The sequence below is a fragment of the Streptomyces sp. NPDC055239 genome (assembly GCF_053606205.1).
In genome coordinates this window covers 57,176-113,818 of sequence record NZ_JBSGRD010000019.1, presented here as the reverse complement: position 1 = coordinate 113,818, position 56,643 = coordinate 57,176, and the positions used below count along the sequence as shown (strand labels likewise).

Sequence of the window (56,643 nt, the reverse complement as noted above, 5' to 3'; positions counted from 1 at the left end):
CCTCGGCGGCGGGCGCGGCCTTCTTGCCGTCGGGGGCGGCCGCGTACCAAGTGCCGCCCACTCCCTGGCCCTTGGCGTCACCGGCCTTGGTGTCCTTCGCGTACCGGTACATCGGCCAGCCGTCGATGGTCAGCTGCTTGCTGCCGTCGGACCTGGTGACCTCGCCGAGCAGGGACTTGTCCACGCCGGGCGCGGCGGCCGCGCCCTCGGGGGACGCGACGGGCCAGGTCGCGGCGCAGGCGCCGTCGCAGTTCGACTTGGGGGGCTGGGCGGTGTCCTTGTCGAAGCGGTAGAGCGTGTGGCCCTCGCTGTCGGTGACGACCTTGCCGAGCTTCTTGCTGTCCCAGACGGCGAGTTGACCGGCGGCCTTCGCCTTCCCCGCCCCCTCCTTCGCGGCGCCCGTGTCGGCCCCGTATCCGTCGCTCCCCGCTCCGTACCCGTTGTCCTTGGCCGGGGCCTGGTTGCCGACGTTCTGTCCGTTCGGCGACTGGTCTCCCTTTTCCTGACCGCATGCCGTCGTCAGCGCCAGGATGGCCGCAGCTGTCGCTACGAGCGAGGCGCTCCGCCAGGCCCGGGGGGAACCCCCTGATGGATGCTGCATCTCCAACTCCCGCTGTCGCTTGGGTATCGCGCCGCTGAGTGCGTCACGCATGGCCCTAGGTACGGGTGGGAACGGCTGGTGCGTTCAACCGGCGTTCAAGATTCTTCTGTTCGTCAAGCACGCGCCCGGCGTCTCCCCCCTTCGGGTCATAGGAGGGCTCGCGCGGCGTGGCAGCACGACACGCTGCCCATGATCCTTGACGTGCATGGATCCACGAAGGCCTCATCCGGCCTGGTCACACGCTTAGCCGCGCTTCTGGTGCTGACCTGGCTGCTCGGCTCGCCGACCGCTGCGGCGGCGTCGGTCACCGCGCCCACCGACAACTGCGCCTATGCCTCGATCGGTGACGATCCCGGCGGCGATTCGGTGGCGGTCGCGGGCGACGGAGTGGTCTGCAGGGCGGGTCCCACACACCGCCCCAAGCCTCCGCCGCCGCCCCCTCCACCACCGCCCGCTCCGGCTCCGCCGCCCCGCCCGGAGCCGCGGGCGCCTGAGCCCCCTCCTCCCCCGCCACCACCTCCGCCCGCGCGTCCGACACCAGCCGCCGAGCCGGCGCCGCCCCCACCGCCACCACCACCGAGTCCCAAACCGAAGCCGACTCCTGTCGTCCGCCCCAAGATCGCTCCGGCCCCGGTGAGTTACCCCTCGTACCACGCCGCTCCACGCAATCCGCCGCCCCGCGGCGGCCCGTCCCTGGTCTCGCTCACCCTGCTCATCACCGCACCCGCGGTGCTCGCCGTCGCCGCGCTGCGGCCTCGCTGACCGTCGGAGGTCCCATGTCGGAATGGCTTGTTCTCACCCTCGCGATGGCCGCCGCGTGCGGCGTCGTCCTGATCGTCACCTTCCTGCGGCACCGCAGGACCAGCCCGGACTACGACGCTTCGGAGACCCCGGACGTCATCGAATACATGACGATGATGATCGGCGTGGTGTACGCCATCGTCCTTGGTCTGGCCATCGCCGGCGTCTGGGAGGCCCGCAGCGTCGCCGAGGACCATGTGCACGCCGAGGCCCAGGCGTTGCACGAGGTGTCCGAGCGGGCGCGGGTCTATCCGACCGAGGTCCGCGAACGCATTCGCACGGATGTACACGCTTATGTCAGCCATGTCGTCACCACCGAGTGGGACTCCATGGCCGACCGCGGCGAACTCACCGACCGCGGCTCCCAACTCCTCACGCGTGTACGCCACGACGTCACGGACTACCAGCCCAAGTCCGATTTCGAGGCCCAGGCCTACCAGCCGCTCGTCGACGCGGTCGCGGCCGCGTCCGACGCGCGCAGCTCCCGGGGCGAAAGCGCCGGGGCCACCATGCCGGGGGTCGTCTGGTTCGGGCTGATCGCCGGTGGTCTCGTCACCATCGGCATGATCTTCACCCTGCAGATCCGCCGCACCCCGCGCGAACTCATCCTCGCGGGGCTGTTCTCGGCCTTGATCGCCTTCCTGCTCTTCCTCATCTGGGACTTCGACGCCCCTTATAGCCGCGGCGTCGCGGCCACCCCGGAACCGTTCCGCGCGCTCTTCGGCCATCTCGGCGGATGAGAGCGGATCAGAACCAGAAGCGGCCGCACCCTCAAGCGCAGGGTGCGGCCGCTTCCTTGACGTTCACTCAGCGATGATCGACGCGACCTGGGTGAGGGAGTCGATCCGCCAGTCCGCGGCCTCGACGACGGCCGGGTCGTCGGCCCACCAGTGGCCCCAGGGACCGCGCCGGATGTGCGCCGTTCTCAACCCGGCGGCCTTGGCCGGGTAGATGTCGTTCGCGGGATGGTCGCCGACGTAGAGCGTCCGCTCCGGCTCGGCCTGAGCCGCCTCGATCACCCTGGCGAAGAACGACGGATCCGGCTTCGCCACTCCCCACTCTCCCGAGGTGGCGACGAGATCGGCGGGCAGATCAAGGCCACGCAGCAGTTCGCCCACGCGAGACGTCTGATTACCCGCGACAACGACACGCAACCCCTGCTTGCGCAGCCCTCCCAGAGCGGGACGTACATCGGGGTAGAGGTCGATCTCGGCCAGGTGCTCACCACGCCCCGCGACCTCGCGGGCCTGATAGGCGGCGGCGACATCTATGTCCGGGCTCAGCAGCCGCAGCGCTTCGGCATTGTCGCGGCCCCGCGTGACGACACCGCCCACGAGCGCGGAGACGGTGTGACGGGGCACGCCGAGCCAATCGGCCCAGGATGCCCAGTAGCGGTCATCTTTGGTGAGGGTCTCCCCCACGTCGAAAACGACGGTCTCAATCATCGGGCTCAGCCTATGGCGCCCCCGCACCTGAACGACCGCCTGACCCGCGCCCTCAGGGGGGATCTCGTGTACGCCACGGTGATCGGTCCCGTATCGGCGCGGCGGGTACCCCGGCTCCACGGCACCGGCTTCGTACACAGGTCCGTAAACCGTGCTGCGCGGCGGCCCCGCGCGGCGCACTCTGGTGGCATGACCTGGCAGACACCCATCATCGTTCACCCGCCCGCTCCCGACGGCGGACGGCGGGTCACAGTGCGCGGACAGGCCGTCGGCGTCGCGCGCGACGACCGTGACCTGGTGGAGTTCCTGCGCCGCGCGGGTCTCGGTGACGCCGACATAGCCCTCGACGACCCGCACCTCGTGGAGTGGCGGGGCAGCGGGGCGCATGTGTGGGCGAAGGGCTCCTGAGTCTCGTCTGAGTGACTTCTGAGCAATCCCTCAGCGACTCCTGAGCGACTTCCGGCGAGCGGCACCGCGCTCCCCGCCCCCCTACACGCCCCGCCACCTGATCTCCGTCACCGACCCCGCGACACCCCGCCGGATTCCCCTGTCCGGCCCACACCGTTGCCCCGTTCGCACGACTGCGATCGCGGTCGCGCGGCTCCCTCCTTAGCGTTTGCGGCATCGAGGCGCATATCAGGTGAAAGCGGAAGAAGGTCCGCGGCTGCTCCTCGGAGACCCGGAGGAATCATCATGCGCGCGATACGCGTCGCCTCGGCCACTCTGCTCGCCGCCACCGCCCTGACCCTCACCGCCTCCGCCGCCTCCGCGGCCGTCGCGGACGACAGCGACTCGAACGACCACAACATCACCTCGTTCGGCTTCCGCGTCACCCCGTCCACGATCGCCGCCGGCGGTCAGGTCACGCTCAACGTGGACGGCTGCGAAGGCGACGCCACAGCGACCTCCGGTGTCTTCGACGACGCCCATATCCCCAAAGGGCAGCAGTCCGTCTCCGCGATGGTCTTCCCCGACGCCAAACCCGGCGCGATGTACGAGGTGACCTTCAAGTGCAAGAAGAAGGATCAGACGGAGGAGACGGGGACCACGGACCTCACCATCGCCACAGGACGCCCGACCTCGCACCCGACAGGACCCTCCCACCATGGCGTCAAGGCCGGCGTCGGCGGCAGCCTCGGCGGGCTCGACCTGCACGAGATCGCGCTCGGCGGCGCCCTGATCGTGGGCACGCTCGGCACCGCGTACTACTGGACCCGCCGCCGCACCGGGGACGGCAACTCCTGACGAACCGCCCCTGACCGGCGCGGAAGGGGGACGCGCCGGTCAGCAAGGCGGAACGGTCGACACCCGACGTGCGAGTGACGGGTGAAGTGCGAGTCACGGGCCTGCCGGTACCGGTATCGGTATCGGGCGTGCGGTCAGATGCCGCGGCCCGCGTTCTCCGAGCGGCGGCGCATCCAGAACACCCCGCCACCGACCACGGCGGCCGCCACGAGCACCCCGCCGATCGCCATGTCCGTACCGGTCGCCCCTGCGCTGCTGCTGCCTCCGAGACCACCGCGGACACCACCGTGGATGACGGTGAACGCGTTGGGCTTGGTGAGGGGCGCGCTGCTGCCGCAGTGGACGGTGATGCTGTGGGCCCCCGGCGACGCGTGATGGTGGATCGTCGTGTTCGCGCTGGCCGTGCCGCCGCCCATGGTCTTCAGGTTCGTGTCGGGGAAGGCGTCGGACGTGACCTTGCTGCCGACGGCCTGGCAGGCCGAGCCGTCGACCGTCACCGTCAGCTGTCCCCCTCTGGGGATCACGCTCGGCATGGCGACGATGTTGGACGGATCGGCCCAGGCCGATGCCGTCGGGGCGGCGAGGCCGACGACGGCACCCGCGGTGACTGCGACCGCGAGGGCACGGGTGGTGCGCATACGAGAAGTACGCATGTGAATCCTCCGCGGAAGACGCCCCGGGGTAACCGTCCCCGGTCGATCGGCGAGAGCGCCTCCCAAACAGACCCTCAGATGCCCTGCACACGCACGCATTTCGGCGATCGGCCGTCCTGGTGAGGCGACACGCCGGAGCGCGAACGCAGAAGCCGATATTGCCGCAGGTCACGGACCGTCAGAAATTTCCTGCGGCCCGCGACTCGGATGGCTCATGCCCGGTATGGGCGCCACCCGTTCGCTCCCGCTCTGTCGCCCGCCGCGCGCGCCGCGCTTAGCGTTCCAGTACGCGCAACGGACGCGGTTCGAATGCCGCGTTGAGAGGGGATCAGAGAATGCCTTCTTCCCAGCCGGCCGATGATGAGGAGCAGCAGAAGAAGCGCGCGCCGTGGGGCGTCATGGCGCTTGTTCTGCTGACCGGCCTCGCGCTGATCCGGAATGGCTCAGGGGAATTCGACGTGGGTCCGCCCCAGCCCGCATCGGCCGCCGCCGCGGACCAGGCACCCGACGGGGCGGGCCGGGGCATCACGCCGATGACGTTCTCCCCCGCCGCGCGGGTGGGCATCAAGGGGATCCGGGTGGACGCGCCGGTCATGCCCGTCGGGCTCGACTCGGAGGGCTGGGTGGACGCGCCGCCGCCGGAGGACCCGAACCTCGCGGGCTGGTTCACCGGAGCCGTGTCGCCGGGCGAGAAGGGCACGTCCGTGATCGTCGGCCATGTGGACAATCAGCAGGGGCCCGCCGTCTTCTACGGCCTGGGTTCGCTCAAGAAGGGAAACCGCGTCGAGGTCCTGCGCAGAGACCGTAAGACCGCGGTCTTCGAGATCTATGGAATCGAAGTGTTCGAGAAGAACGACTTCCCCGGACGCCGCGTCTACAAGGACAAGGGAACTCCGGAACTCCGCGTCATCACCTGCGGCGGCGGATTTTCGAAGCAGTCCGGGTACGACGGAAATGTCGTCGTTTTCGCCCGCCTGGTGGACGTGCGCTGACGGCGAACGCGTCGGCGGAACACGGCGGCACCTGGCGGGCGAAATTCCCCTGCTGAATTCCGGCTGAATTCAGGCTGGGTGCGGGCTGAGGCCCGGCTAGACCCCGTAGCGGCTCGGCAGGCTGATCCGGTACCCCGAATCGATGAGTTCGGGAAGGTACGTCCGCAGCGCCTCGACGCTCTGGGAACGGTCGCCGCCCGCGTCGTGCGAGAGCACAACCACCCCGGGGCCCGCACCGGCCCGTACGCGCCGGATGATCGTGCGGGTGCCCGGCTCGGTCCAGTCCAGGGTGTCGACGGTCCAGGCGAGCGGCTCCATGCCCAGGTCGGCGCCCAGTTGGAAGGCGTTGCGATTCCAAGCCCCGTAGGGGGCACGGAACCAGGCCGGGGGGTCGCCCACGGCGTCCTCGACGACCTCGCAGGTGCGCTCGATCTCCTCGCGCATCGCGCTCCGGCTCATCTTCGGGAGCAGCGGATGCGTCCACGTGTGGTTGCCGATCAGATGCCCGTCGTCGGCCATCTCGCGCAGCAGGTCCTTGTTGTCGACGGCCATCTCACCGCAGACGAAGAACATCGCGCGGACGTCGTAGCGGCGCAGGGTGCGCAGGATGCCGGGCGTGTAGCGGGGGTCGGGCCCGTCGTCGAAGGTCAGCACCATGCTGCGGCCCTGCCCGTCCATGCGCAGGATCGGCTCCTTGCGCACCCGTGGCCGGGCGCGCGGGGCTCCCGCAGGGCCGCTGCCCGCCATGGGCTGGAGGCGGTAGGCGGAGGGCTTGAGGGGGCGCGCGGCGGCAGGCGGGCCACCGGCCGCCGCGCCACTGGGAGCCGCGGGTCCCGGCGTGCCCGGCGTCGCGGTGCCCGGCCCCTCCGTTCCCGCACAGCCGGCGGTCGCGGCCAGACCGAAGACAGCGGCGCCGCGCAGGAGTGCGCGACGCCCTGGAGTCATTTGATCCTTTTTCATGACTAATCCGTCGCATGGCGGAAGCCCAACACGGACCATCAACACCACGGCGGACCGCGAAAGCACCCGATGGGACCAGCAGAGAACCCAGCAGGGAACCCGGCAGAGAACCGCAGCAGGGGCGATATCGCGGGTCAGCGGCGCCGTACGAGCGGGAAGGGCAGCGTCTCCCGGATCGTCAGTCCTGTGAGGAACATGACGAGCCGGTCGACGCCGATGCCGAGTCCGCCGGTGGGCGGCATCGCGTACTCCAGGGCGTCGAGGAAGTCCTCGTCCAGTTCCATCGCCTCCGGGTCTCCCCCTGCGGCGAGCAGCGACTGCGCGGTGAGGCGGCGGCGCTGCTCGACGGGGTCGGTCAACTCCGAGTACGCGGTCCCCAGTTCGGTGCCGAAGGCGACCAGGTCCCAGCGTTCGGCCAGGCGCGGGTCGGTGCGGTGCTGGCGGGTCAGCGGGGAGACGTCGGTCGGGAAGTCCTTGTAGAAGGTGGGCAGCTTCGTCCTCTCCTCGACGAGGCGCTCGTACATCTCGAGTACGACGTCACCGCGACCGTCGTCAGGCTGGTACGGGACGTCGGCGCGGTCGCAGAGCCGGTGCAGCCGCGCCAGTGGGGTGTCCGCGTCGACCTCGTCGCCGAGAGCTTCCGAGATCGCACCGTAGACCGTCTTGACCGGCCACAATCCGGAGATGTCGTGCTCGGTGAGCCGCCCGTCCGCGTCGGCCTTGCGGGCGACGGGTGCGCCGAAGGCGGCGGTGGCGGCGCCCTGGATGAGTTCGCGGGTGAGGTCGAGCATCACGTCGTAGTCGGCGAACGCCTGGTAGGCCTCCAGCATCGTGAACTCGGGGTTGTGCTTGTAGCTCACGCCCTCGTTGCGGAAGGTGCGGCCCATCTCGAAGACCTTCTCCATGCCGCCGACGCAGAGCCGCTTCAGATAGAGCTCGGGTGCGATGCGCAGATAGAGGTCGAGGTCGTAGGCGTTGATGTGGGTGGTGAAGGGGCGGGCGTTGGCGCCCCCGTGGATCTGCTGGAGCATCGGGGTCTCGACCTCGAGGTAGCCGCGGTCCAACAGGCCCTGGCGCAGGGCCTGCACGGCCGTTGACCGGGCCCGGACGACGTCGCGTGCGTCGGGGCTCGCGACCAGATCGAGGTAGCGGCGGCGGACCTTGGCCTCGGGGTCGGTGAGACCGCGGTGCTTGTCGGGCAGCGGGCGCAGGCATTTGCCGGTGAGCTGCCAGCCGGTGACGAAGACGGTCAGCTCGCCCTTGTCGCTGGTGCCGACCGTGCCGGTGGCGGTGATGTGGTCGCCGATGTCCGTGCCGGAGGTGAAGCCTTCAAGGACGTCCGGGGTCGACCGGTCCCGGGTCAGAGCGAGTTGGCGGTCTCCCGACCAGTCGCGCAGGACCGCGAACACGACCCCGCCGAAGTCGCGTACGAGCATGACGCGCCCCGCGACCGTGACCTGCTCCCCCGTCAGAGCGGGCGTCACCTCGGCGAGGGTGTGGGTGCGCGGCGGGAGGCCCACCGGGTAGGGGTCGACTCCGTCGGCGCGCAGCCGGTCGAGCTTGCGGTGACGGATGCGGACCTGGTCGGGGAGTTCGGCCAGGGGGTCGGCGTCCGCGGCGTCCCCCTGTCCCGCGAGACCGAGGGCGGAGATCGGCGGGAGGCCCTCCGTGCCGACGGGCTTGGTGACGCCCTTGGGCCCACGGCCCTTGCCCCAGAGCTTGCGCAGCGAGGGTACGGAGACGAAGCCTTCCGCGATGCCCGAAGCGAGGCTGATCCGGGCGAGGGCTCCGGCGTCGCCGTAACAGATGAAGCGGGGATACCACTCGGGGTGGTACTTGGCGTTGGAGCGGTAGAGCGCTTCGAGCTGCCACCACTTGGAGAAGAAGAGGAGCAGCTTGCGCCACAGGCGAAGGACGGGACCGGCTCCGATCCGGGCCCCTTCCTCGAAGACCGAGCGGAACACGGCGAAGTTCAGCGAGATGCGGCGCACCCCGAACTTCCCCGCCCCCGCGCAGAGTTCCGCGACCATGAACTCCATGACCCCGTTGGGCGCGCTCGCCCGGTCGCGGCGCATCAGGTCCAGGGAGATGCCGTCCTTGCCCCAGGGGACGAGCGAGAGCAGCGCGATGAGCCGTCCTTCGGCGTCCAGGGCCTCGACGAGCAGGCAGTCGCCGTCCTCGGGGTCGCCGAGACGGTCGAGCGCCATCGAGAAGCCGCGCTCGGTCTCGGTGTCCCGCCAGGCGTCCGCCTTGTCGACGATCTCCTCCATCTCCTCGTCGGTGAGGGTGGAGTGGCGGCGGATGCGGGTGGTGGCGCCGGTGCGGCGGACGCGGTTCACGGCCTGCCGGGTGACGCGCATGTCGCGGCCGTCCAGGTCGAAGGCCGCGATGTGCAGGATCGCCTCGTCGCCGAGCTGGAGCGCGCCGAGCCCGGAGCGCGCGTAGGCGGTGGCGCCCTCCTCGGACGCACCCATCACCGCGGGGGCCCATGCGTACCGCCGGGCCACGTCGAGCCAGGCGCCGATCGCGTGCGGCCAGGCCTCGCGGTCGCCGACCGGGTCGCCGCTGGCCAGGCAGACGCCCGCCTCGACGCGGTAGGTGACGGCGGCCTTGCCGCTGGGCGAGAAGACGACGGCCTTGTCGCGCCGGGTGGCGAAGTAGCCGAGCGAGTCCTGGGCGCCGTACGCGCCGAGCAGCGCACGGATGCGGGGCTCCTCGTCGCCGTGCAGGGCGGCTTCCATGCGCTGGGAGCGGAAGAGGGTCGCGGCGGCGTTCAGGAGGGCGAGTGCGCCGAAGAGGCCGAGCCAGAAGTGCAGAGCACGTGAGGGTCTGCCGTCGAAGTAGTCGCCGCCGGTGAAGAGCCCGCCGCAGACGCGGTCCGCCGCCCACAGCAGGGCGTGGCCGCGCGGCAGCGACCCCGGGAAGAGCGCGACGAGGCCCCAGCCGACCAGGATCGCCACGGCGAGGCCCGCGACGAGGACGAGCACGGCCCGCCGGACCGCCCCGCGGCGGGAGTCCGCGGAGAACTCCTTGCGGGCCAGGACGAGCAGGACGAGGGCGATGGAGCAGACGACGAGGGAGGGGATCGAGTCCGCCCAGAAGCCGAGGGCGATGCCCAGGACGTCGAAGGCGAGGAGGAGCCCCAGATAGACGACGACCAGCCACCACGCGACCTTCTTACGGGCCGCTGTCGCCCCGGCAAGGAGGAAGAGGAAGACCGCGTACGCCAGGTTGGGGCTCACCGGGACCGTGAGGAGGTCGAGGACACGGACCACCGGGCGCAGGAGGTGGCGCAGCGGGGCGATGATCGCGAGGATCGCGCAGAAGAGGCCCAGGGTGCCGAAGAAGGTGGCGAATCCCTCCGGCACGCGTCTGAGGAAGCGGGCCTTCGCGCCCTGCGGCGGCGCGGTGCGGGGGCTCTCCACGCTGATGCTCATGGATCGACCCTAGGAAGGGCCGCGCCGCCCCGCTCGTCGGAGCACCCGCGGGCGCTCCGGACAACGCCGCCCACGGCCGAAGCGGAATGACGGCTCCGATAACCTCTCGGCTGTGACTGAACACCACTCCCACCAGTTCGAACGCGGTACGGACGGCCCGAAGGTGATCGTCGTCGGCGTCGACGGCTCGGATTCCTCGCTCCGGGCGGCGGCATATGCCGGAGGCCTGGCGCGGCGACAGCACGCGCTGCTCGCCGTCGTCTACATCCAGCCGGTGATGGCCGCGGGCGCCGCGCTCGGCGCCCCGGTGGCCGAGGCGACCGACGAGATCGCCGAGTCCCTGATCGCCGAGATCAGAGACGCGACCGAGCGGGTGAAGGACATATTCGACGTGCGCTGGGAGTTCCACACCTTCCGCGGCGATCCCTACAGCGGTCTGGTCGCCGCGGCGGACGACCTCACCGCCGACGCCGTGGTCGTCGGCGCCTCCGAGCAGGCGGGCCACCGTATCGTCGGCTCGGTCGCGGTACGCCTGGTCAAGGCGGGTCGCTGGCCCGTCACCGTGGTGCCGTAACCCACAGCGGCCAGACTGCTGAACCCTCGCAGGTCCTCGCAGGTATGGCGGGTGTGGTGTCTTCCGTCATGCGCACGCCTGGGCCATCATGATCCGCCATCAGCCGACTGCCGTCCGCGAAGAGGTGGAGCTCATGGCGGGACTCCGGATGGGGCACGGCGTTCTGCGCCGCAAGCCCATCGAGAGCATCGAAGAAACCGAAGGCGCGGAAGGCGGCGGGCTCTCCCGCTCGCTCGGCCTCTGGCAGCTCACCGCGATCGGCGTCGGCGGCATCATCGGCGCCGGCATCTTCACCCTCGCCGGGACGGTGGCCAACGGCACGGCGGGACCCGCCGTCCTCATCTCCTTCCTCATCGCCGGTGTCGCGAGCGCGGCGGCCGCCTTCTCGTACGCCGAGTTCGCGGGCCTCATCCCGAAGGCGGGATCGGCGTACACCTACGGCTATGTGGTGCTCGGCGAGCTCACCGGCTGGTTCATCGGCTGGGACCTGCTCCTGGAGTACACGGCGATCGTGGCAGTGGTCGCGATCGGCATCTCGGGCTACTTCAACTTCCTCCTGAACGACATGGGCGCTCAGCTGCCCCACTGGATGCTGGGAGCGCCCGGCACGGGCGACGGGCACAAGGTCGACCTGTTCGCCGCGGTGCTGTGCCTGCTCATCGCCTACCTCCTGACCCTCGGCATCAAGAACGCGGCGCGTTTCGAGATGATCGTGGTCGTGCTGAAGGTCATCGTCGTGCTCGTGGTGATCGCGGTCGGCTTCTTCCACATCAACACCGGGAACTACAAGCCGTTCTTCCCCTTCGGCGTCAGCGGAGCGTTCACGGGTGCGGCCACCGTATTCTTCGCGGTCTTCGGCTACGACGCGATGAGCACCGCCGCCGAGGAGTCCAAGGACGCGCAGCGCCACATGCCGAAGGCGATCCTCTACTCGCTCGCGATCTCGATGGTCCTGTACGTACTCGCCTGTCTCGTCCTCACGGGCATGCAGAGTTACAAGGACATCGACCCGGAGAGCGGCTTCTCCACCGCGTTCAAGTCGGTGGGCCTGGGCGGTCTCGCCGATGTCATCGCGGTCGGCGCGATCATCGGCATCCTCACCGTGATGTTCACCTTCATGCTCGGCGTCACCCGCGTCTGGTTCAGCATGTCGCGCGACGGGCTCCTTCCGAAGTGGTTCGCCAAGACGCACAAGACCCGGCATGTGCCGACGCGCGTGACGTGGATCGTCGGGTTCGCCTCGGCCGCCATCGCCGGGTTCCTGCCGATCGGCGAGGCGGCCGAACTGACCAACATCGGGATCCTGTTGGCGTTCGTCGTGGTGTGCGTCGCGGTGATCGTGCTGCGCTACAAGCAGCCCGATCTCCCGCGCACGTTCCGCTGCCCGGGGATGCCGGTGGTGCCCGCCATCGGGGTCGTCTTCTCGATCTGGCTGATCACGTTCCTGCAGTGGCAGACGTGGGTACGGTTCGCGGTGTGGTTCGCGATCGGTCTCGTCGTCTACTTCGGCTACTCGTACCGGAAGTCGGAGCTCGCGAAGGCCGACCGCGTTCCCTAGAGCGGGGTTTGTCAGGAGGTCTGCTCGATGGACTTCGCGAACTCGTTGGCCATCTGATCCAGCCCCTTGCTCCGCCACTCGGACCAGAAGGGCTTCCACTCAGCGATCTTCTTGCGGCCGCTGACGATGTCGTTGACCAAGTCTCCCGCCTCAGTCTGCATTCGGCCGTAGTGCTGGGTGTAGGCGTCCGAGTAGTGGCCGACCGTCGGGTCCTGAATGCCGGTCTCGACGAGCTTCTTCTCCATGCCGTAGACCGTGCGCACGTCGTCGACGCTCTCCTTGCCGGGGAAGGACGAGGCAAGGAGGGCGAACGGCGCGGTGGTGGCGGTTCGCAGACCGCTGTTGAGACCCTCGACCTGCTGCTTGCCCTTCTTCGAGTACTCCGGGAAGCCCCGGTCGTTGTAGGTGAAGGTCTCCCCCTTGGTGCCGAACTCGAGGAACTCGCGCTCCTGGGTACCGAATGGCGCCGCCAGGTAGTTGAGCAGTTCGAGCATCATGCGGACGCGCTTCTCGTCGCCCTTCCTGATGGCCGTGTAGCCGATCGTGCCGCGGTGGAGGTGGTGCGTGGGCTTCTGGCCACCCCCTGCGAACGGGATGAGGACCTCAGCCGCCAAATCGGGGTCGTTGACCCGCGTCTTCACCCGTGCGTCGTAGGGGCTGGAGTACACGCACGCACCGATCGAACCCTGCGCCATCTTGATGTACGCGTCAGCCATCTTCGGGTCGCCCGGATAGAAGACCCCGGCCTTCTTCAGCTTCATGACGAAGCTGAGGGCCTCCAAGTACTCCTCCGTCTCCTGAAAGAATGTCAGCGAACCGTTCTTGTTCACCCGCCACTTGTTGGGTGCGCCGAAACACTGGCTCATCACGCTGGCCGCATTCACATAGATCGGCTCAAGCGCCCACACCTTGCCACCGGTGACCTCCTTGCACTTGGACAGGAACTCTTCGGGGCTGCCCGCAGAGAGACCTTCCGCCTTGTCCCAGGCCTTCGGGTTTCCTCCGTAGACCTGGCCGAACGCCGGGTAGGGGCTTGGCGCACCCCAGATCTTGCCGTTGACGACTGCGGTCTTCCAATGGGCAGGGGTCATCGCAGCGAGGTTCGGATAGTCCTTGACCGCGTCCCCGGAGACATACTCCGTGATATCCGCACACTTGGCCTCCAAGAGCTCGGCAATGTGCTGAAGCCCCTGGTTCGGCGGTATCCACATCAGGTCGGGCAGGTCGCCGCCGGCGATGACGGCCGGAAACTTCTGCTCGTAGCCCGGGTCGGTGCCGAGGATCGCCGAGAGATCGAAGCCGATCTCCTTGTTGAGCTGCTGCCAGTAATCGTTACGGCTTTTCGGCAGCGGGGGCTGCACCCAGATCTCGGTGAGCATCGAGACCTTCGAACCGTCACCGGGCGGCTTCGGCACACTCCTGATCAGCTTTTCGGGGTACTTCAAGTAGCCCGCCGAGAGGCCTTTCGCGCTCGACGGGAGGTCGGGCTCAATCTTGGTGAAGGGGACGTACGCGGGCAGCTTCACCTTCGACGAAGCCGTTTCGCTCTTCTTGTTGGCGGCGCCGCCGCAGCCTGTAAGGGAAGTCATGGTCGCACCCGCGGCAACCGCGGTGGACACGCTCAGGAAGGTGCGTCGGGACATGCCTGTCATGGGAATCTCCGCGAAAGGTGTCAGGTGGTGTCAGGGGAAAGGCAGTTCAGCCCTTGATGGCGCCGGTGAGCACTCCCTTGGTGAAGTACTTCTGCAGGAACGGGAAGAGCAGCAGGATCGGGATGAGCGCGATCATGACGACGGCCATGGAGATCGACTGCTGGGGCGGCATGTGGCTGACGCCGAGCTGGTCGCCCGAGATGGACTTGCCCTGGACCACGTAGGTCCGCAGGACCAGTTGGATGGGCCACTTGCCCGAGTCGTTGAGGTAGAGCATCGCGTTGAAGAACGCGTTCCAGTACGTGACCGCGTAGAAGAGGCCGACGACGGCGACGACTCCCTTGGAGAGCGGGAGCACGATGCGGGTCAGGATCCGCCAGTCGCCCGCGCCGTCGATCCGCGCCGCCTGGTACAGCTCCTCGGGGATGTTCATGAAGAACGCCCGCAGGACGACGAGGTTGAAGGCGTTGATCATGACGGGCAGGATCAACGACCAGTAGGAATCGAGGAGTCCGAGCTCCTTGACCACCACGTACATCGGCACCATGCCCGGCACGAAGAGGAGCGTGAAGAGCACCATCAGGAGGATCGGCTTGCTGCCGGGGACGCCGCGCTTGCTGAGGCCGTAGGCGAGCGCGATCGTCGTCAGGAGCGAGAGCGCCGTGCCGACGAGCGTGATCAGGACGCTGACGACGACGGCGCGGGAGACGATGCCACCGGAGAGGATCGTCCGGTACGCCTCCAGGGTCGGCTCCGTGGGGAAGAGGACGAAGCCGCCCGCCTCGGTGATCTCCTTGCGGGAGGCGAGGCTGGTGGAGAGCACCGTGACGAAGGGCAGGATCATCACGGCGCAGATGACGGTGATGACGACGGCCTTGGCGGTCGAGCCGATCTTCGTGGGCGGCTCTTCCCAGGCGGGCCGCTCCTCGCGGGCCCGCGGCGATCGCAGGGGGAATCCGAAGCTGCTCATTTGCTGTACACCCCGTGCTCTCCGAAGGCGTGGGCGACCTTGTTGGCGCCGTAGATCATCAAGGCCCCGATGACGCCCTTGACCAGGCCCGCGGCGGCGCCGACGCCCCAGTCGCCGTAGACGACGCCGTGGTAGTAGATGTAGGTGTCGAGGACTTCCGACGCGCGGGCCCCGACCGCGTCGCGCTGGAGCAGGAACTGCTCGAAGCCGACGGACAGGACGTCGCCGAGGCGGAGCACGAGCAGCATGATCGTGACGCCGCGCACGGCGGGCAGGGTGACGTGCCACATGCGGCGCCAGCGTCCGGCGCCGTCGACGGCCGCCGACTCGTACAGGCTCTGGTCGACGCTGGCGAGCGCCGCCAGGTAAATGATCATGCCCCAGCCGATGTCCTTCCAGATCACCTGTCCGGTGATGAGGAGGGAGAAGGTGTCGGGGTCGGTCATCACGTCGAGGGCGGACATGCCGTGGTCGCGCAGGTAGTTGCTGAAGAGGCCGGCGCCGCCGAGTACCTGCTGGAAGAGCGCGACGACCAGGACCCAGGAGATGAAGTGGGGCAGATAGACGACGCTCTGCACGAACTTCTTGATCCGCGGGCTGACCAGACTGTTGATCAGCAGGGCGAGGGCGAGCGGCGCCGGGAAGAAGAAGACCAGCTGGAGCGCGGCGAACGACAGGGTGTTGCGGACCGCCTCCCAGAACGCCGGGTCGGCGAAGAGCTCCTGGAAGTTGGCGAGGCCCACCAGAGGGCTGTCCTTGAAGCCGATGAAGGGCTGGTAGTCCTGGAAGGCGATGACGTTGCCGAGCATCGGCACGTAGAAGAAGAACAGGAAGAAGAGCAGGCCCGGGGCGATGAGGGCGAGCATCACCCAGTTGTTCCGCAGTCGGACGCGGAGCGGGACGCGGCGGTAGCGCGGCGGGTCCTGGGACTCCGGACACGACTTCGGATCCGACCCGGATGGTGGCGGCGACGCGGCGCGTGGCCTGCGTTGCGTTGCTGGGGATGTCACACGTACTCCCTGGCCTGGCGGCACGACGGAACAGAAAAGTGGCAGCCGACAGCCCGGACGGCCGTCGGGAGTCGGCCAATTAAGAAGCCAACTTGCCGAAAGAGAGCCACATCATCGAAGCGTGGCTCCCGCCCGTCAACCACCTTCCGGTCCTAGAGAGTTGGATTTTTCTGCGCGGCGTGATCGATGTGTTCCAGTGCGAGACGAGCTGCCCCGATTGCGGTGGATTCCTCGCCGAGTACGGAGGTTTGCACCGTCGGCCGGTAGGGGCAGAGCACGCCGAGCCGTGCCGCGAACGGCTCGCTGAGCAGGGCGCCCGCACGCGAGATCCCGCCGCCGAGCACCACGGACTGCGGGTCGAGTACGGCGACGTGGCGGGCCAGACTGTCGGCGAGCGCCTCGGCGAAGGCGCGCAGGGTGTACTTCGCCCCGCCGTCGCCCGCCGCCGCGGCGGTCACCACCGCGCGGGCGGCGTTCTCGCGCGTCGGCCTGTCCGCGCCCTGGTGCCCCGCGAACCAGTCGAGGAGCCGCTGGTAGCACCGCTCCCAGCCGTCGCCCGCGACCATCTCCCCCGCCGCGCCACGGTGTCCGCGGTGCAGCTCACCCCGGAGCCAGAGGCCGATGCCGAGCCGGTTGCCGACGTACAGATACACGCAGTCGTCCGCGCCCACCGACACTCCCCCGGTGCACTCGGCGAGGGTCGCCAGCTGGATGTCGTTGCCCACGACGACGGGGCCGTGACCCGGGTCGGCGAGTTCCCGGGTGAGGTCCAGACCCGTCCACTGCGGCAACGAGTCGCTCTCCACCACCCGGCCCGCCGCGTCCACCATGCCGCTGGTGCCGACGCCGGTCGCCAGCGGGCGCACGTCCGCCGCCGCAGGCTGCGCCAGGCAGCCCGCGATCGCCTCGCGGACGGCGTCGAGGCGCTGCCCGGCGGGGAGTTCGGGCGTGACGGCGACACGCTGGGTGGCCACCGTCCGGCCGAGCAGGTCGGCGGCGTGCACCAGGATCTTGTGCGCGCCGATGTCCACGCCCAGAACGTGCGCGGCCTCGGCCCGGAACCGGAATCTGCGGGCGGGCCTGCCCACACTTCCGCTGCCCGGCGTCAGTTCCACCAGGTGGCCCTCGCGCAGGAGCTGGGCCGTGAGGTCCTGGGCCGTGGGGCGTGACACCCCGATGAGCGTGGCGAGTTCGGGCACGGTGATCTCGTCCCGCTCGCGCAGCACGCGCAGGGCGGCTGCCGTGTTGAGGCGGCGCAGCAGCGACGGGTCCCCGCTCGTGGCACTCGTGGCACTTGTGGGCCGATTCAAGGCGTCCCCCTTGACAGCGCGATCGGTTGATCTCCAGGGTGACCCGGAGCGATTGAGAAACTTACCTAATAAATAGCGCCCTTGGGGGAGCACAGATGGGTGAGACTGGTCATCCGGAGCTGGCATGCGGGATCGGCTCCTGGGACAGCGACGTCTACGGTAACCACCGGCTTCTCGTACGTGCCGACACCGCCGACATCCGAGACACCGCGGCCCCGGCTGTCGCCGCCGAACTCCCGTGGCGGCGCCAGGATCCGGACCCCGGGGCGGTGGACGTGATCGTGGTCGGCCCTTCCGGGGAACGCGTGCGCAACACCGTGGCCGTGGAGGTCACCGCCGAGGCGGGGCGCATCGCCTTCGAGCCGGTGGACGGCCCCGGCACCTACGCCGTTCACTACCTCCCGTACGCGCACACGGGCAAGCCCTACTATCCGCAGGCCGCCTACCGGCCGCCGACGCGGACCGCGGACCCCGGCTGGGTGCACCGCTGCGGCCTGCACCACGCCACAGGATGGGAGAAGCTGCCGCGCGCCGAGGCCTTCGGCTACGAGGCGGCAAGCGCGGTCGACTCCTTCGCGCCGCTCGGCTTCGCGGCGACGGAGGACGAGCGCACGCGCCTCCATCAGGCCTACGCGAACGAGCAGTTCCTCCTCTTCGGCGAGGACCGCACCCACCCACTCGGCCGCTACGAACGACTGCCCGCACGCTGGGCGCTGGCCACCCCCTTCGCACCACTGGACGTCATGGCGGACCGCGGGGAGTTCCACGCGGTGCAGGTCGGCGTGTACGCGCTCAAGGAACTGACGGAAGTACGAGCCGAGGTCCGCGGGCTTCCCTTCTCCGTACGGTGTCTCAGCACGGGCGGCATCGACGCACGAGGCCAGGCCTTCGAGCGGCGCGTCGCCATCGGCGCCGGGCGTGCGGGGGCCCTGTGGTTCGGCGTGGAGGTACCCCAGGGCGCTCGACCCGGCCTGTACGACGGGGAGATAGCCGTCAGCGCACCCGGCACCCCCGAGCGCGTACTGCCGCTGCGCCTCACCGTCGGCCAGGACGTCGTCGCCGACGGCGGTGCCGGAGAGCCGTGGCGGCTCGCGCGGCTCGGATGGCTCGACTCGGCGCTCGCACAGGACGACGATCCTGTGGCGCCGTTCACCCCGGTCGAGGCGGCGGCGGAGGACGACGGCCTGCGCCTTTCGATACTCGGCCGCACGATCGAGCTCGGCCAGGACGCGCTCCCCCGGCGGCTCGTCTCCACCTTCACACCGACGGTCACCCGCGTCGACGGACCGCCCCGCGACCTGCTCGCCGCACCTCTCACGCTGGACCTCGGCCGCCCCGTCGAGCGGGGCCCGATCAGCCTTGACCGCCTTGGCCCGGCGCGGGTGCGCTGGTCGGCGCGGGCGGCGGGACAGGACGTACTACTGCGCACAGAGGGCGAGTTGGAGGCGGACGGATTCCTCGTGGTGCGTGCCACCGTCGAGGCCACCGCCGACACCGAACTCGACGTGACGCTGGACGTGCCGGTCCACGAGGAGGTCGCGCGGTACGCGATGGGGCTCGGCCTGACGGGCCGGGCGTGCCCGGCGACGTACGACTGGAGCTGGGACACGCCCACCCGCAACCAGGACGCGTTCTGGCTCGGCGACCCGGCGGCGGGGCTCCAGCTCAGCCTGCGTGACGAGCACTACGCACGGCCGCTCAACACCAACTACTACCGGGAGAAGCCCCTGCGCACACCGCACTCCTGGGCGGGCGACGGGGCGGGCGGGGTACGGCTGCGGACGAGCGAGGGAGTGCGCCGCCTCTCCGCCTTCAGCGGGCCGCTCGCGCTGCGCGCCGGCGAGAGCCGGTGCTTCGAGTTCCGGCTGCTCCTGACCCCGTTCAAGCCGCTCGAACCGGGGCGGCAGCTCTCCGAACGCTACTTCCACGCGTACGCCTCGCCCGCGGAGATCGCGGAGTACGGCGCGAACGTCGCCAATCTGCACCATGCGACGCCACCCAACCCGTACATCAACGACCCGCTCCTGGGCGCCGACGCCCTGCACTCCTACACGGAGGAGGCGCACCGACTGGGGATCCAGGTGAAGGTGTACGACACGGTGCGCGAACTGACGCGCCACACACCGGAGTTGCCGGTCCTCGCATCCCTGGGCGACGAGATCTTCGCGCCGGGGCCCGGGGGCGGGCACGCGTGGCTGCGGGAACATCTGGGCGGCGATTACGTGCCCGGGTGGGTGGCGCCCGACGTGGGGGACGTCGCGGTCGTCACGTCCGGCGACTCGCGGTGGCACAACTCCTATGTGAGCGGGATCGAGCGACTGCGGCGGGTCGTCGGGATCGACGGGCTCTATCTCGACGACGTGGCGTACGACCGGACGACCATGAAGCGGGTCCGCAAGGCCCTGTCCGCTTCCGGCGATGCGCCGCCACTGGTCGATCTGCACTCCTGCAACCAGTTCCGCGAGCCGGACGGATTCGCGTCGAGCGCCAATCTGTACGCGGAGCTCCTTCCGTACGTCGACCGGCTCTGGCTGGGAGAGCTCTTCGACTACGAGGGTTCCGTCGGCTCTGACGGTACGGGCGGCTGTGCCGGGGGTGATCCCGCGTACTGGCTCGTCGAGATCTCGGGCATTCCCTTCGGCCTGATGGGCGAGATGCTGGAAGGAGGCGGAAATCCCTGGCGCGGCCTCGTCTTCGGGATGACGGCGCGGGCGCCCATGACGGATGTACGGCCCTTGTGGCGGGCCTTCGACCGGCTCCGTCTTCCGGAGGCGGAGATGACGGGGTGGTGGGCCACCGGCTCAGCACCGGTGCGGACCGGCCGGGACGACGTCCTTGCCACCACATGGCAGGGCCCCGGAGGAACAGTGACGGCGCTCGCCTCCTGGGCCGGGGAGCCGGTGGACGTCGTCCTCTCCACGGACTCCGGCCCCGTCGCCGCCTGCGCTCCCGCGATCGAGGGCTTCCAGCCGGAGCGGAGGTTCGCCGCGGGCGAGGCGCTGCGGGTGGAGCCCGGGCGAGGGTGGCTGGTGCGGGTCGGGTGACCAGCTGACATTGGCCTCATCGGCCGTCATCGGGTAGGTGGCTGACGAGTCGTCAGCGGGCTATCCCCCGGATCGCAGCTAGGGCTAGCCCCATGTTCCGGGCTGCGGGGTTCCACTAGTTTCATCACCCCCACAGCGATTTCGGGCTACAGCCTGTGTATCCGTCAGTACTCAGAACCCGGGAGCGCCGCGCGGAGGATTCCTGCTGCGTCAGGGTCCAGGGCCCCAGGGCTCGACGGATGCACCGCCGAGCCTGACGGGCTTCCCTGCGAGCTAGGAGATCTCCATGCGTTCGGAGCAAGAGCGGTCGATGACGGCCGAGTTGCTGCGCTTACAGGACGTCCACAAGGTGTACGGGCGGTCGCGCAACAGTGTGGCGGCGCTGTCGGGGGTCTCGCTCGGCTTTCGGCGCCACACCTTCACCGCTGTGATGGGCCCCTCCGGTTCCGGCAAGAGCACCTTCCTGCACTGCGCGGCCCTCCTGGACCGGCCGACGTCCGGCAGCGTCTTCCTGGACGGTCAGGACCTGACGACGATGAACGAGCGCTCTCTGACCAAGCTGCGCAGGAACCGGATCGGGTTCGTCTTCCAGAGCTTCAATCTGCTGCCCGCGCTGAACGTGGTGGACAACGTCACGCTGCCGCTGCGTCTCGCGGGCAAGCGGCCCGACCGCAGGCTGGTGGACGACGTCATCGAACGCACCGGCCTCACGTCCCGCCGCAAGCACCGCCCGGGTGAGCTCTCCGGCGGTCAGCAGCAGCGTGTGGCGATCGCCCGCGCCCTGGTCACCCGCCCGGTCCTGCTGTTCGGAGACGAGCCGACAGGCGCCCTGGACACCGAGACCGCGCTGGAGGTCCTGGGACTGCTGCGCGAGGCGGTGGACAGCGGCGAGCAGACCGCGGTGATCGTGACGCACGACCCGGTGGCCGCATCGCACGCCGACCGCGTGGTCTTCCTCGTGGACGGGCGGGTGAGCGCCGAACTCGAACGGCCCTCGGTCCAGCAGGTGGCCGGGCAGATGACCCGACTCGGCGCATGGGCCCGGAAGCAGCAGCCCGTGGGCGCGGAACGGGTGATCTAGTGCTGCGTCTCGCGCTCAAGACCTTGCGGTACCGCAAGGGCGGGTTCCTCGCGTCGCTGATCGCGCTGTTCGTCGGTGCCGTCGTCGTACAGGGCTGCGGCGGGCTGCTGGAGACCGGCATCCGCGCTGACGTCAAGGCCGAGCGTCTTGCCGCGGCGCCCGTCGTGGTGACCGGGAGTCAGGACTATCCCGGCCACGCGGTCGGCTCCGCGACCGATCCGATGACCGAGCGAGTGTTGTTGGACGAGGACTTGGCGGACGCCGTGGCCAAGGTGCCCGGTGTGTCCGAGGCCGTGCCGGACGTCTCGGTGCCGATCACCGCGCTGGCCGATCGGCCGGTCTCCGCATCCGGGCACGGCTGGTCCAGCGCGTCGCTCTCGCCGTACGAGCTGGTTGCGGGCGGCGAACCGACCGCGTCCGGTGAGGTCGTGGTGGACAGCACCACCGCGAGAAGACTGGGGGTGCGGCCGGGCGAGCGGCTGAAGGCGTCGGTGCGCGGCATCCCGCACGTGTTCCGGGTCAGCGGAATCGCCGAGAGCCGCATCGCCACCCGGTCCGCGCTGCTGTTCTCCGACGGCGAGGCGACCCGGCTGTACGACAGGCCCGGAAAGATCGACGACATCGGGGTACTCGCCGCCCCGGGCACCGACCCGGCGAAGCTCGCCGCCGCGATCGACGACGTCGTCGCGGACCGCGGCGCCCAGGTGCTCCGCGGCGACGATCGGGGAGTCGCCGAGTTCCCCGACGCGATCAGCGGGAAGCAGAACCTGATTCCGGTCGCGGGTGCGTTCGGCGGTCTTTCCACCATGGTCGCGATCTTCGTGGTGGGCAGCACCGTGGGCATGTTGATGCAGCAGCGCCGCAGGGAGATGGCGCTGCTGCGCACGACCGGGGTCACGCCGGGGCAGTTGCGCCGCATGGTGATGGCGGAAACGTTCGTGATCGCGTTGCTGGCGGCCGGCCTGTCGCTCGTACCAGGGCCCGTGTTCGGTCATTTCATGTACGACGTCCTGGTCGGACAGGACTTGATCCCGGGCGAGATGGTCTTCAGCCAGGGGGTCATCCCGAAGCTGGCCGGCTTCGGAGCCACGCTGTTCGCGGCGCTGGCCGCCGCGTTCATCGCCTCCCGCCGGGTGTCGAAGGTCCGACCGACCGAGGCGATGGCCGACGCGACGCTGCAGACCCGCTGGGTCAGCCCCATCCGCATGATCCTGGCGTTCCTTTTCCTGGGCGGTGCGACCGCTCTGGCGATCGTGACGGCGTCGGTGATGACCGGGCCGATCGCGGCGAGCACGGCCGGGCCCGCCGCGATGCTGTGGGCGGTCGGGGTCGCCCTGGTGTCCCCCGGTCTGTGCCGCTGGCTCGCGGTTCTGCTGCGCTGGCCGGTCGGCTGGTTCACCGGCCTTTCGGGGCGCCTCGCGATGCAGAACGCGTCGGTGCGCAAGGTCCGGCTGGCCTCGGCGGTCATCCCCATCATGCTGGCGACCGGTCTCGCCACCGCACTGATCTACCTGCAGACCAGTCAGGACGACGCCAACAGCCGGATGTTCACCGACGGCCTGAAGGCGGACGCCGTGGTCAGCTCGCGGAGCGGTGCTCTTCCGCCGTCGCTCGTGGACACGCTCTCCCGCCTGCCGCAGGTCGCCGGAGCGTCCGCTTCAGCGTCGGGCGAGGCGCGTCTGGAGACCGTCCTCGGTTCGGGGGTCGAGCCGAGCCGGATCGATCTGCAAGGGGTCACGGCGTCGGGCGCGCGGCAGACGATCGGGTACCCGACGGTGCGGGGCGACTACGGGCGCCTGACCGGCGACAGCATCGTGCTGCCCACGGATGTCCTCGACGACAGCGGCAAAGGCATCGGCGACCGGGTGAGGCTGCGCTGGGGCAACGGAGAGGCGAGCACGATGACGGTCGTCGGATCGTTCGCCCCGCCGCGCGGGTTCGCCTACGCGATGGTGCCCGCGACCGAACTGCTGCCCCGCACCACGACCGGCATGCTGCCGCAGATCCTGGTGACGGCGAAGCCGGGGGTGTCGTCGGCGGACCTGAAGACGGCGGTACGGAAGACGGCGAGCGGTGTGTCCGGAGTCGTCGTCGTGGACCGCGCGGAAGCGACCGCGGCCCATGCGCAGAGCGATGAGAGCGGCCGGGTGGCGAGCTTCCTGCTGGCCGCGGTGGTGGTCGGCTATGCGGTGATCGCCCTGATCAACTCGCTGATCGTGGCGACCGCCGAGCGGCGCGGCGAGTTCGCGCTGCAACGCCTGATCGGCTCGACCCGGGGCCAGGTGCTGTGGATGATGTCGGTCGAGGCAGGGGTGACGGCGCTGGTCGGGATCGTGCTCGGCACCGGGATCGCCGCCGGGTCACTGGTCCCCTTCGGGCTTGCCCTGGACGGGTCGGTGCTGCCGAGCGGGCCCGCGTGGATCTACCTGACGATCGTCGGGGCCGCGGTGGCGCTGACGTTCGCGACGATCCTGCTCCCGGCGTCGATCGCGCTGCGGGCGAAACCCGCGGAGGCCGCCGTTGCTCCATGACTCCGGTCATGGACGGTCGACCCGGGTGACCACGGCCGACGGGAAGGCCTTGGCCGACCGGGCCTCCGCCGGGGAGGTCTCCCGGCGGAGGCCGGCCCGGCGATGTCGGGCACACGCCTTTCGGGCCGTGCCCCGGTTACTTGCCCATCACCAGGCCGTCCTTCCCCGCGCCCCGGCTCAGGACGACGCGGCGGATCCGGTCGCGGATGTCTGCGACGTCCGCGCCACGGGCCAGCGCCGCGTTCAGGTTGGTCGCGCGCCCCGTGCCGGTGTTGAACCACTGGGGGATGAACTCGGCCTTCTTGACCTCCCAGCGTCCGCCGGGGGCAGCGGGCGGGGCGAACGTGAAGCGGCCGAGGGTGCCCTGGTTGCCCCGCGGGTCGTTCTCGCCGTCGTGATTGATCATCTCGCCCGCGATCTGGTCGCCCATGCCGTAGATGACCCAGGTCTTGTTGACCTTCTCGTACGCCTGAGGGACGTGCGCGTGGGTGCCCAGGATCAGGTCGATGTCGGCTCGGCCCCGCGTGCGGGACGCCGTGAGCTGCTTGGCGAGGCTCAACTGCCGGCGGTCCGGGGTGTCCTGCCACTCCGTGCCCCAGTGGACGGAGACCACGACCACGTCCGCGCCCGCCTTCCGGGCGGCGCGCGAGTCCGCGACGATCCGGTCGCGCTCCATGAGGTTGACCGTCCAGGGCTTGCCCTTGGGCAGCGGATATCCGTTCGTGCCGTATGTGTACGAGAGCTGGGCCACCTTCGCGCCGCCCGCCCGCAGCCAGGCGGGAGATCTGCCCTCGGCGGCCGTGCGGCCCGAACCCGCGTGCTTGACGCCCGCCTTGTCGAGCGCGCCGAGCGTCCGGCGCACCCCCGCGGCGCCGTCGTCGAGCGTGTGGTTGGAGGCCGTGGAGCAGGCGTCGTAGCCGGTGGCCTTCAGGGCGCGGGCGATCTGGGGCGGCGACTTGAAGCTGGGGTAGCCGGTGTAGTCGCCGTTCGCGCCGTAGACGGTCTCCATGTGACAGATCGCCAGATCGGCCTTGGACACGACGGGTTTGACCCCCTTGAGCATCGGCACGAAGTCGTAGCCGTCGCCGCCCGCGTCGGTGTTGGCCCTGCTGATGATCGAGGAGTGCGGGAGCACGTCCCCGGAGGCGACGAGCGTGAAGGGGCGCGGGGCGTCCTGACCACCGCCTGCCGCCGACGGCGCGGGGGGCGGAGCATCCCGGCCGTCCCCCCGTGCGCCGCCCGGAGGTTTTTCGCTCTGTCTCTTCGGATTCGGCTCCTGCGCGGGCTTTTCATTCGCCGTACAGGCGGCGGTCGCGGCGAGAGCGGCTCCGATCATTACCGCCGCCAGAACAGCTGTTCCCTGTGGTGTGCGCTGCGTCATCGACCAGTCTCCGTGAATGGGGAATATTCGGCGAAATGAATCCACATTCGGACACAAGGTCGAGTCAAGCAGCAATGCCGTCATAGTCCCTGAAAGAGAGTCATATCGTCGGGCCATGTGACACGAAGAACAGAGGCCTCCCCACCTGCGACGAAACCGAGGGCCAAGTCAAGCCTTCGCAAAGTGCCTTGCTCAGGGCACCCTTCGGGTAATCGGCTGTCCTCATCCGTGTTCCGGATTGGGGTGCCAGAGGCCGGCGACGCGCACGGATCGGAGGAAGGCGAGACGGGATGCTGCACGAGAGCCGGGGAAACACGGAGGGCCCAAGCGGAGGCGAACTGGCCGTGCCGATGGCATGGCTGTACGCCGAGTACATCGCGGACGAATTACTGCGCACCGGCGACTTGATGCCACCGGCATCTTTCGAATACCGCGCGGGGCGTGATGCTCTGGCCCTGACTATTTTCCTCTCCGACACGAACAATGAACTGTCGGGCATCCGCGTGGTCTCCCAGTTGGAGACCTGGCTGTCCCTGACGGCGTACGACCAGCCGTGGCAGGACTGGGTCGGCGAGCGCATGGCCGTGCTCTGGGCCGACGCGATCACCTCGGACGAACCGGCGCCCGACCTCGATCTTGCCGACCAGGCGTGGCGGTGGCTGGAGGAGACGGAGCTGCTCGCCCCCGATCTGGACTCGGTGCCGGGCGGCGGTCCTGGCAGCGAGGACGACGGGCCCAAGGTGTGGACCGCGGCATGGCGCCTGGGGCTGCCGCTCGGGCACCTGGCGATCCATCTGTTCTGATGCCACGACTGTTCTGATGCCACGGCAGCGACGTTCTGGCGCCACGTACGAGTGTTCGCGTCCCGTGTCTTGAGTGATTCGTCGGTCCATTGCGTACGGGAGGGCAGGAATCACCCCCTGTCCAACTCGTCACGCAAGGAACGTCATGAGGCCCCTGGAGCGGCATCGCGACGCCGGCGCCTACGCGCTCGGTGTCCTCGACGCGGCGGACACCTTCCGCTTCGACGATCACCTCATGGACTGCCCCACATGCCAGGCCCTGGTGGATGAACTCACCCCGACAGCACAGCAATTGGCAGCCTACGACCGCCTCACGCCACCCCACGTCGAACCGCTGGCCGTGCCGGGACCCGGCCTCGTCGACCGGCTCCTCACCGAGACCGGACGACTGCGCAGGACCGGGCGCAGACGGTGGCTGTGCGCGGTCGCGGCAAGCGTCGTGATCGCCCTCGCGGCCCCCGCCACGGCGGCCCTGAGGGCCCACGGTCCTGACTCGGAACAGATCACCGCCCGCGACGGCCGCACCGGCGTCTCGGCGACCCTCACCGCGCGGGGCCGCGACTGGGGCACGGACATCGGGCTCCGTATCCACGCCCCGTACGGCGCCGGTGTCTGCGAGCTCGTCGCCGTGGGCGACGACGGCTCCGAGCAGACGGTGACGACGTGGAAGGCGCCCGCCGCCACATCCGCGGGCGAGCCCTCCGCCGGTCTGTCGACACGGGGCGGCGCGGCCATGCGCCGCGAGGACATCGCCCGCTACGAGGTGCGCTCGATCCGCGGAGAGCACTTGTTGACCTTGCGCCGACCCTGAATTCAGCTCGGCACAGGCCTACTTCAGCAACCGCGACATCCTCCGGTCCGCCAACGGCTTCCCGCCCGTCTGGCACGTGGGGCAGTACTGCAGCGAGGAGTCACTGAAAGAGACACTGCGGATGGTGTCGCCGCACACGAAGCACGTTTCGCCGGTGCGGCCGTGGACCCGCAGGCCACTCTTCTTCTCCGCCTTGAGGCGGCCCGCCGCCAATCCGCGCGAGCGCTCCACCGCCTCGGTCAGCGTGGCCCGCAACGCCACATACAGCCCATGGACTTCCTCCTTCGTGAGGCTCGACGTGAGCTTGAACGGGGACATGCGGGCCGCGTGCAAGACCTCATCGCTGTACGCGTTCCCGACGCCCGCGATCAGGGTCTGGTCCCTCAACGCGCCCTTGATCTGGCGCCGTTCGCCCGCCAGGAGCCCGGCGAATCGGTCCTCGTCGAAGTCCGGCGTCAGCGGGTCGGGGCCGAGGCGGGCAATGCCCGGGATCTCTGACGGGGCGTCGGTCACGTACACCGCGAGGCGTTTTTGCGTGCCCGCCTCCGTCAGGTCGAAGCCCTCGCCCGTCTCCAGGGCGACACGCAGCGCGAGGGGGCCCTTGCCGGGGCGTGGCGGGCCGTCGGGGAGGCGGTCCTTCCAGTGCAGCCAGCCCGCGCGGGCGAGGTGGGTCACCAGGTGCAGGCCGTCCGCGTCGAGGTCGAGGAACTTGCCGTGGCGCGCCACCGCGGTGACGGTGCGGCCTTCGAGGGCGGCGAGCGGTGGATCGTACGTCTTCAGGACGCTGATCGCCACGGGCAGCACCCGGACGATCTCGTGCCCGACGATGTGGTCGGTGAGGAAGGCACGCAGCGCCTCGACCTCGGGAAGTTCCGGCATCCGCTCACTCCTGACCCTGTTCCGGCCGCACCGTCCGCGCGCCCTGATGCTTGCCTTCCCCCTGCCCCCGGCTTCCCCGCGCGGGCACGATGAACTCGCACCACACGCACTTGCCGCTGCCTCGCGACTCGACACCCCACACGTCCGCCAGCATGTCCACCAGCAACAGCCCCCGCCCCGACACACCCGATTCCCCGGCCTCCCTGCGCCGCGGCAGCGCGCTGGAGGAGTCCTCGACCTCGACGCGCAGACGCCGGTCGGTGCCGCTGATGCCCCGCAGGGTCACGATCGCCGCGCCGTCGGTGTGCATCAGGGCGTTGGTGATCACCTCGTCCGCCACCAGTTCGATCTCGTCGGCGCGCTCCCGGGCGCCCCAGGCCCGTACCGCCGCGCGGATCATGTGCCGGGCACCGGCGAGCGCCTCCGGATCCCCGGGGCCGACGTGCTGCTGGAGGCGTCCGCCGGACCGGGGCGCGTCGATCATGCGGCGGCGCAGGAGCAGCAGCGCCGCGTCGTCCTCTCCGCCCCGCTCGTCGACGATCGAGCAGAGCCGGTCGGCGAGCTCCTGGAGATCGCGCGGCCCCGTGCGGACGAGCTCGCCCAGAGCCCGTATCCCGTCGCCCAGGTCGGCGCCCGGCTCCTCGATGAGGCCGTCGGTGAAGAGCAGCAGGGTCTGGCCCGCGTCGAGCTCGAAGGTGGTGACCGGGTAGTCGAGGCGGCCGAACTCGGCCGAGAGGCCCAGCGGGAGGCCGCCGTCGACGGGCACCCTGCGGCAGCTCCCATCCGCCTGCCGCAGGAGCGGGTCGATGTGCCCTGCCCGTACCAGCTGGACGACCCCCGTCGTCAGGTCGGCCTCCGCGTAGAGGCAGGTGGCGAAGCGGTCGGTGTCCAGCTCGTGCAGGAACCCCGACGCACGGGCCATGACGGTGGCGGGCGGGTGGCCCTCGGCAGCGTAGGCGCGCAGCACGATGCGCAGCTGGCCCATGACGGCCGCCGCATGCGTGTCATGGCCCTGTACGTCGCCGATGACCGCCCCGACACGTCCGCCGGGCAGCGGGATCACGTCGTACCAGTCGCCGCCGATGTCCCGGCCGAGCGCAGCCGAGCGGTAGCGGACCGCGATGTCGGCGCCGGGCACACCGGGGATGGTGCGCGGCAGCATCGCCTGCTGGAGGCCCTGGGCGAGGTCCTTCTCCTGCTCGTAGAACATGGCGCGCTGGAGGCTCTGCGCGATGCCGCTGCTCAGCGCGACCAGGACGTCGCGCTCCTCCTCTGTGAAGCCGGTCTTGTCCTGGTAGAGCAGGCCGAGCACGCCGATCGGCTTGGCCTGCGCGATCAGCGGCAGGTACGCGGCCGATCTGATGCCCAGCTTGTCGATGTGCGGCCACAGCTCCGGGTACGAGGCGGCGAACTCCGCGTCCGTCTCGATGAAGCGCGGCGAGAGCGTGCGCACGGCGTCGCTCATCGGATACCGCTCGTCGATCCGCGTGAACTTGGTGCCCGGCACGAAGCTGCCCACGGGCCCCTCGGCGACAAGCCGGATCCGCCCGGCCTCGACCAGGCCCATGACCAGGTTCGACGCCCCCAGGTGCGCCAGGCCGTGGGTGTCCTTGAGTACGTCGATGACGTCCCGGACGGTGCGGGCGTGCGCGAGGGCCGCCGTGGTGCCCTGCACGATGCTCGTGCGGCGGCGCCGGTCCTCCTCCTCGTCGGCGCGCTGGTGCCGGGCCGTGCTGTCGCCCAGTTCCTGCGTGGCATCGCGGACGACGCCCACGATGCGGTACGGACGGCCCGTCTCGTCACGGTGGATGAACCCCTGGGTATGGGTCCAGCGCAGGCCGCCCTCGCGCAGCCGTACGCGGAAGTAGACGCCGTAGGTCTCGCTGCCGTCCTTGAGAGCGTGCGAGACAAGGGCGTCGAGGCGGTGCGACTCGACCGCGGAGACCCGGACGGCGAGGGTCTCCGGGCGACCGTCGAACTCGTCGGCCCGCATGTCGAAGACGTCCAGTGCCGAGGCATCGAAGTGCAGCAGGCGGCTGTCGAGGTCCCAGTCGAAGCAGCCTGTGCGGTTGAACGCCAGGATCGACCGTGGATCCGCTGGCCAGTCGTCCGGCAGTGACGTGGGCGTCATGACACTTCCTGATTCTTCGCTGTCGGGCGCGAGCGCGCACGCCGGGCGAGGGAGTGCCGGTCGTCGGGGACTGTGGCGAACGGGTGACGGGCGAGGGGTGCGCCCTGGGGCGCCGGGCCGGTTCGGGCGCAAGATGGCACTGTGGAGTGGTTCACCGCAGATCAGTACTGGCTCGGCCGTCTCGTCTTCCAGCGGGCGCTCGCCGCGGTCTACCTCGTCGCGTTCCTGGGCGCGGCGCTGCAGTTCCGTGCGCTGATCGGGGAGCGCGGCATGCTTCCGGTGCCGCGCTACGTCGAGCGCGTGCCGTTCCGTAAAGCACCGAGCCTCTTCCAGCTCCACTACTCGGACCGCTTCTTCGCCCTCGTCGCGTGGACGGGCTGCGCCTGCGCCCTCGCGCTGCTCGCGGGGGCCGACAGCTTCCTCCCCTTGTGGGGCGGCATGCTGCTCTGGCTCGTGCCGTGGGCCCTGTATCTCTCGATCGTGAACGTCGGGCAGAGCTGGTACGGCTTCGGCTGGGAGTCGCTGCTCCTGGAGGTGGGCTTCCTCGCCGTCCTCCTGGGCAACGACGAGACGGCGCCGCCGGTGCTCGTCCTCTTCCTGCTGCGCTGGGTCCTTTTCCGCGTCGAATTCGGGGCCGGTCTTATCAAGATGCGCGGCGACGCGTGCTGGCGCAAGCTCACCTGCCTGGACTTCCACCACGAGACACAGCCGATGCCGGGCCCGCTGAGCTGGTTCTTCCACCATCTGCCGGGGCCCGCCCACCGGGTGGAGGTCGCGGCGAACCACTTCACCCAACTCGTCGTCCCTGTACTGCTCTTCACACCGCAGCCGATCGCGACGGCGGCAGCCTGCGTCATGATCGCCACCCAGCTGTGGCTGGTCCTCTCGGGGAACTTCTCCTGGCTGAACTGGATGACGATCGTGCTCGCGGTGTCCGTCCTGGACTTCGGGGGCACGGGAGCGCCGTCGGACACCCCCGCTCCCCCGCCGCTCTGGTACGAGGTGGTGGTCATCGCGGTGACCGTCCTGCTCCTGGCACTGAGTTACCGGCCCACGCGCAACCTGTTCTCACGACGGCAGATCATGAACTACTCCTTCGACCCGCTCCATCTCGTCAACGCGTACGGCGCGTTCGGCAGCGTCAGCCGCGTACGCCAGGAGGTGGTCATCGAGGGCACGGCGGATGCGACACCCCGTCAGGACTCGGAATGGCGGGAGTACGAGTTCAAGGGGAAGCCGGGTGATGTGCGCCGCTGGCCAAGGCAGTTCGCGCCGTACCATCTGCGGCTCGACTGGATGATGTGGTTCGCCGCGCTCTCCCCCGCGTACGCGAGGCCGTGGTTCGGCCCGCTGATCGAGCGGCTCCTGGACGGCGACCGGGACACCTTGCGGCTCCTTCGCCACGTCCCGTTCCCGCCGGACGCGCCTCCCGCGTACATCCGCGCCCGCCTGTACCGCTACCGCTACACGACCTGGCGCGAGCTGCGCGAGACGGGCGCCTGCTGGGAGCGGACGTACGTGCGGGAGTTCCTGCCGCCGACACGGGTCGGGTCGGTGGCTCAGAGGCGGTAGACGCGGGTGGCGGTCCCTGCGAAGAGGGCGGCGCGTTCACTGTCACTGAGCGAGTCGGTCAACTCCCTTGCCAAGTCGACGACTTCGCCGTACGCCGCCGCCAGGGTGCAGACGGGCCAGTCGGAGCCGAACATCAGCCGGTCAGGGCCGAAGGCGTCAAGGACAGTGTCCGCGTACGGGCGCAGGTCGTCGACCGTCCAGGTCTTGGGGTCCGCCTCGGTGACCAGACCGGAGAGCTTGCAGACGGTGTTGGGGAGCTCGGCGAGCGAGCGGACGGCGGTGGCCCAGGGTTCGAGAGCTCCGGATGCGATGGGCGGCTTGCCCAAGTGGTCCAGGACGAAGGTGAGTTCGGGGTGCTCCTGGGCGGCTTTGACGCAGGCCGAGAGCTGATGGGGCAGCACGACGAGGTCGTAGGCGAGACCCACAGCCCCGACCGCGGCCAGGCCACGACGCACGTCGGGCCGCAGCAGCCACTGCGGGTCGGCCTCGCCCTGTACCTGGTGCCGGATGCCTACCAGGTACTGCCTGCCGGGGAGTTGGCACAGCTCCGCGAGCGCGTCGGCGACATCGGGCCGGGTGAGGTCGGTCCATCCCACGACGCCCGCCACGAGGTCGCTGTCCGCCGCCGCGAGGGCAAGCAGCTCGGGGGTCTCATCGGCGACGGTGACCGTCTGGACGACCACGGTCGCGACGACACCGGCCGCGCGGACCTCGGGCAGAAGGTCGGCGAGGGAGAAGTTCCGGCGGATCGGAGCGAGCGCCTCGCCGGTGATCCATTCCTGGTCGCGCACGGAGAGGTCCCATACATGATGATGGGAGTCGATCCTCCACGGCACGTCACTCATCACAGCTCCCATACGACGGGCACTCCCGCGTCCGCGCCATCGGCCGAGTAGTCGTGGACGACGTCGAGCAGCTCGGCCATCCGCGCCTGCCAGGCGATGTTGACCGGCAGCTTGTCCAGCTCGGCGAGCATACGCGCGTAGTCCTCGCACTCCAGGACGTGGAAGAGGTCGGTGCCGCTGCGCCAGATCGTCCAGGAGGTGGCGCCCGCCGCGCGAATGGCGGTGGTGAGCTCGGCGGGCACCTCGCGGTGCGCGGCGTCGTACTCGGCGATGCGGTCGGCGCGGACCTTGGTGTGCAGGGCGATTCTCACGCGGGAACATCCTCTCCGGGAACGGGTACGTGCGCGGGCAGCAGCCCTTCGGCGCGGGCTTCCGTCCAGAAGTCGTCAGGGACGGTGGCCGCGAACTGCTGTGCCGCGTCACGGACCTCGTACGGCGAGCGGGCGCCGACGAGGACGGTGGCCACCGCCGGGTGGGCCAGGGGGAAGGCCAGGGCTGCCGCGCGCAAGGTGGTGCCGTGCCGCTCCGCCATCGCCTTCAGGTGGCGGGCGCGGTCCAGGAGCGCGCCGGGTGCGGTCGTGTAGTCGTAGGTCGCACCGGGTCTCGGGTCGGCGAGCAGACCCGAGTTGAAGACGCCGCCGATCACCACCGCCCTGCCGCGTTCCTGTGCCGCCGGGAGCAGGTCGGTCAGGGCGCTCTGGTCCAGGAGCGTGTAGCGGCCCGCGCACAGCACGGCGTCGACGTCCGTGTCCCGGACGAAGCGGGTGAGCATCGCCGTCTGGTTCATGCCCGCGCCTATCGCGCCGACGACACCTTCGGAGCGCAGCCGCTCAAGAGCCGGATATCCCTCCCGGAAGGCCTGCTCCGCGTGGTCGTCGGGGTCGTGGAGGTAGACGATGTCGACGCGGTCGAGGCCCAGGCGGGTCAGGCTCGCCTCCAGGGAGCGGCGGATGCCGTCCGCGCTGAAGTCCCAGACGCGGCGGTGCGTCGCGGGCACGGCGAAGCCGTGGGCGAGGTCGTCGTCACCCACGGACTTCTCCACCGCTTCGAGGGGGCGCTCTTCGAGGAGCCGGCCCGCCTTGGTCGAGAGTGCGTACGTCTCCCGGGGGCGCGCCCGCAGCGCCCGGCCCAGCCTGCGCTCGGACAGGCCGATGCCGTAGTGCGGTGCCGTGTCGAAGTAGCGGATGCCCTCGTCCCATGCCGCGTCGAGCGCCTCGGCCGCCTCCTCGTCGGTGATCGGCGTGTAGAGGTTGCCGAGTCCTGCGGCGCCGAAGGACAGCTCGGTCACCTCGACGCCGCCCGGTCCCAGGGTGCGCCGGGCCATGCCGCTCACCGGCCCGCCGGCCGCAGCCGCAGGCCCTGCATTCCGCCGTCCACGGCGAGCGCGGTGCCGGTGGTGGCGCCGGAGAGGGGGCTGGCCAAGTAGGCGATGGCGCCCGCGACCTCGTCGGCGGAGACGAGGCGTCCTGTCGGCTGGCGGGCGGCGAGCGCGGCACGTTCGGCCGCCGGGTCGGGCGCGGCGTCCAGGAGACGGCCGACCCACGGCGTGTCCACGGTGCCGGGGTTGACGCAGTTGACGCGCACCCCCTCGCGTACGTGGTCCGCGGCCATGGCGAGCGTGAGGGAGAGCACCGCGCCCTTCGACGCCGAGTACAGGGCGCGCTGCGGCAGGCCCGCGGTCGCGGCGATCGAGCAGGTGTTGACGATCGCCGCGTGGGTGGAGACGCGCAGGTGCGGCAGGGCGGCGCGGGTGGTGCGCACGATGCCGAGGACGTTCACGTCGAGCACCTTGTGCCACTGGTCGTCGTCGTTGTCCTCGACGGTGCCCTGCGCGCCGATCCCCGCGTTGTTGATCAGTACGTCGAGTCCGCCGAGGTCGGCCACGGCGGCGGCGACGGCTTCGCGCACCGATGCGTCGTCCGAGACGTCGGCGCGGTAGCCGGTGAGCGGCTTCTCCACGCCGTCCGGGTCCAGGTCGAGCACCGCCACCTGGGCGCCGCGCGCGGCGAGCAGTTCGGCCGTGGCCCGCCCGATGCCGGAGGCTCCGCCGGTGACCAGGGCCTTCAGGCCCTCGAAGTCCTGGACGTCAGTCATGCGGCTGCTCCTTTGCCGTGTGCGAGGTTGCCTTGTGCGGGGTTGCCATGGGCGAGGTCGGCGGCCCAGAAGGCGCCGTCCGGGTAGGTGAACTCGGCGAGCGACTCGGCCCGCATGGTGGCGGAGAAGCCCGGCGCGGTGGGCGCCATGTAGTGGCCCTCGCGCAGTACGACCGGGTCGATGAAGTGGTCGTGGAGGTGGTCGACGTACTCGATGACGCGGTTCTCGGTGGTCCCGGCGAGCGCCACGTAGTCGAACATCGACAGATGCTGGACGAGTTCGCACAGGCCCACGCCACCCGCGTGCGGGCAGACCGGGACGCCGAACTTGGCCGCGAGCAGCAGGATCGCCAGGTTTTCGTTCACTCCGCCGACGCGGGCCGCGTCGATCTGCAGGACGTCGATCGCGTCCGCCTGGAGGAGCTGCTTGAAGACGATGCGGTTCTGTACGTGCTCGCCGGTGGCGACCTTGACCGGGGCTACGGCCTTGCGGATCGCCGCGTGGCCGAGGACGTCGTCGGGGCTTGTGGGCTCCTCGACCCAGTACGGGTCGAACTCGGCCAGGGCGCGCGTCCATTGGACGGCTTCGTCGACGTTCCAGCGCTGGTTGGCGTCGATCGCCATCCGGATGCCGGGTCCGATCGCCTCACGGGCGGTACGGCAGCGGCGTACGTCGTCCGCGAGGTCCGCACCGACCTTCAGCTTGATCTGGGTGAAGCCGTCCGCCACGGCCTGGCGGGCGAGGCGGGTCAGCTTCTCGTCGCTGTAGCCGAGCCAGCCGGGCGAGGTCGTGTAGCCGGGGAAGCCCCGCTCCCGCAGCAGGGCTTCACGCTCGACGGCTCCTCTGCGCCCCGACTGGAGTATTTCCAGGGCCTCTTGAGGGGCGAGGGCGTCCGCGATGTAGCGGAAGTCGATCTGGGAGACCAGCCACTGGGGCTCGGCGTCGGCCAGGAACCGCCACAGCGGCTTGCGCGCGCGCTTGGCCGCCAGGTCCCACAGCGCGTTGACCACGGCCCCGATGGCCATGTGCATCACGCCCTTCTCGGGCCCGAGCCAGCGCAGCTGGCTGTCCCCGATCAGGTCGCGGTTCAACGTCCCCGGATCGGCGCAGAGTTCATCGACGGACCGGCCGAGCACGTGGTGGCGCAGCGACTGGATCGCGGCGACCTGGACGTCGTTGCCGCGCCCGATGGTGAAGGTGAAGCCGTGCCCCTCCAGGCCGTCGTCCGCGTCGGTACGAAGGACCACGTAGGCGGCGGAGTAGTCGGGGTCCGGGTTCATCGCGTCGGATCCGTCCAGCTCCCGTGAGGTCGGGAACCGTACGTCATAAGTGTCGACCGCGGTGATGCGGGCTGAGGTCGGGGACACGGGAGGCCTTTCCGGAAAGGGGCAAGGAGGCGGGGAACCCGGAGCGGGGTCAGTCCTGTGCGCGGCCGGTGGTGACGCGCGCGATCATCAGGGCGACCAGGATGATTCCGCCGTAGATGGCCTGGATCCAGAAGGACGGCACCTGGGCGAGAGTGAGCAGGTTCTGTACGACCCCGAGCAGCAGGACGCCGGTGAGGGCGCCGAACATGGTGCCCTTGCCGCCGTCGAGACTGATGCCGCCGATGACCGCGGCCGCGAACACGGTGAAGATCATGTTCTGGCCCTGGTTGGCGTTGATGGCGCCGACGTACCCCGTCTGCATGAGTCCGCCGACCGCGGCGAGTACACCGGCGACGACGAACACGCCGAGCATCACGCGCTCGACGCGGATACCGGCGGCGCGTGCCGCGTCCGGGTTGCCGCCGATCGCGTACAGGGCGCGCCCCACGCGGTGGTACTTGAGGACGAAGCCCGCGATGCCGAAGGAGACCGCGGCCAGCCACACCGAGAGCGGGATGGTCAGGAACGTCGAGGTGGCGAGGGTGTAGAAGGCGTCGGGCATGCCGAAGAGTGTCTTGCCCTCCGTCGCGCCGACGAGCAGTCCGCGCAGCACGATGAGCATGGCGAGCGTGACGATGAACGCGTTGAGCTTGAGCTTCACGACGAGGATGCCGTTGAAGGCGCCGATGACCGCGCCGACGACGAGGATCGCGAGCAGCGCCACCACGGCGGGCATCTCGGTGCCGAATCCGGCCTGTGCGGCGGGCAGTACGAGCAGCGCGCCGACGGCGGGCGCGATGCCGACGACCGATTCGAGGGACAGGTCGAACTTGCCCGTGATGAGGACGAGGGACTCGGCGAGCACGACCATCGCCAGGGCGGCGGAGGCGCCGAGGATGGAGATGAGGTTGCGCTCGGTGAGGAACGAGTCGTTGACCAGGGTGCCGAGCAGCATCAGGAGCAACAGGGCTGGTACGAGCGCTAGTTCGCGAGCCCGGCGGAGAACTATGCTCTTCGCTGCGCGGCCTTCGGTGGTGCGCGTCGGTGCGGGGGCAGCCTGCGCGGCCGGGGCCTTGATGTCAGCCATGCTGGTCTCCTTGTGTTTTGGCTGCGGGCCCCTTGTGGCTGGTCGCGCCGTTCCCCGCGCCCCTTTCGGGGCTCGTCTCGCCCACGCCCTCGATCGAAGCGATCAGGTCGTGGTCGGTGAAACCCGCCGCGTGCTCGGCGACGACCCGGCCGTGGAAGAGGACCAGGACGCGGTCGCAGCGCCGCAGGTCGTCGAGCTCGTCGGAGACGACGAGGACGGCGGTGCCGTCCTCGCGGGCGTTGTCCATGCGGGCGAGCAGTGACTCCTTGGACTTCACGTCGACGCCCGCGGTGGGGTTGATGAGGACGAGGAGTCGCGGGTCGGAGGCGAGCGCTCGCGCCATGACGACCTTCTGGGCGTTGCCGCCGGAGAGGTCGGACACGGGCTGGTCGGGCCCCTCGGCATGGATGTCGAGGCGGTCGATGAGCTCCTCGGCGAAGCCGCGCTTGCGTTCGGTGCCGACGAAGCCGTATTTGCCGAGCCGGTCGAGCACGGTCATGGTGGCGTTGTCGCCGATCGTCATCCCGAAGACCAGGCCCTGGTCGTGCCGGTCGCGCGGGACGCAGCCGACACCGGCCCGCAGAGCCGCGGTCACATCCCCGAACGGCAGTTCCTTGCCGTCGAGTTCGGCGCTGCCACCTACAGGCGTGTGAAGGCCCGCGATGGTCTCGGCGAGGTTGATCTTGCCGCTGCCGCTGGATCCGGCGAGGCCGACGACCTCGCCCTTGCGGACGGTCAGGTCGATGTCCGTGTACGACTCGCTGGTGAGGCCTTTGACGTCGAGCATCACCGGGGCGTCGGCGGGAACCTCGGTCCGTACGACGGATTCCTCGGCGGCGGCCTGATCCCTCAGGGCCGCCTCGCCCGCCATGGCCTCGACGAGTGCGGCGCGGGGCAGTTCGACGACGGGGGCGGTGGTGATCCAGCGGGCGTCGCGCAGGACGGTGACGGTCTGGCACACCTCGTACACCTCTTGGAGGTGGTGCGAGATGAAGAGGAAGGTGACGCCGGACTCCTGGAGCGCCCGCATGCGGGTGAAGAGCCGCTCGATCTCACGGTTGTCGAGCTGCGCGGTGGGCTCGTCCAGGACGATGAACCGCGCTCCGAAGCTCAACGCCCGCGCGATCTCCACCATTTGGCGGTCCTCGACCTTGAGGTCGGCGGTACGCGCTTCCGGGTCGACGCGCACGTCCCAGGTGTCGAGCACCTGCGCGGCCTGGGTGCGCAGCTTGCGCCAGCTGATGAAGCCGCCGCGCCCTTCGGGCTGCCGGTTGATGAAGAGGTTCTCGGCGACGGTGAGGTCGGGCACCACGGTGGGTTTCTGGTAGACGCAGGCCACCTTGCGGCGCCAGGCATCGCGGTCGCTGAGCGGCGGTGCGGGCTCGCCGTCGAAGAGGACGGTGCCCGCGTCCGGGGCCTGGAGTCCGGTGAGGATGGTGACGAGGGTGGACTTGCCCGCGCCGTTGCGGCCGACGAGGGCGTGGGACTCACCGGGCAGGACGGTCAGCTGTCCGTCCTGCAGTGCGACGGTGGGTCCGTACCGCTTGGCTATGCCGGTGGCTTCGACGAGCGCAGTCGGCGCCGTCGGCTCCGGCGCGGGGGGCTTGGTCATCGGCGTACTCATTTGACCGTGTTGCCCCACAGCTTGGAGTCGTCCACGTTCTCCTTGGTGACCAGCGGGGCGGGCAGCTGGTCCTCAAGAATGCCGCTGGGCAGCTTCACGATGGTGGAGTCGTGGTCGGTCGGGCCGGGCTTGAACTTCTTCCCGTTCATGGCGGCCTTGATGTAGAACATCCCGTACTTGGCGTACGCGTCGGCGGGCTGCGACACCGTGGCGTCGATCTGGCCCTTGCGGATGGCGTCGAACTCCTGCGGGATGCCGTCGTTCGAGATGACGGTGATGTGCCCCTTCTGGCCCGCTTTCTTCAGCATTCCCTTGGACTTCAGGGTCTGCAGGGTGGGCGCGAGGTAGACGCCGCCCGCCTGCATGTAGATGCCCTTGATGTCGGGGTTGGAGTTGAGCAGCGTGTCCAGCTTGGAGGCGGCCGTGTCGGACTCCCACTTGGCGGGGATCTCCAGGACCTTGAGCTTGGGGTACTTCTTCTTCACACAGGTGCGGAACGCCTCGGAGCGCTCGCGGCCGTTGACGGAGGCGAGGTCTCCCATGATCTGGACGACCTTGCCGGTCTTGACCTGCTCGCCGAGGTAGTCACAGGCCTTCTCGCCGTACGCGACGTTGTTGGCCCGCACGACCATCGCGACCTTGCCCTTCTCGGGGGCCACGTCGACGGCGACCACGGGCACGCCCTTGCGTTCGGCCTGGTCGAGCCCGGCGGAGATCGCGGCGCTGTCGAGGGGCGCGACGACGAGCCCCTTGACCCCCTGGTTGAGCTGGTTGTTGATGTCGGTGATCTGCTGCGAGGGATCGCTGTTGGAGTTGACCGTCTTCAGCGCGTCGACATCCTCGGACTTCGCCATCTTGGGCACGTAGTCGTTGTACGACTGCCAGAACGGCGAGGTCAGCAGGGGCAGGATCACCCCCACCTTGCCCTCGCCGCCGCCTTCGCCGCCCGCGGGCGCCGCGCTGTCCTTCGTACTGCCGCATGCCGTGAGCACGAGGGACGCGCAGGCCGCCGCGGCGGCGATCCGCGCCGCCCGCGACATCCCTGCCCTGCTGGACCTGTTGCGCACTGTTCTGCCGGCCATCTGACGGCTCCTCATCGAGCGTGATCGGGCGAAGTAGTCCTACGAAGTCCTGGTTGCGTACTGGCTGGGCTCAGTGAGCCCCAGCGACTGATGGGCGAATATTTATCAGACCACTTGGCGCTCACAACACCCCTCGACGCCAAGTTTTCCTCGTTTCAGGCCGTAGTGGTCGGACCACATCTCTGATTAGACTGCGGCGCAGCCGGCTAGTGGAGGAGCGTTACGTGGACCAGACCGCCCCGCAGAAGGGCACCGTGACCGGGCGGGCCATCGAGCAGATCAAGGCGATGATCGGCGAGGGCCGACTCGAACCGGGCGAACGGCTGCCGACGGAACGGGACTTGGCCACACAGCTCGGCATCTCGCGGAGTTCGATGCGGGAGGCGATTCGCGCGCTCACGGTGATGGGCGTCCTGGAGGCCCGGCACGGCTCGGGAATCTACGTCACCCAACTGGAGGCCGGTGACCTCCTGGAGACCTTCGGCGTCGTGGCCGACCTGTCACGCGGACCCCGGCTCGTGGAACTCCTCGAGGTACGCCGGGTCCTCGAATCCACGGCGACGGCGCTTGCGGCTGCGCGCATCTCGGCCGATCAACTGGCCGACGTGGAAAAGCACTTGGAGGCGATGAACGCCACGGAGGACCCGGAGGAGATCCTCTCCCACGACCTGGCGTTCCACCGCACGATCGCCTTCGCGGCGGGCAACGACACGATGGCGGCGATCCTGGAGGGCCTGTCCTCGCGCACGTTCCGCGCGCGGGTGTGGCGCGGCTACCAGGAAGAGGGCGCCTTCGAACGCACCCGCCGGGAGCACGCCCGCATCCACCGGGCCCTGGTCGCCCGGGATCCGGAGGCGGCCAGGGCCGCGGCGGCGGCACATGTGGGAGAGGTCGAGGAGTGGATGCGGGCGCAGTTGGACGGGTAGGGCGGCCTAGCCGATGAGAGTCTGCTTCGGGCGGACCACGCAGAACTCGTTCCCCTCCGGGTCGGCAAGGACCGTCCACGACTCCGCACCGCTCTGTCCGACCTCCGCCCTGCGGGCGCCGAGTGCGAGCAGCCGCTCGATCTCGGCGTCCCGGTCTTCCGGCGAGGACGTCAGATCGAGGTGCAGCCGGTTCTTGACGACCTTGCGGTTCGTCACCGGCATGAAGCAGATACCGACGGGCGCGGTCTCATCCGGCCCGATCACGACCTCCCGCTCCCGCTCGGACAGGATCCTCCAGCCCAGCGCCTCGGCCCAGAACCGGGCCAGGGCGGGCAGATCATGGGCGTCGATGACGATGTGATGCAGCGAGACAGGCATGTCGGTCAGTGTGCGCCGGTGCTGCCCCGGGGCGCGATGGCTGGGGCCCCGGACGAGCTGGTGGAACCAGCCGGCCCGGGGCCCGGTGTCAGCCTCTGTTCAGCGAGACATCACGCCCGCGTCAGCCGCAACGTCACCAGCTCGAACGGCCGCAGCGTCAGCGCGACACTGTCACCCGAGCGCTCCGGAGCCACGGCGTCCGCGAGAGGCCGCTCAAGGAGGTCCGTCACCTCTACGGAGCCGACCGGGAAGCCCGCGGTCAGGCTCGCCCTGGCCCGGCCACCGCGCGACTCGTGGAAGCGGACGACCACGTCACCGCTGCCGTCGTCGGCGAGCTTGACCGCCGTGACGACCACGGCGTCGTTGTCGACCGTCACCAGCGGGGACACCTCGGCGCCGCCCGTGATCCGCCGCTCGGGAAGGTTGATCCGGTAGCCCTCCCGCACCGCGTCGCCGATCCCTGCCCCCGGAACCAGCGCGTGCCGGAAGCGGTGGACGCCCTGGTCCGTCTCGGGGTCGGGGAAGCGCGGGGCACGCAGGAGCGAGGCGCGCACCGTCGTGGTCGTACCGGCGTCCGACGCACGCACCGTACGCGTCACGTCATGGCCGTACGTCGAGTCGTTGACGAGGGCGACACCCCACCCCGGCTCCTCCATGTGCACGAAGCGGTGGTTGCACGCCTCGAACTTGGCGGCCTCCCAGCTCGTGTTGGTGTGCGTGGCCCGGTAGAAGTGGCCGAACTGCGTCTCCGACGCGTACCGCTCCGCGTGGATGTCCAGCGGGAACGCAAGCTTCAGGAACTTCTCCGTCTCGTGCCAGTCGACCTCCGTGTCGATGTCCAGGCGCATGGAGCCGGGCGTCAGGGAGAGCACCTGCGTGAGCCGCGATGCGCCGAAGGTCCGCACGACGCGGACCGACGCGCCGTCCTCGCCCGCCTCGATCGCGTCCGCCTCCGTGAGATCGGTGACCGTGTTGCGGTAGAACTCGTCGACGTCCCACGCGTCCCACATGTTCGGGAAGTCGGCGTGGATCTGCGGCAGGTTCGCCGCCTGGCCGGGTGCGACGGTCTCCCGGTCGGCCACGATGTCGTACGCCGAGACGATCAGGCCGCGTGCGTCGATCTCCACCCGCAGCAGGCCGTTGTCGAGGACGTAACCGCCGTCGGCGCGCGAGGCGATCGCCGTCTGGCCGTCGATGGCGGCGGGGCGGGCGCCGCCCGCGGGAACGCCGTCGCGGGTGTGCGGGGTGGAGTTGAAGACGAGGGTGCCCGTGCTGGTGCCCTCACCCGCCAGTGCATGCTGGGCCGCTTCGATGATGCCGTTCAGCTCGTCGGCGACCGCCGCGTACGTCGCACGTGCCTCCCTGTGCACCCAGGCGATGGACGAGCCGGGCAGGATGTCGTGGAACTGGTGGAGCAGGACCGTCTTCCAGATGCGGTCCAACTCCTCGTAGGGGTAGGCGAATTCCGGGACCCGGACCGCCGCCGTGGCCGCCCACAGCTCCGCCTCCCGGAGCAGGTGCTCGCTGCGGCGGTTGCCCTGCTTGGTGCCCGCCTGGCTGGTGAGCGTGGCGCGGTGGAGCTCCAGGTACAGCTCGCCCACCCAGACGGGGGCGTTCGGGTACTCCGCCTCGGCCTTCTCGAAGAAGGCGGCGGGAGTCTCCCACTCGACGGTCGCCGAACCCTCCAGGTCACGCAGGCGTCCCGCCTTCGCGATCATCTCGCGGGTGGTGCCACCGCCTCCGTCGCCCCAGCCGGTCGGGGCGAGGGAGTGCCGGGCGACTCCCTTGTCCTTGAAGTTCTTCGCCGCGTGGGCGATCTCGCTGCCCTTCATCGAGCAGTTGTAGGTGTCGACGGGCGGGAAGTGCGTGAAGATCCGGGTGCCGTCGATGCCTTCCCAGTTGAAGGTGTGGTGCGGGAAGCGGTTGGTCTGCGACCAGGAGATCTTCTGCGTGAGCAGCCACTTGGAGCCCGCCGCCTTGATGATCTGCGGCAGACCGGCGGCGAAGCCGAAGGTGTCGGGCAGCCACGCCTCGTCGTTCTCGATGCCGAACTCGTCCAGGAAGAACCGCTTGCCGTGAACGAACTGGCGGGCCATCGCCTCCGAACCCGGCATGTTCGTGTCCGACTCGACCCACATGCCGCCCGCGGGCACGAACCGCCCGTCGGCGACCGCCTTCTTGACCTTCGCCCACACCTCGGGCCTGTGCTCCTTGACCCACGCCCACTGCTGCGCCTGCGACATCGCGAAGACGAAGTCCGGCTCGTCCTCGATGAGCGCGGTCATGTTCGACGTCGTACGCGCGACCTTGCGTACCGTCTCGCGCAGCGGCCACAGCCACGCGGAGTCGATGTGCGCGTGGCCGATGGCGCTGATGCGGTGGGCCGAGGGTTCGGCGGGGGTGGCCAGGACGCCTTCGAGCTCGGCGCGGGCCGCGGGCGCCGAGCCGTTCACGTCCTGGAGGTCCACGGCGTCCAGGGCGCGGCCGATGGCACGTACGACGGCGTAGCGGCGCCCGGAGTCCTCGGGAAGCTCCTGCATGAGCTCGCCGAGCACTTCGAGGTCGATGACCAGCTGCCACACGGTCTCGTCGAAGACGGCGAGGTCCATGCGGGCGAGCTTGTACTGGGGCTCGCTGCCCGCCGTCTCCTTGTCGCCGAGCTGCGTGGGCAGGAAGGGGTGGTAGTCGAGGATGACGGGGTTGGACGCGGCCTCGATGTGCAGCTTGACGTCTTCGCCGCCGGTTGCCGGGGCGGCGATCCGCACCCACTGGTTGCGGGGGTTGAGGCCCTTCACCGGGGTGCCGTCGGGGCGGTAGACCAGGCCTTCGCACTGGAAGCCGGGCATGTTCTCGTCGAAGCCTAGGTCGAGGATGGCCTCGACCGTCTTCCCCGCCCATTCCGTGGGCACGGTGCCGGTCACCCGGAACCAGCTGGTGGACCAGGGGGCGCCCCAGGCGGCGCCGGCCTCGGTCGGCTCGGGGGTGGCGGCGAGGCCTTCTTCTACCGGCACGGGCTCGCCCGGGGCGATCCATACGGCGACGTCCAGGGGGACGGACTCGGGGTAGACGGCGGGGCGGATGCGCTCGTCAAGGACGCGCTTGAGGCGGGCTTCTACGAGGGTGCGGTCGTCGTGCATGGTGCTCTCCGTTTGTGTGTTGGGTGCGGGTGGGGTGGGCGGTTTCCTTTTCCCCAACCCCGCCCCTTCCCGAAAACCGTGCCTGCGCCCCGGACCTGCCTGGGGCTCCACCCCAGACCCCGCCCCTCAAACGCCGGAGGGGCTGAATCTTTCAGCCGTCCGGCGCTTGAGGACGCCCCGGCGCAGCCGCCCGCGGCGGAGCCGCGAATGTCACAGCCAGGAAGGGGCGGGGTTGGGGAATGGTCTTGTGCCTAGCTCGCCTCCCCCGGCCGCACGACCTCCGTAATGCCCCGCGCGGCCAAGTGCGCCGAGTCACCGGCCCTACTCGCCAACACGGTGGTGGGCCGGACCCCATCCGCCACAAGCCGGGCGAACGTCTCGAACACCGCGCCCCCGGGCGCACACGCGGACCGCCCCGCAGGATCGTCGTCGACCACCAGAGCAGTCCCCCGCACCGCAGGCGCGTACTCCCGCCCCCGCCACTCCTTGGCGATCCGGGCCAACGCCTCGCCCCCGGGCTTGACCCGGCCGTCATTGGTGAACAGACCCAGGCTGTATTCGAGCTCAGGGAAGTCCGCGAGCGAACGCGACACGTCGTGCGAGCACCACCACGTCACCCCCCACACGTCCGCGCAGTCGAGCGCCGCCTCCACCGTCGCCTCGGTGAAGGACGCCGCGTGCTCGGCGGGGATGAGGGGAGCGGGCGCGCCGACCTCCTGGAGCCAGACGGGGCGGTGCGGATCGTCCGCCCAGGCCTTGGACAGCTCGATCATGTACGCCGCGTGGTGCGCGGTGGCGACCCCGTCACGCCCGTGCCGCTGGGCCGTGCCGTTGAACACCCAGGAGTGCACGGCGGTCGCCCCGCCGAGCCGCGCGGCCTGGGCCGGGGTGAAGGGCTGGTCGTCCTGGTACCAGGCGGCGTCGTACTCGGCGTGCAGATGCAGCTTGCCGGGCGCACCCTCCTCACACGCGGCGAGGACCCGCCGCAGCCACTCACCCGCCTGCTCCTGCGTGATGCGGTCCGGATCGGGGTGCGGTCCCGCCGAGAACTGGTTGACCTCATTGCCGATGGTCATGCCGATGAAGTTCGGCCGGTCGGCAAGGGCGGCGGCGAGCGTACGCAAGTACGTGACCTCCCCCTCCACCACGTCAGGGTCGGTGAAGATGTTCCGCCGGTGCCACGTCTGCGTCCACGCGGGCAGGAAGTCGAAGCTCGACAGGTGCCCCTGCAGTCCGTCGACGTTGACGTCGAGCCCGCGCTCGGCCGCCGCGTCCGCGAGGGCGACGAGCTGCTCCACGGCACGGGGCCTGATCAGGGTGCGGTTGGGCTGGAAGTACGGCCAGATCGGGAAGACCCGGATGTGGTCGAGCCCGAGCCCGGCGATCGCGTCGAGATCGGCGCGCACGGCGTCGATGTCGAAGTCGAGCCAGTGGTGGAACCAGCCCTGGCTCGGCGTGTAGTTCGCACCGAAGCGCGGCGCGGCGGGTGAAGGCGGCACAGGTTGTGCGTCGGCGGAAGACACACGAGTGGTGCTAGGCATGCGAGTCCTGGTTCTCGGGGGTGCGGGGGGCTTGGTGCGGGGCCCGTGTCACGGAGTACGGCGACTGTGCTCAGCCCTTGACCGCCCCCTCGCCCACCCCGCGGAAGAAGTACCGCTGGAGGCAGGCGAAGAGCACGATCAGCGGGAGCACGGCGATGACCGTGCCCGCGGCGACGAGCCGTTCGTCGTTGGCGAAGGTGCCGTGCAGATAGTTCAGGCCGATGGTCAGGGTGAACCTGTCCGGGTCGCTCAGCACGATCAGCGGCCACAGGAAGTCGTCCCACGCGCCCATGAAGGCGAAGATCGCGACCACGGCGAGGGTTCCCTTGACCGCGGGCAGGGCGATCCGCAGGAACCGCTGCCATACGTTCGCGCCGTCGACGTACGCCGCTTCCTCGATCTCGTACGGCAGGTTCAGGAAGGCGTTGCGCATCAGCAGGACGTTGAGCGCGGAGACGCATCCGGGCAGCAGCACACCGATGAGGGTGTTGTTCAGGCCCAGTTCCCGCATGGTGGTGAACTGGGCGATGATGATGCCCTCCACGGGCACCAGCATGGCGAGGATGAAGACGACCGTGGCGGCCTTGCGGCCCCGGTAGCGCAGGCGCGCGAGGGCGTAGCCGGCGAGGGTGGCGCCCACGCAGTTGGTCACCACGTTGGCGGCGGCCACCTTCAGGGAGTTGAGCGCGTAGTCCCAGACGGGGATGGTGTCGGCGACCCGCTCGTAGTTGTGGAGGGTCGGGTTGCTCGGAAGGAACTTGGGCGGGGAGCTGAAGATGTTCTCGTGGGGCCCCTTCAGGGATGTGGACAGCTGCCACAGGAAGGGGCCGATCATCAACGCCAGTACGGCGAGCAGGAGTCCGTAGCGCAGGATGATCTCCCACACGGGCATCCGGCGGCCGTTCTCGTCGGTGATCCGCCCGCGCTTGCGGGCGCCGCCCTTTTTGACCTTCCCCGCCGTCTTCTTCTCCGCCTGCTCGGTCTTCGGTGTGTCCGTCGCGATGCTCACGCGTCCTCCTTCCGGTCCGCGCGCAGCACGAGCAGCATCAGCGCGACGGTGACGATGAAGACGACGACCGAGATGGCCGACGCGTACCCGACGCGGCCGGTCAGGCCCGTGCCGACGCGCTGCACCAGCATCACGAGCGTGGTGTCCTCGCCCGCAGGACCGCCGTTGGGTCCTGCCATCAGATAGACCTCGGAGAACACCTTGAAGGCGGCGACCGAGGACAGCGCGGCGACCAGGACCATCGTGGAGCGCACGGCGGGCACGGTGACGGTGAAGAAGCGGCGTACGGAGCCCGCGCCGTCCACCGAAGCCGCCTCGTGCAGCTCGCGCGGCACGTTGGCGAGAGCGGCCAGATAAATGATCATGTAGTAGCCGAGGCCCTTCCAGACCGTGACCGTCATGGCGCTCAGCAGAAGCAGCCACTGGTCGCTGAGGAAGCCGACCGAGCCGACGCCCACCGCCTCCAGGAGCGCGTTGACCAGACCCCGTTCATCCAGCATCCACACCCAGATCAGACCCACCACGACGATGGACGCGACCACCGGCGTGTAGAAGGCGGACCGGAAGAAGGTGATGCCGGGTATGTGCTTCTGGACGAGCATCGCGAGCAGCAGCGGCAGCAGGACGAGCGCGGGGACCACCCCGACGACGTAGAGCGCCGAGTTGCGCAGGCCGATCCAGAACATGTCGTCGTGCAGCAGCTCCCGGAAGTTGTCCAGGCCGACGTACTCCCCCGGTATCAGGGTCCGCTTGTCGGTGAAGGAGTTGATGAGCGTGCTGACGAACGGATAGAGGATGAAGATGCCGACGATCAGCAGTCCGGGCGCGGCGAACAACCAGGGGCTCGAGGGCAGTTGACGCCTGATGCGGCGCCGTGGACCGCCGCCGGCGGCGGCACGGGGAACGGTGGCGGCTGCACGGGAAGCCGTGGCGGCGCTGGAGCTTTTCATGGTGGTGGTCCCGTGTCGTCTTCTCAGCTCTGCTTCAGCAGCCGGTCGCAGTTCTTGACAGCGTTGTCAAGCGCTTCCTTGGGGCTCTCCTTGCCCTGCAGGGCCTTGCCCACGCTGTTGCGCAGCTCGATCTTCATCTGCTCGCTGAACAGCACGGGCGTGTAATTCACCGCGGTCTTGATGGACTTGGCGGCGGCGATACGCACGCGTGTGTCGTCCGTCCCGTCGTCCTTGGTGAAGTACGGGTCGTCGAGCGAGCCCTCCGTGCTGGGGAAGATCGCGACCTTCTTGGCGAAGGACATCTGGCGCTGGGCGTCCGTCACGTAGTGGGCGAAGGCCACGGCCGCGGGAGTCTGCTTGGTGCGGGAGTTGACCATCACCCCCATCACGTACATGTTGTCCTTGCCCGTGTTGGTGATCTGCGGGGTGATCCCGATGTTCTTGTAGAGGGAGGGCGCCTCCTTCTTGAACTTGCCGAGGTCCAGGGCGCTTCCGGGGTTCATGGCGACGGCCTCGGTGAGGAACTTCTTGCCCGTCGACTCGGGGGTCGCGTTGAGCGCCTGGCCGTCAAGCGCCTTCGCGTCGTACAACTTCTTGTACTTCTTGAGGAGTTCGACGCCCTTGGCGCTGTTGAAGGTGAACTTGGTCCCGTCCTTGTCCATCAGCGGCACGCCGTAGCGGCCGAAGTCCTCGATGGTGGGGATGTTGGCGAGCGTGGCGGTCTTGCCCTTGCTCTTCTTCGACAGCTGCATGGCGTCGTCGAAGAGGTCGTCGAACGTCGTCGGGGGCTTGTCGGCATCAAGACCCGCACCCTCGAAGAGCCGCTTGTTGTAGAAGAGCGGCCCGGTGTTCAGGTACCAGGGGAAGGCGTACGTCCCCTCTGTACCCGGTATCTGGTGGCTCTTCCACGCCCCCGGCAGGTACTCCTTCTCGTACTTGCCCGCGGCCTTGTCGAGGTCGAGCGCGAGTCCGGCCTTGGCGAGCGGGGCCACCAGGTCGGGCGAGACGTTGACGACGTCGGGGAGGGTACCGGCCGCCGCGTCGGCGCTGATCTTGTCGGCGTAGCCCTCGCCGGGCTGGTCGACCCAGTGCACCTTCGTGCCCGGGTACTTCTTCTCGAAGCCCTTGACGACGCCCTCGAAGTACGGTTTGAAGTTCGCCTTCAGGTTCCAGGTCTGGAAGGTGATCTCGCCCTCGATCTTGCCGGACGCGTCCGTCGAGCCGCCGCTGTCACCTCCTCCGCCGCAGGCGCTCAACGGCAGGAGCACGGCGAGGGCGGCGGCAGCGGCGGCTGCCCTTCTGGTGATGCGGGGGTGATGGGAGATACGCACGGTGAAACGGCTCCTTTGCTCGGCCCAGCGTGAGGCAGACCTTGCATGGAACTACGGTAAAAAGTCAATGGATTCGTTGAACATTCCTAGCCATCCTCATCAACTCCGCAGGTCAGAGCAGCTTGTTCGACTTCTTGCGGGGATCGACTAATGCGCTTTAGAGTGTGCTGGCTCAAGCGCATTAGTCCGCACGCCACAGGACGCGGTACAGGACGCGACACAGGAAAGGGGCATCACCGGTGCAAGGCAAGCGGTCCCCGGCACGCCGGCCGACCATGAAGGACATCGCGCGCCGTGCCGGAGTCTCCGAGAGCGCCGTGTCCTTCGCGCTCAACGACCGGCCAGGAGTCTCCGACATCACCCGTGACCGGGTCCGCAGGGTCGCCGAGCAACTGGGCTGGCACCCGAGTACCGCGGCGCGCGCGCTGTCCGGTGAGGGCTCGGCGACGGTGGGCCTCGTGGTGGCGAGGCCCGCAGGGACGCTGGGCGTCGACTCGTTCTTCCTGCAGCTGATCTCGGGCATCCAGGAGGTCCTGGCGGAGCGTCAGCTCGGCCTGCTCTTCCAGGTGGCGGAGGACGTGAGCGCCGAGTGCGCGGTCTACCAGCGGTGGTGGGCCGAGCACCGGGTGGACGGCGTCCTGGTCGTGGACCCACGCACGGACGACCCCCGCCCCGCGCTCCTCGACGAGCTCGGGCTGCCCGCCGTGGTCACGGGCGGTGTACCGGACCCGGACGTGCACCACCCCGGACTCTCCACCGTCTGGGCGGACGACGCGGGCGCGATGGCGTCGATCGTGGACCACTTGCACGCCCTCGGGCACCGCCGCATCGTGCACATCGCGGGTCTGCCGGGACTCGCCCACACGGAGCGCCGGATCCGCACGCTGCGGGCCGAGGCGCAGCGGCGCGGCCTGTCCGAGGTCCGCTCGGTGACCACGGACTACTCGGACGCGGAGGGAGCGGCGGTGACGCGGCGCGTGCTCTCGGCCGCGTCACCGCCGACGGCTCTCGTGTACGACAACGACGTCATGGCCGTCGCCGGGATCGCCGCGGCGGCCTCGCTCGGGTTCGCCGTACCGGGGGACGTGTCGGTGATCGCCTGGGAGGACTCGGCGCTGTGCCGGATGGTGCACCCCTGGCTGACGGCGCTGTCGCGCGACACGATGTCCTTCGGCCGGACGGCCGCCCGCGAGCTCCTGTCCCTCCTGGACGACGGCCCCGCGGCCACGGTCCAGGTACCGCTGCCCACACTCATCGAGCGGGAGAGCACGGGCCCTGTGACCGCGGGCTGAGCTGTCCCGCCCGGTCCGACGGCAGGCCCGTCGTACCCCGCCGTTACGGTGCCGGTATGGCGGACATCTACGAACTCTCGATCGCGCTGGACCTGGGTGACGATCTCTCGGAGGAGGAGATCGCCGAGCTCCGGTGGCATCTTGACCAGGACGAGTTCCATGGCCCGGCCTGGAAGGTGGGCGGAGCTCTCACCTCCGTGCTGCTCCCGCGCGAGGGTGGCTGGGCGCTGACGGCCCGGCGGGAGATCCACCCGGACGACTTCGATCGCGTCGGCGAACTGCTCACGTGGCTTGCGACCAAGGCCGAGGGACACCATGCGCGGTTCGACGGCTCCGTCCGCGTCGGCTGGACCAGGTTCTACGAGGAGGACAAGACCAGTTCACTCGTGGTGCGCGACGGCGTAGTCGAGTGGCCCTCGTGAGCGAGGGCAAGACAAGACGGACGCGGGCCACGCTCGTGGACGAGCGCGGCCCGCGAGGGAGACTTCTAGACCCGCGACCGGTACAGGCCGAACTCCGCGAGCCGTACCGCCCCGCGCGACCCCGTCACCCGAATCCGCCACTCCCGCGCCCGCACAGGGGCGGCCAGCGCGAGGACCCGGCTCGCCCCCACCGTGTCCACCTCCGTCACCCGGGACCACCCGGCCCCGGCGGACACCCGCGCCTCGATCACCGCGTGCTCCAGCTGCTGACCGTGCCGGATCTCCTCCCCGAGCCGAATCCGGTCGACCTCGCGCGCCTTGCCCAGGTCGACCGTGAGAGTCCCCCGGGAGGCCGCCGGGCACGCCCACGCCGTGTCCGGGTCGCCGTCGACCGCGTACGACGCACGGCGGCCGTCGCCGCGCACCCGCGCGCCCCGCGCGAGGTCCTGCGGCAGTTCGCGCCCGATCCGCTCGCGGAACTCCCGCAGCCGCGCCACGTCCGCCTCGGGGAGCAGCCCCCTCTTGTCCGGCGGGATGTTCAGGAGCAGCACGGAGTTCCGGCCCACCGACCGGAACCAGATGTCCGTCAACTGCTCGACCGACTTGGGCTGTTCGTCCTCGTGGTAGAACCACCCCGGTCTGATGGAGACGTCGCACTCCGCCGGCCACCACTGCACGTACTGGGCGAGGGACCGCGCATCGGCAAGCGCCTCCCGGCTCCCCTGGTCGGGCGCGTCGTACTTCAGGGCGTAGTCGATGCTCCCGTTCCCCGAGTCCTTGACGGGGACGACGCTCCACTCGTTCTCGCGCGCGAGCCCGCCCTCGTTGCCGATCCACCGGACGTCGGGGCCGCGCACGGCGACCGTCGCGTCCGGGGCCAGGGCGCGGATGACCGCGTACCAGCTGTCCCAGTCGTACGTCTCGACCTTCTCCGGCGGGATGCGCCCCTGTGCCCCGTCGAACCACACCTCGTCGATGGGCCCGTACTCGGTGAGCACCTCGTAGAGCTGGTTGAGCATGTGTGCGCCGTAGTCGGTCGCGTCCAGGGTGAACGACCGCTCGGCGGCTTCGCCCGTCCGGTCGTCACCGTCCACCGGCGTGGGAATGGTGCGCCGTGAGCGGGCGCTGCCGTTGGCGTAGACGCCGTGCAGGTACTGGTTCTCGTCGGCGGGCGAGATGTAGACGCCCACCTTGATGCCGTACCGGCGCAGCGAGTCGGCGAACGAGCGCAGTACGTCACCCTCTCCGCCCCGCCAACTGCTGCTGATGACGCTGTGCTTGGTATAGCGCGAGGGATAGAGCACGAAGCCGTCGTGGTGCTTGACGGTGAGGATGGCGAGCTTGAAGCCGCCGTCGCGCAGGGCCCGCGCCCACTGGTCGGTGTCGAGTCCTGACGGCTGGAAGACGTCGGGGGCCTCGTCGCCCGTGCCCCATTCGAGGCCGGTGAAGGTGTTGACGCCGAAGTGCAGGAACGCGGTCTGCTCAAGGCGCTGCCAGGCGATCTGCCGTTCTGTGGGACGGACTTGGGATGCCTTGGCGACGACTTCGTCCGGGGAGTCCTTGGGGCTGATCGGGATGCGGTAGGGCGGTTCCGGAGCGGCCTTGGCGGCGGTGCCCACGGAGCCGGGTGCCGCAAGGGCGAGGGAACTGCTCGACGCGGCGACCGCCGTGGTGACGGCGGCGGTCACGAAGAGACGTCTGCTGACAGTCATGGGGGTGCGGGTCTCCCTGTCGGGTCTCTGGCAGTGGGATCAGCGAGTGGGAGCGGTCGTGGTGGGAGCGGTCAAGGTCCAGGTGGCCGGGTTCCGTTGATCCGCCGGGTACTGCTGGAGCCGCCCGTCATCAGCGACGTACACGGACATGCGTGTGATCGCGTTCGTCAGCCGGTAGCCGTCCGACGCCTTCACCAGCTGCCACCGCTGCAAGGTGTTCGCCGCGCTGCACGTCTCCTCAGTGACCGAACTGCCGGGCTCCAGTGGAACGTTGAGCGTGAGCTTTCCGCTGCGGGTCTCCAGGCAGGTGCCGTCCACCGCGGACTTCAGCGTCACGTAACCGTCGGCGGTGCGCTTGATCTCGTAGGCGGCGGGCTCCGCCTGCCCCTTGGTGTCGCGCAGGGTGTACGTGCCGTCCGCCACCGGTGTCTTCGTCAGGTCCTGCCAACCCGGCGCGTGACCCACCGACTTGGCGCGTGCGGTGAAGTCGGCGTACGTCGGGTCCGGGTGCGCGGATCCCCAGGTGACCTGGGCGACGTGGCTGAGCGGCATCGCCATGGACGCCGCGACCTCGTTCTCGGTCTCGCCCCGGCCGTTGTCGGGCCACAGGCTGATCTTCGCGCCGGTGATGCCGTCCCGCGATGCCAGCTTCTCGCCCTCGAAGCTGCGCGGGTCCCACGCCTTGTCGTACAGCGCCTTGGTGTCGGTGTGGAAGCCGCCGCGGACGAGGTAGAGGGAGTACGCGGCGTTCTGCAACGGGTAGCCCTGGGCGATGAGTCGGCTCGGCTTCGTCTTCACGTCGAGCCAATGCTCCACGCTCGTCCCCGCCGCGACCGGCACCGTGTTCGCGCCGGTCAGGCCGTCGTTCCAGATGCGCAGCTGCTTGCCCTTGCCCGCCACGTAGGCGTGCACCCGGTTCACGAAGTCGACGAAGGCGTCCTGCGGGGTCGCGTTCTCGCCGTACTTCTTCTTCGCATATTCAAGGATGTGGGGGTACTTGGCGAAGTCGGAGCCGAGCATGTACTCGTCGGCGCCCATGTGCCAGGACTTCGCGGGGAACACCTCGGCGTACTCGTCGATGAGGCTCGTGTAGTACGCGAATGCCTCGTCCTTGGTGACGTCGAGGCGCGACGGCTGCGGCTTGCCGTCGGAGTCGGTGAGCTGGAGGTCGGTGCGCTTCTCCAGCCAAGGGTCCATGTGGCCCGGGGAGTTGATCTCCGGGATGATCGTGACGTGGTACTTCTCGCCGAGAGCGACGAGGCGGCGGATCTCGCTCTTGGAGTAGTAGCCCCAGCTGTTGGCCTCGGGGTGCTTCTCGCTCTTCACCTTGAGTTCGAGGAGCAGCTGGTTCTGCTTGTTGTACGCCATGCCGCGTACGAGGTTCTCCAGCCAGGGCGTCGAGATGTGGATGTAGCAGGCGCAGACGCCCACTCCGCGCTCTTTGTACTGGGGCACGTCGACCGTGCGTCCGGCCGGGACGCGGTCGCTCTGCGCGAGGAGCTGGAGGAGTGTGCGGGTGCCGTAGAAGGCTCCGGCGCCGGTCGCGCCGGTGATCTCCAGGCGCTTGCCCGCGCGGAGTTCGTACCCTTCGGCGCCGAGCGGCTTCCGTGCGGGAGCGACGTCGATCACGATGTCGCCGTCGCGCGGGGCGCCCGTCGTGACCGGCACCCGGCTCTCGCCCGCGGCGCGCAGATCGTCGGCGAGCGTGCGGGCGACTTCCCGCGCCGCCTGCCCGTGCGCGACGAGGCGGGTGGCAGGACCGTAGGCGTAACTCCCCTTCCCCGGCGTCCAGTCGGTGAGGGCAGGGACGGTGCGGGGCGGGTCCGCGGCGGACTGCGGGGTCCCGGCGGCCTGGGCCACCGGGACCGGTGCCGCGAGGAGCAACAGGGCCACCGCGACGGCTCTGAGTCTGCGGAGCCGCGCTCGGGACGCGAACATCATGCGCATGTCAGTCATGACATCCGATGATTCAAGTGCCCCATCAGGGTGTCAATGCATTGCCCGCAGCGGGGACTTGGACATTTACGCTACCCCGCATCGATCCATCGGATGAATTATGGGCCCGGTCAGCCCCCGTCCGCCCCGTCAGCCCGGCCAAGTACCCGTCAACCGGCGCGTGGCGACGGCGCCCCCGCGGTCGACGGTCGCCTTGACCACGGCGAAGATCGCGCCCTGCAGGGTCGCCGCCAGCAGGATCTCTCCCCAGCCGCGGTCCTCATCGGTGGCATCGGGAGCGTCGTCATCGTGTCCGACCACCTTCCACGCCTGTTTGAAGAGCCCGCCCGCTGCCATACCGGCGAGCGCGCCGAGCGCGAGGCCGACCGGCTTGTACGCGATCTTCGATGCCTTCACACCGCGCTCCCCTGCTTCCGCCTGCGCCGCACCAGTACGTACGTGACGAAGAGCGTCGCGCCACTGGCCGCGAGAAAGGCGGTGCGGTGGTTGCGGACCTGCTCCGGCGCCTTGTCCTGCCACACCTCGGTGGCCTGTCCTGCCGCGGCCTTCACCTGGCCGGTGGCCGTGGCCGCCTTGTCCTTGACCTGGTCGGGCACCTTGTCCTGCAGCACGTGGGCGGCCTCGGTGGCCTTCGCGACCGCCTGCCCGCTCAGCTCCGCCGCCTTGGTGGCCGTCTGGCCCTTGATCGCGACCGCCTTGTCCTGCGCGCGGGCCTTGACGTCCGCCTTGGCCGCAAGCGCCTCGACCGTCTCTCCCAGATCGTGCCGGGTCTGCTCGACCTTCGCGCGCAGTTCCCCGGCGCTGCCGGTGTGCTTGTCGTGGGACTTGGTCATCGCTGTGCACTCTCCTTGATCTCTGCGACATCGGCCTTCACGCCGCCGATGGCCTGCTCCGGGAGCGGCGGGGCGGCCCTGCCGACCTCCTTCTTGCCGGTCAGTGCCAGTACCGCGGCGATCAGACCGAGGACGGCGGTGACGACAAGACCCGCGGCCCACACCGGAAGCGGCACGGCGAGCGCCGCGATCGCGGTCGCGACGAGGGCCTGCAGGGTGAGGAAGCCGACGAGACCGGCTCCCCCGAACAGCCCGCTGCCCTTGCCGTAGCGCCTGGTCTTCTCCTTCATCTCCGCCTGGGCCAGCCGCATCTCGCCGCGCACCAGCTCCGTCAGCTGCTGTGACGCGCGCTGCACGAGATCGCCCACCGGCTCGCTGCCGGGGGTGCTGCGTCCGCCGCCGTCACGGCCGGTGGTGTACGGGCCTGCCTGGGCCATCGTCATCAACCTCCTGTCTGTTCCGCGGCCGAGTACCCCGATCTCCGCGATCGGCACATCATCGGAGGCCGCGATCGTGTCGGGCGGCGTCCGGCGGTGTCACTCCTCCATGCGCCGCCGGTCCTGCTCGTCCCACGCGCGGGTGTCACGGGGCGGTACGTAGGGCTCCTCCTCGGGAGGAAGACCACCGGCGATGGCACGCTGGCGGGACAGCTCCGCGTCGAACTCCAGGCCGAGCAGGATCGCGATGTTGCCGAGCCACAGCCACACGAGAAAAATGATCACTCCGGCCAGCGCGCCGTACGTCTTGTTGTAGGAACTGAAGTTCCCCACGTAGAAGGCGAATCCGGCCGAGGCGACCAGCCAGACCAGCAGGGCGATCACGCTGCCGGGGCTGACCCACCTGAACCCGCGCCCCTTCACGTTCGGCGTCGCCCAGAAGAGCAGGGCGATCATGAAGGTCACCAGGACGACGAGGACCGGCCACTTCGCGATCGACCAGGCGGTCAGCGCCGCGTCACCGATCCCCAGGGCCGAACCCACGGTGTGGGCGAGACCGCCGGTGAACACCACGATGAGCGCGCTGATGACGGCCAGCGTCAGGAGCACCACCGTCACCCCCACCCGGACAGGAAGCACCTTCCACACGGGCCGCCCCTCCGGTATGTCGTACACGGCGTTGGCCGTGCGGATGAACGCCCCCACGTACCCGGAGGACGCCCACACCGCGAGGACGATGCCGACCACCGCCATGAGGGATCCGAAACCGCCCTGGCCCCGCAACTGCTGCACGGCGTCACTGATGATGTCCCTCGCCGAACCAGGAGCGAGCTTCTCCAAGGTCTCCAGGAGCCAGTCGATGGCCGACTCCCCCACGACACCGAGCAGGGAGACGAGGACCAGGAGCATCGGAAAGAGCGAAAGCACCCCGTAGTAGGTCAGCGCCGCCGCCCTGTCGGCCAGCTCATCGTCCTTGAACTCCCGGACCACGCCGGTGACGACCGCCCGCCAGGACCGCTTCGGCAACTGCGTCGGTTCGGCCGGCGCGCGGTCCGCGCTGTACTCGGCATCCGATGACCGGTTGTCCGATGGCCCGTTGTCCGATGTCCCGTTCATACTCCACGGAGTAACCCGCTTCGGCCCGGCCATGCACGGTTCGGGCCGCCGCCGTGAGGCCGC

The 56,643-nt window shown here is 69.6% G+C and carries 48 protein-coding genes (1 of these 48 running past the window's edge); 16 read left to right on the top strand and 32 right to left on the bottom strand.

Annotation, left to right across the window (positions count from 1 at the left end; translation table 11 throughout):
• Window positions 1–601, bottom strand: the 5' portion of a protein-coding gene (locus ACWFRJ_RS40710; RefSeq protein ID WP_453543444.1) for an SCO0930 family lipoprotein. It extends 395 nt beyond the left edge of the window; only the first 601 of its 996 coding nucleotides appear in the window; its start codon is at window positions 599–601; the stop codon falls past the left edge of the window.
• 201 nt (window positions 602–802) lie between these two features.
• On the opposite strand from ACWFRJ_RS40710, the gene ACWFRJ_RS40705 reads away from it, so the two are divergent.
• Together ACWFRJ_RS40705 and ACWFRJ_RS40700 are read left to right on the top strand one after the other, a co-directional pair.
• The gene (locus tag ACWFRJ_RS40705; protein ID WP_453543396.1) at window positions 803–1,363 is read left to right on the top strand and encodes a hypothetical protein; all 561 of its coding nucleotides are present in this window, start codon (window positions 803–805) and stop codon (window positions 1,361–1,363) included.
• A 14-nt stretch (window positions 1,364–1,377) separates the two neighbouring features.
• Window positions 1,378–2,142, top strand: a complete 765-nt coding sequence (locus tag ACWFRJ_RS40700; RefSeq protein WP_453543394.1) for a bestrophin-like domain — start codon at window positions 1,378–1,380, stop codon at window positions 2,140–2,142.
• Between the two features lie 63 nt (window positions 2,143–2,205).
• Here the strand turns inward: ACWFRJ_RS40700 and ACWFRJ_RS40695 are convergent, their stop codons facing one another.
• The gene (locus ACWFRJ_RS40695; protein ID WP_453543392.1) at window positions 2,206–2,847 is read right to left on the bottom strand and encodes an HAD family hydrolase; all 642 of its coding nucleotides are present in this window, start codon (window positions 2,845–2,847) and stop codon (window positions 2,206–2,208) included.
• A 189-nt stretch (window positions 2,848–3,036) separates the two neighbouring features.
• Between ACWFRJ_RS40695 and ACWFRJ_RS40690 the strand changes: the two genes are divergently transcribed.
• Both ACWFRJ_RS40690 and ACWFRJ_RS40685 read left to right on the top strand, forming a co-directional pair.
• Window positions 3,037–3,255 (top strand): hypothetical protein, encoded by a 219-nt coding sequence (locus tag ACWFRJ_RS40690; protein WP_453543390.1) that lies wholly within the window; start codon window positions 3,037–3,039, stop codon window positions 3,253–3,255.
• A gap of 285 nt (window positions 3,256–3,540) precedes the next feature.
• The gene (locus ACWFRJ_RS40685; RefSeq protein WP_453543388.1) at window positions 3,541–4,092 is read left to right on the top strand and encodes a hypothetical protein; all 552 of its coding nucleotides are present in this window, start codon (window positions 3,541–3,543) and stop codon (window positions 4,090–4,092) included.
• 134 nt (window positions 4,093–4,226) lie between these two features.
• Here the strand turns inward: ACWFRJ_RS40685 and ACWFRJ_RS40680 are convergent, their stop codons facing one another.
• Window positions 4,227–4,730: a hypothetical protein gene (locus tag ACWFRJ_RS40680; RefSeq protein ID WP_453543442.1), complete on the bottom strand. Its 504-nt coding sequence runs from the start codon at window positions 4,728–4,730 to the stop codon at window positions 4,227–4,229.
• 350 nt (window positions 4,731–5,080) lie between these two features.
• Here ACWFRJ_RS40680 and ACWFRJ_RS40675 point away from each other — a divergent pair, with 350 nt between their 5' ends.
• The gene (locus ACWFRJ_RS40675; protein ID WP_453543386.1) at window positions 5,081–5,737 is read left to right on the top strand and encodes a class F sortase; all 657 of its coding nucleotides are present in this window, start codon (window positions 5,081–5,083) and stop codon (window positions 5,735–5,737) included.
• A gap of 96 nt (window positions 5,738–5,833) precedes the next feature.
• Here ACWFRJ_RS40675 and ACWFRJ_RS40670 read toward each other — a convergent pair whose 3' ends face one another.
• Window positions 5,834–6,697: a polysaccharide deacetylase family protein gene (locus ACWFRJ_RS40670; RefSeq protein WP_453543384.1), complete on the bottom strand. Its 864-nt coding sequence runs from the start codon at window positions 6,695–6,697 to the stop codon at window positions 5,834–5,836.
• Window positions 6,698–6,831: 134 nt separating this feature from the next.
• Window positions 6,832–10,134: a bifunctional lysylphosphatidylglycerol synthetase/lysine--tRNA ligase LysX gene (gene lysX, locus ACWFRJ_RS40665; RefSeq protein ID WP_453543381.1), complete on the bottom strand. Its 3,303-nt coding sequence runs from the start codon at window positions 10,132–10,134 to the stop codon at window positions 6,832–6,834.
• A 112-nt stretch (window positions 10,135–10,246) separates the two neighbouring features.
• Between lysX and ACWFRJ_RS40660 the strand changes: the two genes are divergently transcribed.
• Complete coding sequence (locus ACWFRJ_RS40660; protein WP_453543378.1) at window positions 10,247–10,708, top strand: universal stress protein; 462 nt, start codon at window positions 10,247–10,249, stop codon at window positions 10,706–10,708.
• A gap of 133 nt (window positions 10,709–10,841) precedes the next feature.
• Window positions 10,842–12,266: an amino acid permease gene (locus ACWFRJ_RS40655; RefSeq protein WP_453543375.1), complete on the top strand. Its 1,425-nt coding sequence runs from the start codon at window positions 10,842–10,844 to the stop codon at window positions 12,264–12,266.
• 11 nt (window positions 12,267–12,277) lie between these two features.
• On the opposite strand, the gene ACWFRJ_RS40650 is transcribed toward ACWFRJ_RS40655, so the two are convergent.
• The 4 genes from ACWFRJ_RS40650 to ACWFRJ_RS40635 form a co-directional block, all read right to left on the bottom strand.
• The gene (locus ACWFRJ_RS40650; protein ID WP_453543372.1) at window positions 12,278–13,855 is read right to left on the bottom strand and encodes a hypothetical protein; all 1,578 of its coding nucleotides are present in this window, start codon (window positions 13,853–13,855) and stop codon (window positions 12,278–12,280) included.
• A gap of 109 nt (window positions 13,856–13,964) precedes the next feature.
• A complete protein-coding gene (locus ACWFRJ_RS40645; RefSeq protein WP_453543369.1) occupies window positions 13,965–14,888 on the bottom strand; it encodes a carbohydrate ABC transporter permease in 924 nt (307 codons plus the stop codon).
• A complete protein-coding gene (locus ACWFRJ_RS40640) occupies window positions 14,885–15,898 on the bottom strand; it encodes an ABC transporter permease (RefSeq protein ID WP_453543366.1) in 1,014 nt (337 codons plus the stop codon). The genes ACWFRJ_RS40645 and ACWFRJ_RS40640 overlap by 4 nt, the downstream gene beginning before the upstream one ends.
• Window positions 15,899–16,050: 152 nt before the next feature.
• Window positions 16,051–17,208, bottom strand: coding sequence for an ROK family protein (locus tag ACWFRJ_RS40635; protein WP_453543363.1), 1,158 nt, complete (start codon window positions 17,206–17,208; stop codon window positions 16,051–16,053).
• A gap of 95 nt (window positions 17,209–17,303) precedes the next feature.
• Here ACWFRJ_RS40635 and ACWFRJ_RS40630 point away from each other — a divergent pair, with 95 nt between their 5' ends.
• The 3 genes from ACWFRJ_RS40630 (at window position 17,304) to ACWFRJ_RS40620 (ending at window position 23,864) form a co-directional block, all read left to right on the top strand.
• Window positions 17,304–20,252 (top strand): glycoside hydrolase domain-containing protein, encoded by a 2,949-nt coding sequence (locus ACWFRJ_RS40630; RefSeq protein WP_453543360.1) that lies wholly within the window; start codon window positions 17,304–17,306, stop codon window positions 20,250–20,252.
• Between the two features lie 286 nt (window positions 20,253–20,538).
• Window positions 20,539–21,333 (top strand): ABC transporter ATP-binding protein, encoded by a 795-nt coding sequence (locus ACWFRJ_RS40625; protein WP_453543357.1) that lies wholly within the window; start codon window positions 20,539–20,541, stop codon window positions 21,331–21,333.
• Entirely contained in the window at window positions 21,333–23,864 is a 2,532-nt protein-coding gene (locus ACWFRJ_RS40620; RefSeq protein ID WP_453543354.1) for an FtsX-like permease family protein, read from the top strand. The genes ACWFRJ_RS40625 and ACWFRJ_RS40620 overlap by 1 nt, the downstream gene beginning before the upstream one ends.
• A 136-nt stretch (window positions 23,865–24,000) precedes the next feature.
• Here the strand turns inward: ACWFRJ_RS40620 and ACWFRJ_RS40615 are convergent, their stop codons facing one another.
• Window positions 24,001–25,245 (bottom strand): CapA family protein, encoded by a 1,245-nt coding sequence (locus ACWFRJ_RS40615; protein WP_453543351.1) that lies wholly within the window; start codon window positions 25,243–25,245, stop codon window positions 24,001–24,003.
• Between the two features lie 290 nt (window positions 25,246–25,535).
• On the opposite strand from ACWFRJ_RS40615, the gene ACWFRJ_RS40610 reads away from it, so the two are divergent.
• Together ACWFRJ_RS40610 and ACWFRJ_RS40605 are read left to right on the top strand one after the other, a co-directional pair.
• Entirely contained in the window at window positions 25,536–26,048 is a 513-nt protein-coding gene (locus ACWFRJ_RS40610; RefSeq protein ID WP_453543348.1) for a hypothetical protein, read from the top strand.
• A gap of 145 nt (window positions 26,049–26,193) precedes the next feature.
• Window positions 26,194–26,859 (top strand): zf-HC2 domain-containing protein, encoded by a 666-nt coding sequence (locus tag ACWFRJ_RS40605; protein ID WP_453543345.1) that lies wholly within the window; start codon window positions 26,194–26,196, stop codon window positions 26,857–26,859.
• Window positions 26,860–26,877: 18 nt separating this feature from the next.
• On the opposite strand, the gene ACWFRJ_RS40600 is transcribed toward ACWFRJ_RS40605, so the two are convergent.
• Both ACWFRJ_RS40600 and ACWFRJ_RS40595 read right to left on the bottom strand, forming a co-directional pair.
• Window positions 26,878–27,738 (bottom strand): Fpg/Nei family DNA glycosylase, encoded by an 861-nt coding sequence (locus ACWFRJ_RS40600; RefSeq protein ID WP_453543342.1) that lies wholly within the window; start codon window positions 27,736–27,738, stop codon window positions 26,878–26,880.
• Between the two features lie 4 nt (window positions 27,739–27,742).
• Window positions 27,743–29,869 (bottom strand): SpoIIE family protein phosphatase, encoded by a 2,127-nt coding sequence (locus ACWFRJ_RS40595; RefSeq protein WP_453543339.1) that lies wholly within the window; start codon window positions 29,867–29,869, stop codon window positions 27,743–27,745.
• Between the two features lie 141 nt (window positions 29,870–30,010).
• On the opposite strand from ACWFRJ_RS40595, the gene ACWFRJ_RS40590 reads away from it, so the two are divergent.
• Window positions 30,011–31,441 carry a lipase maturation factor family protein gene (locus ACWFRJ_RS40590; RefSeq protein WP_453543336.1) on the top strand — a complete coding sequence of 477 codons (1,431 nt, stop codon included), beginning with the start codon at window positions 30,011–30,013 and terminating at the stop codon, window positions 31,439–31,441.
• On the opposite strand, the gene ACWFRJ_RS40585 is transcribed toward ACWFRJ_RS40590, so the two are convergent.
• Genes ACWFRJ_RS40585 through ACWFRJ_RS40550 form a run of 8 tightly spaced genes read right to left on the bottom strand, consistent with a single transcriptional unit; the run spans window position 31,429 to window position 39,540 of the window.
• Window positions 31,429–32,286: an amidohydrolase family protein gene (locus ACWFRJ_RS40585; protein WP_453543333.1), complete on the bottom strand. Its 858-nt coding sequence runs from the start codon at window positions 32,284–32,286 to the stop codon at window positions 31,429–31,431. The two genes, ACWFRJ_RS40590 and ACWFRJ_RS40585, sit on opposite strands and share 13 nt — an antisense overlap.
• Window positions 32,286–32,597, bottom strand: coding sequence for an L-rhamnose mutarotase (locus ACWFRJ_RS40580; protein ID WP_453543330.1), 312 nt, complete (start codon window positions 32,595–32,597; stop codon window positions 32,286–32,288). The genes ACWFRJ_RS40585 and ACWFRJ_RS40580 overlap by 1 nt, the downstream gene beginning before the upstream one ends.
• Window positions 32,594–33,610, bottom strand: coding sequence for an aldo/keto reductase (locus tag ACWFRJ_RS40575; protein ID WP_453543327.1), 1,017 nt, complete (start codon window positions 33,608–33,610; stop codon window positions 32,594–32,596). The genes ACWFRJ_RS40580 and ACWFRJ_RS40575 overlap by 4 nt, the downstream gene beginning before the upstream one ends.
• Window positions 33,611–33,615: 5 nt before the next feature.
• Window positions 33,616–34,380, bottom strand: a complete 765-nt coding sequence (locus tag ACWFRJ_RS40570; protein ID WP_453543324.1) for an SDR family NAD(P)-dependent oxidoreductase — start codon at window positions 34,378–34,380, stop codon at window positions 33,616–33,618.
• Window positions 34,377–35,747 carry an L-fuconate dehydratase gene (locus ACWFRJ_RS40565; RefSeq protein ID WP_453543322.1) on the bottom strand — a complete coding sequence of 457 codons (1,371 nt, stop codon included), beginning with the start codon at window positions 35,745–35,747 and terminating at the stop codon, window positions 34,377–34,379. The genes ACWFRJ_RS40570 and ACWFRJ_RS40565 overlap by 4 nt, the downstream gene beginning before the upstream one ends.
• Before the next feature lie 49 nt (window positions 35,748–35,796).
• Window positions 35,797–36,834: an ABC transporter permease gene (locus tag ACWFRJ_RS40560; RefSeq protein ID WP_453543319.1), complete on the bottom strand. Its 1,038-nt coding sequence runs from the start codon at window positions 36,832–36,834 to the stop codon at window positions 35,797–35,799.
• Window positions 36,827–38,446, bottom strand: a complete 1,620-nt coding sequence (locus tag ACWFRJ_RS40555) for a sugar ABC transporter ATP-binding protein (RefSeq protein WP_453543316.1) — start codon at window positions 38,444–38,446, stop codon at window positions 36,827–36,829. The genes ACWFRJ_RS40560 and ACWFRJ_RS40555 overlap by 8 nt, the downstream gene beginning before the upstream one ends.
• 8 nt (window positions 38,447–38,454) lie before the next feature.
• Entirely contained in the window at window positions 38,455–39,540 is a 1,086-nt protein-coding gene (locus ACWFRJ_RS40550) for a sugar ABC transporter substrate-binding protein (RefSeq protein WP_453543313.1), read from the bottom strand.
• A gap of 224 nt (window positions 39,541–39,764) precedes the next feature.
• On the opposite strand from ACWFRJ_RS40550, the gene ACWFRJ_RS40545 reads away from it, so the two are divergent.
• Entirely contained in the window at window positions 39,765–40,466 is a 702-nt protein-coding gene (locus ACWFRJ_RS40545; protein ID WP_453543310.1) for a FadR/GntR family transcriptional regulator, read from the top strand.
• Between the two features lie 6 nt (window positions 40,467–40,472).
• Here ACWFRJ_RS40545 and ACWFRJ_RS40540 read toward each other — a convergent pair whose 3' ends face one another.
• The 6 genes from ACWFRJ_RS40540 to ACWFRJ_RS40515 all read right to left on the bottom strand — a co-directional run bounded on the left by ACWFRJ_RS40540 (window position 40,473) and on the right by ACWFRJ_RS40515 (window position 48,812).
• Complete coding sequence (locus ACWFRJ_RS40540) at window positions 40,473–40,844, bottom strand: VOC family protein (protein WP_453543307.1); 372 nt, start codon at window positions 40,842–40,844, stop codon at window positions 40,473–40,475.
• A 110-nt stretch (window positions 40,845–40,954) separates the two neighbouring features.
• Window positions 40,955–43,981 carry an alpha-mannosidase gene (locus ACWFRJ_RS40535; RefSeq protein ID WP_453543304.1) on the bottom strand — a complete coding sequence of 1,009 codons (3,027 nt, stop codon included), beginning with the start codon at window positions 43,979–43,981 and terminating at the stop codon, window positions 40,955–40,957.
• A 251-nt stretch (window positions 43,982–44,232) separates the two neighbouring features.
• Window positions 44,233–45,522 carry a glycoside hydrolase 5 family protein gene (locus ACWFRJ_RS40530; protein ID WP_453543301.1) on the bottom strand — a complete coding sequence of 430 codons (1,290 nt, stop codon included), beginning with the start codon at window positions 45,520–45,522 and terminating at the stop codon, window positions 44,233–44,235.
• 70 nt (window positions 45,523–45,592) lie between these two features.
• A complete protein-coding gene (locus tag ACWFRJ_RS40525; RefSeq protein WP_453543440.1) occupies window positions 45,593–46,414 on the bottom strand; it encodes a carbohydrate ABC transporter permease in 822 nt (273 codons plus the stop codon).
• 113 nt (window positions 46,415–46,527) lie between these two features.
• Window positions 46,528–47,481, bottom strand: a complete 954-nt coding sequence (locus ACWFRJ_RS40520; RefSeq protein ID WP_453543298.1) for a carbohydrate ABC transporter permease — start codon at window positions 47,479–47,481, stop codon at window positions 46,528–46,530.
• A gap of 23 nt (window positions 47,482–47,504) precedes the next feature.
• Complete coding sequence (locus tag ACWFRJ_RS40515; RefSeq protein ID WP_453543295.1) at window positions 47,505–48,812, bottom strand: extracellular solute-binding protein; 1,308 nt, start codon at window positions 48,810–48,812, stop codon at window positions 47,505–47,507.
• 275 nt (window positions 48,813–49,087) lie between these two features.
• On the opposite strand from ACWFRJ_RS40515, the gene ACWFRJ_RS40510 reads away from it, so the two are divergent.
• The gene (locus ACWFRJ_RS40510; protein ID WP_453543292.1) at window positions 49,088–50,104 is read left to right on the top strand and encodes a LacI family DNA-binding transcriptional regulator; all 1,017 of its coding nucleotides are present in this window, start codon (window positions 49,088–49,090) and stop codon (window positions 50,102–50,104) included.
• Window positions 50,105–50,160: 56 nt separating this feature from the next.
• Window positions 50,161–50,526, top strand: a complete 366-nt coding sequence (locus ACWFRJ_RS40505; protein WP_453543289.1) for a hypothetical protein — start codon at window positions 50,161–50,163, stop codon at window positions 50,524–50,526.
• A gap of 65 nt (window positions 50,527–50,591) precedes the next feature.
• On the opposite strand, the gene ACWFRJ_RS40500 is transcribed toward ACWFRJ_RS40505, so the two are convergent.
• The 6 genes from ACWFRJ_RS40500 to ACWFRJ_RS40475 form a co-directional block, all read right to left on the bottom strand.
• Window positions 50,592–52,238, bottom strand: coding sequence for an alpha-L-fucosidase (locus tag ACWFRJ_RS40500; protein WP_453543286.1), 1,647 nt, complete (start codon window positions 52,236–52,238; stop codon window positions 50,592–50,594).
• Window positions 52,239–52,277: 39 nt separating this feature from the next.
• Window positions 52,278–54,185, bottom strand: a complete 1,908-nt coding sequence (locus ACWFRJ_RS40495; RefSeq protein ID WP_453543438.1) for a family 20 glycosylhydrolase — start codon at window positions 54,183–54,185, stop codon at window positions 52,278–52,280.
• A gap of 138 nt (window positions 54,186–54,323) precedes the next feature.
• A complete protein-coding gene (locus tag ACWFRJ_RS40490) occupies window positions 54,324–54,590 on the bottom strand; it encodes a DUF4235 domain-containing protein (RefSeq protein WP_453543283.1) in 267 nt (88 codons plus the stop codon).
• Window positions 54,587–55,027, bottom strand: coding sequence for a DUF3618 domain-containing protein (locus ACWFRJ_RS40485; RefSeq protein WP_453543280.1), 441 nt, complete (start codon window positions 55,025–55,027; stop codon window positions 54,587–54,589). Before ACWFRJ_RS40485 ends, ACWFRJ_RS40490 begins: the two co-directional genes overlap by 4 nt.
• The gene (locus ACWFRJ_RS40480) at window positions 55,024–55,470 is read right to left on the bottom strand and encodes a phage holin family protein (RefSeq protein ID WP_453543277.1); all 447 of its coding nucleotides are present in this window, start codon (window positions 55,468–55,470) and stop codon (window positions 55,024–55,026) included. The genes ACWFRJ_RS40485 and ACWFRJ_RS40480 overlap by 4 nt, the downstream gene beginning before the upstream one ends.
• A gap of 93 nt (window positions 55,471–55,563) precedes the next feature.
• Window positions 55,564–56,580, bottom strand: a complete 1,017-nt coding sequence (locus tag ACWFRJ_RS40475) for a YihY/virulence factor BrkB family protein (RefSeq protein ID WP_453543274.1) — start codon at window positions 56,578–56,580, stop codon at window positions 55,564–55,566.
• Between the last annotated feature and the right edge of the window lie 63 nt (window positions 56,581–56,643).

Coding starts and splice junctions, on each gene's coding strand:
- ACWFRJ_RS40700 (WP_453543394.1), top strand. CDS start 1,378: ATGTCGGAATGGCTTGTTCTCACCCTCGCGATGGCCGCCGCGTGCGGC.
- ACWFRJ_RS40555 (WP_453543316.1), bottom strand. CDS start 38,446: ATGACCAAGCCCCCCGCGCCGGAGCCGACGGCGCCGACTGCGCTCGTC.
- ACWFRJ_RS40550 (WP_453543313.1), bottom strand. CDS start 39,540: ATGGCCGGCAGAACAGTGCGCAACAGGTCCAGCAGGGCAGGGATGTCG.
- ACWFRJ_RS40645 (WP_453543369.1), bottom strand. CDS start 14,888: ATGAGCAGCTTCGGATTCCCCCTGCGATCGCCGCGGGCCCGCGAGGAG.
- ACWFRJ_RS40510 (WP_453543292.1), top strand. CDS start 49,088: ATGAAGGACATCGCGCGCCGTGCCGGAGTCTCCGAGAGCGCCGTGTCC.
- ACWFRJ_RS40480 (WP_453543277.1), bottom strand. CDS start 55,470: ATGACGATGGCCCAGGCAGGCCCGTACACCACCGGCCGTGACGGCGGC.
- ACWFRJ_RS40655 (WP_453543375.1), top strand. CDS start 10,842: ATGGCGGGACTCCGGATGGGGCACGGCGTTCTGCGCCGCAAGCCCATC.
- ACWFRJ_RS40535 (WP_453543304.1), bottom strand. CDS start 43,981: ATGCACGACGACCGCACCCTCGTAGAAGCCCGCCTCAAGCGCGTCCTT.
- ACWFRJ_RS40625 (WP_453543357.1), top strand. CDS start 20,539: ATGCGTTCGGAGCAAGAGCGGTCGATGACGGCCGAGTTGCTGCGCTTA.
- ACWFRJ_RS40505 (WP_453543289.1), top strand. CDS start 50,161: ATGGCGGACATCTACGAACTCTCGATCGCGCTGGACCTGGGTGACGAT.
- ACWFRJ_RS40500 (WP_453543286.1), bottom strand. CDS start 52,238: ATGACTGTCAGCAGACGTCTCTTCGTGACCGCCGCCGTCACCACGGCG.
- ACWFRJ_RS40475 (WP_453543274.1), bottom strand. CDS start 56,580: ATGAACGGGACATCGGACAACGGGCCATCGGACAACCGGTCATCGGAT.
- ACWFRJ_RS40675 (WP_453543386.1), top strand. CDS start 5,081: ATGCCTTCTTCCCAGCCGGCCGATGATGAGGAGCAGCAGAAGAAGCGC.
- ACWFRJ_RS40560 (WP_453543319.1), bottom strand. CDS start 36,834: ATGGCTGACATCAAGGCCCCGGCCGCGCAGGCTGCCCCCGCACCGACG.
- ACWFRJ_RS40595 (WP_453543339.1), bottom strand. CDS start 29,869: ATGACGCCCACGTCACTGCCGGACGACTGGCCAGCGGATCCACGGTCG.
- ACWFRJ_RS40680 (WP_453543442.1), bottom strand. CDS start 4,730: ATGCGCACCACCCGTGCCCTCGCGGTCGCAGTCACCGCGGGTGCCGTC.
- ACWFRJ_RS40600 (WP_453543342.1), bottom strand. CDS start 27,738: ATGCCGGAACTTCCCGAGGTCGAGGCGCTGCGTGCCTTCCTCACCGAC.
- ACWFRJ_RS40530 (WP_453543301.1), bottom strand. CDS start 45,522: ATGCCTAGCACCACTCGTGTGTCTTCCGCCGACGCACAACCTGTGCCG.
- ACWFRJ_RS40615 (WP_453543351.1), bottom strand. CDS start 25,245: ATGACGCAGCGCACACCACAGGGAACAGCTGTTCTGGCGGCGGTAATG.
- ACWFRJ_RS40630 (WP_453543360.1), top strand. CDS start 17,304: ATGGGTGAGACTGGTCATCCGGAGCTGGCATGCGGGATCGGCTCCTGG.
- ACWFRJ_RS40540 (WP_453543307.1), bottom strand. CDS start 40,844: ATGCCTGTCTCGCTGCATCACATCGTCATCGACGCCCATGATCTGCCC.
- ACWFRJ_RS40585 (WP_453543333.1), bottom strand. CDS start 32,286: ATGAGTGACGTGCCGTGGAGGATCGACTCCCATCATCATGTATGGGAC.
- ACWFRJ_RS40690 (WP_453543390.1), top strand. CDS start 3,037: ATGACCTGGCAGACACCCATCATCGTTCACCCGCCCGCTCCCGACGGC.
- ACWFRJ_RS40525 (WP_453543440.1), bottom strand. CDS start 46,414: ATGCCCGTGTGGGAGATCATCCTGCGCTACGGACTCCTGCTCGCCGTA.
- ACWFRJ_RS40575 (WP_453543327.1), bottom strand. CDS start 33,610: ATGGCCCGGCGCACCCTGGGACCGGGCGGCGTCGAGGTGACCGAGCTG.
- ACWFRJ_RS40520 (WP_453543298.1), bottom strand. CDS start 47,481: ATGAAAAGCTCCAGCGCCGCCACGGCTTCCCGTGCAGCCGCCACCGTT.
- ACWFRJ_RS40485 (WP_453543280.1), bottom strand. CDS start 55,027: ATGACCAAGTCCCACGACAAGCACACCGGCAGCGCCGGGGAACTGCGC.
- ACWFRJ_RS40650 (WP_453543372.1), bottom strand. CDS start 13,855: ATGACTTCCCTTACAGGCTGCGGCGGCGCCGCCAACAAGAAGAGCGAA.
- ACWFRJ_RS40495 (WP_453543438.1), bottom strand. CDS start 54,185: ATGCGCATGATGTTCGCGTCCCGAGCGCGGCTCCGCAGACTCAGAGCC.
- ACWFRJ_RS40670 (WP_453543384.1), bottom strand. CDS start 6,697: ATGAAAAAGGATCAAATGACTCCAGGGCGTCGCGCACTCCTGCGCGGC.
- ACWFRJ_RS40695 (WP_453543392.1), bottom strand. CDS start 2,847: ATGATTGAGACCGTCGTTTTCGACGTGGGGGAGACCCTCACCAAAGAT.
- ACWFRJ_RS40685 (WP_453543388.1), top strand. CDS start 3,541: ATGCGCGCGATACGCGTCGCCTCGGCCACTCTGCTCGCCGCCACCGCC.
- ACWFRJ_RS40570 (WP_453543324.1), bottom strand. CDS start 34,380: ATGACTGACGTCCAGGACTTCGAGGGCCTGAAGGCCCTGGTCACCGGC.
- lysX (WP_453543381.1), bottom strand. CDS start 10,134: ATGAGCATCAGCGTGGAGAGCCCCCGCACCGCGCCGCCGCAGGGCGCG.
- ACWFRJ_RS40605 (WP_453543345.1), top strand. CDS start 26,194: ATGAGGCCCCTGGAGCGGCATCGCGACGCCGGCGCCTACGCGCTCGGT.
- ACWFRJ_RS40610 (WP_453543348.1), top strand. CDS start 25,536: ATGCTGCACGAGAGCCGGGGAAACACGGAGGGCCCAAGCGGAGGCGAA.